Genomic DNA, 52,071 nt, shown 5'->3' on the forward strand with positions numbered 1-52,071 from the left:
AGGCTGGTTGTTGCCTTCGGCAGTCAGTTCCTCGAAGGACACCGTCTTGTCGGTGACCTTGGCCTTGTCGCACACGAAATTTACCACGTTGTTTTCGAGCACGTAGGCCTCCATCTCGGCCAGGCGCTGCTGGTCACCGTAGTACCAGCGCATGACTTCCTTCGGGTCTTCGTAGCTCTTGGCGAAGTCTTCGATCTCGGCCTTGATCTGGTCTGCCTTGGCGTCCAGGCCGTGAGCCTTGACGATCTCGGCCAGGATCAGGCCCAGCTTGACGCGGCGCTCAGCTTGCTGCGTGAACATTTCGGCCGGGATGGGCATGTCCTTGGCGTTGGGCATGCCACGTTGCTCCAGGTCGCGACGCGCCATTTCCACCAGGCGCTCCTGGTCTTGCTCGATCAGGGCCTTCGGCACTTCCAGCTCGCTCGCCTTCAGCAGCGCGTCCATGACCTGGTCCTTCAGCATGGCGTGCGTGCGGCGCTTGACTTCGCGCTCCAGGTTTTCGCGGATGTCGGCGCGCATCTTCTCGACGCTGCCGTCGGCGATGCCCAGCGACTTGGCGAACTCGTCGTTAACTTCCGGCAGGTGCGCCCACTCGATCTTCTTGAGCGTGACGGTGAACTCGGCAGTCTTGCCGGCCACGTCCTTGCCGTGATAGTCCTCGGGGAACGCCAGCGGGAAGGTCTTGCTCTCGCCAACCTTCAGGCCCAGTGCGGCTTGCTCGAACTCGGGCAGCATGCGGCCTTCGCCCAGCACGAAGGCGAAGTCGTCAGCCTTGCCACCGGGGAATTCCACGCCGTCGATCTTGCCGACGAAGTCCAGGGTCACGCGGTCGCCGTTCTGGGCGGCCACTTCCGCACCGCCGTCGCCGTGCTCGCCGGCTTCGCCACGGGTGTGGTAGTGCACGCGCTGCTTGCGCAGGATGTCGATGGTCTTGTCGACTTCGGCATCGCTGATTTCGGTCTTGGTGCGGGTCACTTCGGCGCCAGCCAGGTCACCCAGCTTGACTTCCGGATAGACCTCGAAAGTCGCGTCGAAGGCCACTTCGTCTTCGCTCACGCCGTCGGTCTTGACTTCGAACTTCGGCTGGCCGGCAACCTTGACGTCTTGTTCCTTGGTGATGTCGAAGAACTTGCGGGCAGCCTTGTCGAAGCGCACTTCGAACTCGACTTGCTGGCCGTATTGCTTCTCGACCATCTTCATCGGTACCTTGCCGGGACGGAAACCGGACATCTTCACCGTCTTCGACAGGCGAACCAGACGTTCCAGCTTTTCCTTTTCGACTTCGGCCTTGGGAATGGCCAGGGTCACCTTGCGGTCCAGTTTGCCAAGGTTTTCAATGACATTCGACATGGTCGTTGATCCAATCCAGAGTGTTGTTGTGTTCGTAAGCGCACCCCGCTCGCGTGCCCGAGAAGACACAGGCAAAGCGACGGCTAATGCCGATACCCGGCACGCAAACCGCGTCGCACGCAGGACACGCGCAAAAATTGGCGTTTCCAGAGCATCCGGGCGCAGGTCCACGCAAACGGAAAACGGGCATTATCGCACGGTTTTCATTCGGTTCCGGCAGTTTTTACCCGGGAACCGGCTCGGCGGGCACATCACCGCTTGCCACGGTCCCCTGGCGCAAGGCGCGCACCAGCAGGCGCGCCGGATCGATGGCCTCGGCCAGTTCGAGCTCGAGCGGCAATGGCTCCCCTTCGATCTGGCTGGCCAGCAATTCCGCCCCCAATGCGGCCCATGTGAGGCCGCGCGAGCCATATGCAAGTGCCGCGTAAAGCCCCGGCAGCCGAGGGATATCCCTTAGGCGTGCCCCGCTGAGTGCCGCGGCGTCCCGCGCCGCCTGGGCCTCGTCGGCCACGCGGCCGATCAGCGGCAGGCGGTTGTGCGAGACGCTGCGCACGCCCACATACCCCTTGAGCGTTGCCGGATCCAGGCTGGCGGCCGTGCCGGCAAGCGCCGGCAGCAACGCGGCGAGCCGGGCGAGGTTCTCGGCGTGCACCGCGGGGCGCTCGTCCAGCGCGCCGGATTCCTGTGCATCCGGCTCGTAGCTGGAACCGATGCGCGCGGTGCCATCCGCGGCGCGCGGCAGCAGGTAGCCGGTGCCGGTGACCACGCAATCGGGCCATTGCCCAAGGCGCGCCAGCTCTGCCGGCTCCAGCGTGGTGAGCTGGCCGCGCACCCGGTCGATCGTCATATGGCGCAGCGCGAGCAAGCGCAGCGCTTCGTACGCGTTGGCCACGACCACCACCGGCGCCGCTGCCATGACCATGCCCGCCTCATCCAGCGCCTGCCAGCCATCCGCCACACGCGCCAGCCGCGCAACGCGGCTGCCATAGCGCGCCGTTACCGCCGTCCCGGCCCGCGCCAACTGCGCGCGGCAGATCTCGGGCGGCGGCGCCCAGCCGCCCTGCCCGAACCACAGCCCCCCATGGGGCACCGGCGCGCCATGCCGGCTGGCCGCCTCCTCGGCGCTCATCCACCGCGCGAACGCTTCCGGAAAACCCAGGGCGGCCAGAGCCGCCTGCTGGATAGCTGCGTCCTCCACGCCCGCACCGGTCTGCAGCACGCCGCAGCCCTGCCAGCCGGGCGCATGTCCCGCCGCCGCCAGCCCCGCCCAGGTCCGCAGGGCCTGCAGGTTGCCGGCGCGCGACAGGCGCGACAGGACGCTGTCATCCGAGGACAAGTGCGGATGCATGGCGGCGGCACGGTGGGCTGAGGTCAGCTGCGCCGGGCCGTCATGGGCATCGAACAAGGTCACGCGCCAGCCACGCAAGGCCAGCCGCTCCGTGACCGCGCAGCCGGCCAGGCCCGCGCCGATGACGATCGCGTGCCGCTCGGGCCACGCGGCGGCGGATGGCGGCGGCTGCCGCCGCGTGCCGTGCATGACGGGGAAGCGCGCCACGGTCATCGGTGGCTCTGAGCCATATCCCGGTGCAGAACTGACCGCGAAGCCGGCGGCTTGCAAACCGCGCTGGAAGACGATGTCCGCCACGTGGGTGGCGAGCGTGGCCTCCGGGCGAGCCAGCCGGGCCAGCCGCTTCATCAATGGCGGCTGCCACATATCGGGATTGCGCGCAGGCGAAAAACCGTCCAGGTAAAACGCATCCGCGCCCAGCGCCAGCCGCGGCAGCACGGCGTCGACATCGCCAAACGCCAGCGTCAGCACGACCGCCCCGCCCTCGAATTCCAGCCGGTGCAGGCCGGGCAGCGCCAGCGGCCACGCGGCCCTCAGTTCGGCGGCCAACGGCATGAGCGCCGCCTGCGCGCCAAGGCTGGCATGCATCGCGGCAAGCCCCTCGCTCGTCAACGGATGCTTCTCGATCGACACAAAGTGGAGCCGCCGGCAACGCTTGGGATCGTCTCGCCATGCCTGCCAGGTTGCCAGGAAGTTCAGCCCCAACCCGAAGCCGGCCTCCACAATCACGAACTGGCCGCGCCCACCCCAGGCCTGCGGCAAACCGTTGCCGGCAAGGAAGACGTGACGGGCCCGCTCCAGGCTATCCTCGTTACCGTGATAGGCCTCGTCGTAGCGCGCCGAGTATGGCAAGCCTGAGGCGGAAAATGCGGGCTCGGCGAGATCTAGGCTGCGGGACATGGACAAGGTAACAAGGTGACAAGGGTCGGGAGAATGGGAAATGCGCAGGACCGTCAGACGCGCAATGCACTGGAAGTGCATTGGGACCGGAGGATGGCGAAGGAGCCGGCAATCGGCAATCGCCCGCCAGGCGCGCCCTCCGGCATGCCGCCGGCCCGCCCCAAAGCCCGGCGATGGTAGCATAGCGCCCTGTGCCGCCGGCCCCTCCAGGCCGGCACCTGCACGCCCCGCACGCCCTTTTCCCGCCTCGCCATGCTCAGCTACCGTCACGCCTTCCACGCCGGCAACCACGCCGATGTTCTCAAACACGCCATCGTGGTCCAGTTGCTGGAGCAGTTGAGCCAGAAAGACAAGCCCTTCTGGTACATCGACACGCACGCTGGCGCCGGGCTGTACGCGCTCGATCACGCCTACGCGCAGAAAAAGGGCGAGTTCGAGACCGGCATTGCCCGGCTGTGGCAGGCCGCCGCCGCCAAGCGGCCCATGCCGACGCTGGTCGAGGATTACCTGGAGCAGGTACGCACGCTGAACCCGGACGGCAACCTGAAGCACTATCCCGGCTCGCCCTGGCTCGCCTGGCAGATGCTGCGCGACGCGGACCGCCTGCGCCTGTTCGAGATGCACAGCACCGAAATCCAGGTGCTGCGCGACAACTTCCGTGGCGCCGGCCGCCGCGTCATGCTGTACGACGGCGACGGTTTCACCGGCATCAACGCCATCCTGCCCCCGCCGCCGCGCCGCGCGCTGGTGCTGATCGACCCCTCATACGAGGACAAGCAGGACTACGGCCGCGTGGTGCGCAGCCTGCAGGATTGCCTGCAGCGCTTTGCCACCGGCATGTACGCGATCTGGTATCCCGAAGTGCAGCGCCGCGAATCCGTGCAATTGCCGGTGCAGTTGAAAAAGCTGCCGCTCAAGAGCTGGCTGCACGTCACCCTGCGCGTCAAGCACCCGGTCGCTGGCGGGCTGGGCCTGCACGGCAGCGGCATGTTCATCGTCAACCCGCCGTGGCGCCTGAAAGAAACCCTGGAGGCAGCCATGCCGGCCCTGGTGACGATGCTGCGCCAGGACGACGGCGCCGGCTTCACGCTGGAAGCGCAGGAAAGCTGACCTTCGCGCCGGCCGGGCCGCGCCCGGTTGCGTGCCTCGCGCAACCGCATCGGCTCGGCAATCAGCGGGCGTTCGCCCGTACCGGGCTTTGGCCTTCCCCACCCATCCTCCATACTGGTAAATCCCATTAGCAAGAGGCGCCCGCTGGAGGCAGCCCATGTGCATCAACTACGCACCCGCGCAGGCTGGCCTGCTCCGCGACGTATTTGGCGTCACCCGCCCGGCGCAGGAATGGCCGCCGGAAACATGGCCCGACTATGCGGCGCCGCTGCTCGTCTCGGACCATGATGGCCAGCGGCAATGCCTGGTCGCTACCTTCGGCATGGTCCCCAGGAAACGCATTCCACCGGGCGTGGCGAAGTTCGACACCACGAACGCGCGCTCGGAATCGGTGGCCGAAAAACGAACCTTCTCCGCCGCCTGGAAGAGCGGCCAGTTCTGCCTGGTGCCAGCGGATTGCTTCTACGAGCCCAACTACGAAACCGGCAAGGCTGTGCGCTGGCGCATCCGGCTCAAGGACGCCGCGCCCATGGCGATCGCGGGGCTCTGGCGCGCGTGGCCAGGCGCGGATGGCCAGCAGGCCGTCAGCTTCACCATGCTGACCATCAACTCGGATCGCCACCCGTTGATGCGCCGCTTCCATGCGCCGGGCAAGGAAAAAAGGATGATCGTGATCGTGCCGCCCACCGATTGGGACGATTGGCTGAACTGCCGGGATACGGAACTGGCGCGTAGTTTCCTGCGCCCCTATGCGGCGGACAAGATGGCGGCGGAACCCGCACCGCTGCCGCCTCGCACGGCAAAGGCATCGTGACGGGCGAGCGCCCCTCACGATCGGAATCGCCAGCGATCGTGCCGCCGTCAGGAGATGGTGTACCTGTTCTGCCGGCTGCGGGAATAAAGCCCGCGTGCTAGTTCCAGGATGTGGTCGCGGTGGCGGTCGAATGCCTCCAGCACGGCAGGCTCGTCCGGGCGCAGTTCGGGGCTGAGGTTGGAGAGTACCGCTCGGTCGACCTCGAAGGAGATCTCACGCGAACTGTCGTAGCCCCAAAAACATACGCAATGCCTGGATGGGTCGTAACTCCGGCTGGGATTGGGAAAATTAAGTGCCATCTCTGTATCCTAGTCCGATTCGCCGCCCTCTGTACGGTATAGAAGGCGGGACTGCCGTATTTGCGCCGGATTGGGCAACTATCCCATCAGCAAGTCTGGAGAAGACCGCTTCTCATTGCCATATCGCTTACCGATGACCTGGTGTCGAGCCGCACAGACATGACGCGACATAGGTGTTGGGAAAACCAGATCTAAGCATCTTCTACTTCGCCCGCGCACGGCCAGACCGTACGATTCGCATCACAACCACGGTGGCACGATCTCCGTGGTCCAGGACAGGACGGCAATCATAAAGCTGTCCGCCTGACATCAACACTAGGGTCAAGGGGTCTTATGAAAAGCTTGCGCGGAGCCAGCAACGGGTGGGCGCCGGACGTCGAGGTGACAGACAGGGGCATCTGGAAAAACACGATCGCCGCAGCCAGCCACGCGCTGGAAACCGTCGCCCTCATCGAGCACGGCGTTGGCATGACATTAAAGCTGCAGCGCAAGGTCCGCGCGCTGCGCGAGCGTTTGCACGCCACGCAAACCGAACTGGACCGCTACCGCGACATGCACGCCGCCGCCATGGAGGCGTTGCGCCGGGCCGAGGTGACGCCGCCCGAAGACACCGGCCGGCTGCGCGCCGAGGGCGAAGCCCTGCAGATGCGCCACCGTGCCTACAAGCTGCTGGTCGAGCATTACGCCCGGGCCGGCATTACCATCGACCTGGCCGTCTTCGCCAGGCAGCGCCGCCAGGTCCTCCAGCACATCCTTTTCCAGCAGCGCCGCGGCGTCGCGCCGGGGCAGATCAGCGTCGACGATATCGCCTTCCTGCTCCGCTGATCCCATCGCCAGAGGGGAAAGAGATTCCGACGGCCATTGCGACAATCGCGAGCCAGCCGGATCCGCTTACACCGGCTGCGCTTTCAAAGGCCCGCGCAGTTCGCGGGCTTTTTTTTTCGCGCCGGCGGGCGGGCGCCATGTTGCTGCTCCGTATTGCTGCTCTGTCGCGCCACTCAATGTAGCTATTGACGAACATTGCCCGCGCAAATGATAATACGTCGCATTTGCAACCACCCGCAACCGCGCGCACGCCATGCCGTCACATCCCTCGCGCGCGTTCGGCTTGTTCGCCTACTACGAAGAGCTGGTTGGCACCTGGACTCGCAAGCTCGCCAATCGCTTTGATGCCGAGGACCTGACTCAGGACGCGCTGCTCAAGGTGCTGGAGCGCAAGGACAGCCCGCCCGAGCATCCCCGCGCCTACCTGCACCAGACCGCCCGCCACCTTGCCATTGACGCCTTCCGGCGCGAGGGAGGCCGGCAGACGCTCCCGCTTGACAGCATCGACGCGCATCACGCAAGCTCCGGCGATCCCGAAGCCGCGCTCCACGCTATCCAGCTCGCCGCCGCGCTCGAGCAGGCGCTGGCGGAGCTGCCGCTGGCATGCCGTCAGGTCTTTGTCTGGCAACGCCTTGAAGGGCTCTCCCAGCAAGAGATCGCCGAGCGCCTTCAGGTCTCCAGGAACATGGTCGAAAAACACATGATCCGCACGATGCGCCATCTGCGCGACCGGCTCGGCCCGCAAGCACCCCATTGAGTACCACGCCTTGATCCAGGCTCCTGCCCCCTCCTCCTTGCCCGCGCCCCTCCCTGGGGCCGCACGCCGATGACGCCAATGACGCCGACGCCGCCGCCGGACGCTCCCCGTGAAGCCGCGGCACGCTGGTTTGCGCGCGTCCGCGCTGGCTCACTCAGCGAGCAAGAACGCATTGAGATGGCGGCCTGGCTTGGCGCCAGCCCCATGCACCGGGCCGAATACACCGCGCTGGAGCGCATCTGGCAAGTGGCAGGCGTGCTCGACCCGGAGCGCCTGCGCGCCCTGGCGCAAGACCCAGCACCGGCCGCCGCCGCCCGGAGATCGGGACCTGCCTTGCGCGCCGCCATACTGGCCAGCCTCTGCGCGGTGGCCGTTGGCGCCGCCTGGCTCATGCGCCAGCAGGCCGCGCCCGGCCCGGCTACCTATGTGGCCAGCGATGCGAGCCACTACACAGCCAGCTTCAGCACCGCGCCTGGCGAGCGGCAACGCGTGACGCTACCCGACGGCTCCGTCGTCGAGCTCAACACGCGCACGCGGCTATCGGTACGATTCGAGCCAGGCCAGCGCACTGTGACGCTGGCAGACGGCGAGGCTATGTTCGAGGTCGCCCACGCCAACGAGCGGCCCTTCGTGGTCGATGCCGGCAGTGGCAGCGTCACGGTCACCGGCACCCGCTTCGACGTGCGCCGGGACGGCGCCGAGGTCACGGTCGCGGTCGAATCCGGGTCGGTGAGCGTACAAGGGCGCAGTGCAGCTGCGTCTGCGGCGCGCCTGTCGGCCGGCCTTGGCACGCGCATTGCCGGCGACGGCCGGGTCGCGCCCGCGGCAACGGTCGATCTCGGCGCCGCCGTGGCGTGGCGCGAAGGCAAGCTGCTGTTCAAGGACCAGCCGCTGTCGCTGGTAGCCGCCGAGGTCTCCCGCTATCGGCGCAGCCCGGTCAGGATCCGCGACGCCGGCACCGGCGCACTGCGGCTGAGCAGCGTGTTCCGCGCCGACGATACCGATGCCCTGCTCGCCGCCCTGCCGCAGTTCCTGCCGGTGGGCGTGCGCACCCTGCCCGACGGCAGCACGGAAATATTTTCACGCTAGATTCAGGTTTTTGCTCCGCGTTTCGTCTTCTCCCGGAACGTGCCCGCGCGCCGCGGGCCTGCGTGCCTTTGTGCCAATCCGGCCTCTCCGAGAAGACCCGACGTGAACCAGCAACATCCTGAGAAGCAGCAACAGATCCCGGCCCGCCACGCACGCGCCAGGCCCCTCCTGATGGCCACCGTGGCCGCCGCGCTGATCGGCGCCGTTGCCACGCCGGCAACTGCCCAGCCAGCCTTGCCATCGCCGGTGGCGATCGACATCCGTGCCCAGCCCCTGGCCGACGCGCTCACGCAGCTCGGCCGGCAAACATCGCTCCAGCTGTTCTTCACGCCCGCATTGGTGGCAGGCAAGCAAGCCCCGGCCGTGCATGGCAGCATGCCCGCCGAAGCCGCGCTCGATATGCTGCTCAAGGGCAGCGGCATCCGCTACCAGCGCAATGGCAGCGGCATCGTGCTGCAGCCCGTGGGCCAGGCCGGTGCCGCCGCACCGGTCGCCGCCACCACAACGTTGACCACCCCGGCAACGACGACCGCGCCCGCCCCGGAGGCCGCCAGGATGCTCGAAGCCGTGGAAGTCACCGCCTCGCGAACCTCCAGCGACCTGATGCGCCCCACGCGGCAAGTCACGGTCATCGACCGCGAGGAGCTCGATGCGCTGAAGACCGGCTCCGACAGCGTCGCCACCCTGCTCTCCAAGGTCGTTCCCGGCATGGCCGACTCCAGCCATACCGTGACCGATTTCGGCCAGACCCTGCGGGGCCGCGGCATGCTGGTCCTCGTCGATGGCATTCCGTTGAACACCAACCGGGACTCGGCGCGCAACCTCGCCAACGTGGACCCCGCATTGATCGAGCGCATCGAAGTCCTGCGCGGCAGCAGCGCCATCTACGGCGGCGGGGCCACCGGAGGCATCGTCTCCATCAACACGCGCCCCGCCGGCGGCCCGCCGCTGTCGGAGACCACGTTTTCACTCACCTCGCCGCTGTCCCGGCTGCGCGCGGATGGCTTGTCCGGCCAGCTGCAGCAGCATGTTTCCGGCAGCGAGGGGATGGTCGACTATGCTTTCGACGTCGGTGCCCGCCGCATCGGCAGCGCCTACGATGCGCGCGGCCAGCGCGTCGCTCCGGAGCCCAGCCAGGGCGACCTGTTCCAGTCGGACAACTACAACATCGGCGGCAAGCTCGGCCTGCGCCTGACGCCCGAGCAGCGCGTGCAGCTTGCGGTGAGCCATTTCAACGCCAAACAGGACACCGACTACGCCTCCGACCCATCGGTAGCCCGCCTGACGCCGGGCAGCGTGCCCGCACGCGCCATCAGCGGCCTGCAGCTCGCCGACCAGAACCAGATCCGCAACATGCTGGTCAATCTCGAATATGAGCACAAGGACCTGGCAGGCAGCGCGGTCTGCGCGCAGCTCTACTACCGCGACTACTTCACGCGCTTCACGCCCTTCGACGCGCGCTCGGTCGTCACGCGCGGCGGCAATGTCGACCAGTCCATGCAAAACTCCGACGTGTTCGGCAGCCGCCTCACCATCAAGACGCCGCTGGACAGCGCCAAGCGCACCCGCCTGGTATGGGGCCTGGACTTCGAGCAGGAACGCAGCGACATGCCGATCGACATCTTCGATCCCAAGGCCTATGACGCCAGCGGCGGCCGCGTCTTCAACAAGACCGGCACGCTCACCTACATGCCGCAGATCACCACGCGCAGCCTGGGCGGCTTTGGCCAGTTGCAGCACAAGTTCAACGCGCAGTGGTCGGCCGAGGGCGGCCTGCGCTACCAGTACGCCAACACCCGCTTCAACGACTTCGTGCCGCTGTCGCAATCGCGCCTGGCACAGCCGGCTACGGTAAAGGGCGGCTCGGTCGACTACACCGCGCTGCTGGGCAATGTCGGCGTGGTGTACAAGCCGGTCAAGGGGCACGAGCTCTATGCCGCGTTCAGCCAGGGCTTCAACCTGCCCGACATCGGCCTGCAGGTACGCAATGCGCGCGCCGGCTTCGATCTCGGCGCCTCCGACCTGCAGCCGGTCAAGACCAACAACTACGAGCTCGGCTGGCGCGGCGCCTTCGGCAACACCCTGACCTCGCTGGCGGTGTTCTACACCACCTCCAACCTGGGCGACGTGCAGAGCTTCAACAACGGCCTGATCCTGACCCGCACCGCCGAGCGCATCTATGGCGTGGAAGCCTCCGCCGACTACCTGTCCGACAACGAGCAATGGGGCACCGGCGGCACCTTCACCTTGATGCGCGGCCGCGAAACCCCGCAAGGCAGCCCGAGCCAGCAGATGAGCGGCTACCGCATCCCGCCCCTCAAGCTCACCGGGTACGTGCAGTACCGGCCTACGCCCGCCTGGAGCCACCGCCTGCAAGCCACCTTCTTCGCCGGACACGACTACCGCCTCAACGGCGCCGACAGCTTTGGGCGGCGCGATGTGGCCAGCTACACCACGCTGGACCTCATCAGCCGCTACCAGGTCAGCAAGAAGGACACCATCACAGTGGGCATTCAGAATCTGCTCAACCGCTACTACTACCCGCTCTACAGCCAGTTGCTGCGCAACAGCAACAACACCTCCCACCTGCCCGCGGCGGGCATCGTCATGACGGCCACCTACGTGCATCGCTGGTAGCGCGACCGGGGCGCAGCGGTATTGTCGGCAGAATTCGATATACTGTATATGCATACAGTAACCCACTGACGCCATGTCATCTGCACCCCGCCGCATCGCCCACCTGGATATGGACGCGTTCTACGCGTCCGTCGAGCTATTGCGATACCCGGAGTTGCGCGGCAAGCCAGTGGTGATCGGTGGTGGACGAAATGCGGTACCCGAGATACTTCCCGACGGCAGCCGGCGCTTTGCCCGCCTGCGCGACTACGCCGGGCGCGGCGTCGTCACCACGTCCACCTACGAAGCCCGCGCGCTGGGCGTGTTCTCCGCCATGGGCATGATGAAGGCCGCGCAACTCGCCCCCGACGCCATCCTGCTGCCCACGGATTTCGACTCGTACCGGCACTACTCCCGCCTGTTCAAGGCTGCCGTCGCCACCTTCACCAGCGAAATCGAAGACCGGGGCATCGATGAGATCTACATCGACCTGAGCGACGTGCCGGGAGAGCCCGCCGACATCGGCACCCGCATCAAGCAAGCGGTGCGCGAAGCCACGGGACTGAGCTGCTCCATCTGCATCGCCCCCAACAAGCTCCTCGCCAAGATCGGCTCCGAACTCGACAAACCCGACGGGCTCACCCTGCTGGCAGCCAGCGATGTGCCACTGCGCATCTGGCCGCTGCCCGTGCGCAAGGTCAACGGAATCGGCCCGAAGGCCACCGAGAAACTCGCAACGCTGGGCATCGCCACGGTCGGCGACCTCGCCAGCGCGGACCTGGGCATGCTGCAGAGCCATTTCGGCCGCAGCTACGCCGCCTGGCTAGCCGAGATCGCGCAAGGCCATGACGAACGCCCGGTGGTCACCAGCTCGGAGCCCAAATCCATGAGCCGGGAAACCACGTTCGAGCGCGATCTGCACCCCAAGCAAGACCGCCAGACCCTTTCCGAAGTCTTCACCGGCCTGTGCCAGCGCCTGGCGGAAGACCTTCGCCGCAAGGGCTATGTGGGCCGCACCATCGGCGTCAAGCTGCGCTACGACGACTTTCACACCGTCACCCACGACCTCAGCATGCTGGCCCCGACGGCGGACGCCGCACAGTTGCGGCGCGCCGCCACCGAATGCGTCAAACGCGTTCCGCTGGACCGGAAGATCCGATTGCTGGGCGTGAGGGTCAGCGCGCTGACACCCGCGGGCGAACTGGCGCCAGCTGCGCTGCCGGCACAGGGAGAGTTGCCTTTCGCCGACAACCCTTAGCAGACCCCGCCGCGGGCCGATCCGTCTGATAGTATTGGCGCAGCCGTGCATAACTGCAGCGCTGGCTGCACGATCAACACCTTCGGGCTAACGTCAATTGTCATTTGACCTGGATATGCGGGCCTCTACCGAAGCTGAAACCAGACATGACCGCATCGACACCTCGAAGCCGCTGAACCTGAAAGCCGCATTGCAGCAAGAGCGGTTTGACGCGCTGACACGCCTCGCACAGCATCTCTTCAAGGTCCCGGTTGCGCTGGTTACGCTGCATGATGTGCCCCATGATGCGCATCCTGGCGACGCTCCCATCCTCGTCGACGGCCTATGCATGGGCTTTCATGCGGCGTGCGCCTTGACCACATCGAGCGGCGGCCAGCTTGGCGCCTTCTGGCTGTTCGACGCCGGATCACGCGAACTGGACCAGGCGGAGCGTGGCCTCCTGCAAGACTTTGCCGACATGGCGGTCGCCATCATCGAGCGCGACCTGGCCCAAGGCAAACTGAACGACGACACCGGCAGGCTAGCGGAAAACGAAAAGCGGCTCGAGCTGGCCATCGCAGGAAGCGGCACGGGCGTCTGGGACCGGGATGTCCAGGCGGGCAACATCCACTACTCGGCCGGCTGGAAGGCCATCATCGGCTATGAAGCGTCCGAGATCACCAACCGGATCGAAGACAGCTATACCCGCGTCCATCCCGACGACCTCGCCTACGTCCAGGCCGCCATGCAAGCCCACTTCAACCAAGAGACGGAAAGCTATGCAGTGGATCACCGGATCCGCTGCAAGGATGGCAGCTATAAATGGATATCCAGCCGCGGCAAGGTAGTCAGCCGCGGCAGCAACGGCGAGCCGCTGCGCATGATCGGCACCACCACCGATATCACGGCCATCCAGGCACTCTCCGAAGAACTGCAGCAAACCGTCGACCTGATCACCAGCCTGACCAACGAAGTCCCGGGACTGGTATTCCAGCATCGCCTGCTGCCAACGGGGGAATCCTTCCTCCCCTACGCCAGCGCCGGCATCGCCGATATCTACGAACTCACGCCGCAACAGGTAGCCGCCAGCACAGCCCCCATCCATGCCGTCATCCACCCCGACGATCTGGAAGCCTACGGCGCCTCGCTTCACGCATCCGCGGCGAGCCTGAAGCCGTGGCACCTCGAGTACCGCGTCGAACTGCCCAGGCAAGGGCTGCGCTGGCGGCAAGGCGACGCGCGCCCCCGGCGGCTCGAGGACGGCAGCACGCTATGGCACGGATTTATCACAGACGTGACCGAGCGCAAGCGCATCGAGGGAGAACTGCAGGAATTTGCAACTATCGATTTCCTGACGCAACTACCCAATCGCCGTCACTTCGTCGTGCGGATCGAACAGGAACTCGCCCGGATCCAGCGCACCGACGGCCGCCCTGCCGCCGTCCTGACGTTTGACCTCGACCACTTCAAAGCCATCAACGACACCTGGGGCCACGCCATGGGCGACCACGCCCTGCGGTGTTTCGCGACGCTGCTGCGCAATGCGCTGCAAAAGCACGATTTCGCCGGCCGCATCGGCGGCGAAGAATTTGCCGTGGTGCTCCCCGATGCGAGCCTTGATGCGGCGACACGATTCGCCAGGCGTGTACAGCATCAGATCGCGGAAACCCCACTGCTTGACGGCAGCCAGATCGTCACGCTGACCGTCAGCGTCGGCATTGCCCTCATGCATGCCGCCGATCCCAGCGCGGACCTATCGCTGTTACGCAGCGATGGGGCGCTCTACCGCGCCAAGGAACGCGGCCGCAACCGTATCGAGTGTTACTGATCCACGCCAGGCCGGTGGCTGGCGAAGCGATACCTCAGGGCAATGACACACCGGCAGAATCCCCAGCACCCCGGCCAGCCTCTCACGCCATTCATCAATGGCCGGAAAGCGCCTCCTGATGCATAAACCACCCATTAAATTACCCATTAGTCATTGAATTTGAAGTACCCACAGAAAATTTACCTTCAGGTAATGCACAGGTTTAATGGGCCATGGATATTCAAGATACGCGTCAACAGCGCCTAGCCCAGATCATGGCCGAACAGTTTGGCGGCTCCATAGCGCGCCTGTCAGACCGGCTAGACCGCGACCCCTCATACTTCTCCCGCATATTCTCGGACACAGGCAAAGCCGGAAAAAAACGCATCGGCGAACATCTCGCACGCGACATCGAAGCCAAGCTCGGCCTGCCTCGCCTATGGCTGGACGGCGACGCGCACGACGCCGCCGCACCCCCAAAAGAAGAATCCCTGCCGCCCGAGATAGCCGCCCGATTCGCCCGCCTGATCAATGGCTTGCGCAACGAAGACATCGACAGGATGCTCGCGGCCATCGAATTGATCACGCAGGTCGAAGCCGTGCAATCGGTGCGTAAATACAAGAAAAGCACCAAAACTGCCCGCGTGCTGAAGACCGACGGGAGAAGCACGGCATTCAAGCAAGCCAGCAACGCCGTTCACGAAAGCGGCATACAGACACCCGCCAAGCCACGCAAGAAAACGTCCGCAAGCTGAGATCAGCGCGACTTCCGGCTTGCAGGATGTATCACCCCGCGCTCCGCACGATCCTCTTGGGGCATCTCGATTACCCGTCGAGCTTGCCTTTTTAATTACCCATAGGTAATCTTTGGCATCGACTTCCCTGAAGCTGCACGACCAAGGAAACTTCATGCTCATAGGACTCTGCGGCCGCCCGGGCTCCGGCCAGGACCTCATCACGAACTACCTGGCTTGCGGGAACCACGCCTTCCACGTCATCACCTTCGACGCCCCGCTGCGCCACATGATCCAGGCCTGTGCGGGCATCCATGAGACATACTTCGGCCTGGCCAAACTCCATGACGTCATCCCGGCGCTGGGCAAGTCACCTGCCCAACTGCTGCGCACGCTTCGGGAATCATGGAACCGTGCGCCGATGGATCCGGATGTATTGGTCAGGTACTTCGCGCAAACGCTGGCCCGGCTCGATGGCCGCGATGTTGTGGTCCCCGATGTGTCCACGCAAGCAGAGGCTGAGTTCATACAAGCGCGCGGCGGACGGTTGATCCGGGTCGTTTCGCGACGCGGGCTGGGGGCTGAGCCGTTGATCAAGCGCGCATGGATTGATCTGGAGCTGGCGGTGGGTGAGGAGTCGGACTGGTCGTATGCGGAGATTGATGCGATCGTGGGCGAGGACGTTTTGGTGGGTTGACGGGTTGCGACGCCGGCCAAAGATCAAGGTTCCGCGCATCGGGTGCGACGGCAACCAGCAAACAATATTTGCACAATTGTTAGCCGCAATGGCTAACATGAAGATGCACACGATCGCGTTCACCAGGCAATCGGCCCGGCCGCCCAAGCCATGCCCGCAAATGCCGCGGAACGCCCATCGAGGAGGTGCCTTTCCATGATCAATATTCAGTTCATCGAACGTGACGGCCACCCCGAGTTCGCGGTAGTGCCTATTGAGGTGTGGGAGCGGATCAAGCACCGGGTCGAGGATCCGGGCGATGTCACGCTGCCAGACCACGCCAAGGCCCAAGACAACACCTTTCGGATCCCCGCCGCCATCCTGGACGCCGAACTCGCCGGGGATAACCCGGTCAAGGCATGGCGGGAATATCGCCGCATGACCCAGGATGCGCTGGCGACAGCGGCAGGCCTTAGCAAGCCCTACCTTAGCCAGATAGAAAACCGCAAACGCGATGGCAGCCCGGAGGTTTTCCAGAGCTTGGCGGCGGCGCTGCGCGTCCCGCTCGACGTATTGGTCGGACAGCCGGAAAAATAGCGCGACATCCGATGTCCAGACGAAATATCGGATACCTCCCGCCATCCCGCGGACAGAACATCCCCTAAAACAGCAGTAGCGCACTGCTCAGAGAGACAACCATGGATTCGATACCGCAACGCAACGTACACGTCGTGCCTCATGGCGACGGGTGGGACATCATCCACGAGGGGGCAAAGGGCGAAAGAGCACACTTCCTCACTCAGGAAGAAGCGGTGGAAGCCGCGACGGCGATTGCACAGCGCGAGAAGGTGGAACTCCTGGTGCACGGCCAGGATGGCCAGATCCGCACGCGGAATAGCTACGGGCGGGACCCCAGGAGCATAAGAGGCTGATCATGCTCTGGCGGCTGGCGTCGAGGACCCGACACGCCAGCCTACCTCCATGGAATGGCCACTAGGAGGATCGGAGCACTTTCTTCATCGAGGGAGCAGGATGGAGGACATAGCTCTCGCGCTCATAGAAGGGAATGGCCTCCGGCCGTGCGTCGAGAAACACAGCAGTCATATCGCGCGCACGCGCGTCGGCTTCCGCATATGCCATCAGGGCGTGACCGGCACCACTTCCCCGCGCTTGCGCATCGACCACAAGGTCATCGACGTGCAGGTGTGCCCCGCGCGCCAACGTATGGACGGGCCGCATCCCCATCACGCCGATAAGCTTGCTGCCTTGAAAAGCGCCAACAAGCTCGTAGCCAGAATGCGATTGCCGGCGGGCTCGGCGCAGGAACTCGGCTTCATCCAGCGAGCGCAATTGCGTGATGACAGGAAAAGCTTGCCGCCATTCCGCCGGGGAAAGCCTTCGGATATCCAGACTGGTGCTGCGATTTGCAGTCATCGTTTCATTCCTTCCTCATCGCCGAAATCCCGATTTTGGCACAGGCTTTAGCAGCCAGCATCCAACGTGCACGGCGAAGTCACCCGCTATCACGTAATGCCCCAGCACTCTCCTGCTTGGGGCGATTCTTTCCGGATGCCCAGCCGGCGCTATCTCCCTCGTCGCCATATAGCCCACGCCGCAACGCGCTCAGCCCTCCCCTCTACGGCGGGGTACTGAAACTGGTGCGACGCACCACAATCAATAGCGGCGACGGATTGCCCCTTTGCCCTCTCTCGAGGGTGTAGCAACCACCTTGCCGCCCCCTCTTTCACCCAACCGGAATGCAGCATGAGAATTACTCCGATTCTTGCTCTAATGTTGGTGCCGGGCGCAGTTCACGCCCAACTCGCGGCCTACAAATCTTCCGGATCGGCTGGCTACGGTGGCTATGCCGCCGCCTCGCAGCAGCACGGCAGCACGGCCTACGGCTCAGCACAAGGTCAGGGCAATTCGCTCTCTGGCGTAAACGGCGCCATTACGCAGCGCTATAGCAATGCCACTTCAGGGCATCAGCGAGAAGAGTTGACCGCTGCGCAGACTGCGGGAGCTTCGCGGGACTACGGCGGCGGTGGAAGCAAAACCTCGTTGAATCCGTCGACAGCCCGGGCTCAGCCGGGCAAATGAATAGGAGCGACGCCGCCGTGCCGAGGCCATGAGCGTCCCCGTTCTCTTGCGTGCCCAAAACGATACGCGGCGCCGGCAAACTCGAGCGGCATGCCTGCCTGGCGCTCAGGCACATAGATCTGAGTTGCCGCCTCATCCCCGAACTTTCCGCGCGAGTCCGGCTTCCGCTTCTGTATAAACGAAGCGATATCGTCCGCGCTGACCTGCCCCCCAATGGACCAAAGTCCTATAGCCTGGGAACCTCACTTCAAATACCATGTGTTTGGGGCTAGCTGCGAAGCAGGTGGCTTGGCGATCTGCTGCTGCCTATCCGGGAGCCGGCGCCAAGAGAATCGCCCATGCACGACAGCACCGCGATGCTGGCAACAACGATCGCCTTGCGGTTGTTTGCGGAGGATGAAATGCACAAGAAGACTGACTGTTGTCCAGCGACGTCCTCCAACAGCGTTGGAAGACGTACCGTACTGAAGACTGCGCTTGGCGTCGCAGCCATTGGGCTGGCGGGAACCATGGGGGGCGTTGAATCGGCTTACGCGGCGGCGCTATCGAAGTCCGAGCGGGACAAATTGACACCGGACCAGATTATCGAGAGCCTTAAGCAAGGAAATAGACGTTTCCGTTCGGGGAAGATGCTACCCCACGATTATCTGGCACAAAAAAGAGTGACTGCCGGCGGGCAGTATCCAGCGGCGGTGATCTTGAGTTGCATTGACTCCCGGGCTCCGGCCGAGATCATCCTTGACACGAGAATTGGCGATACTTTTAACGCGCGTGTCGCGGGCAATATTGTCAATGACGATCTCATTGGAAGCCTGGAGTTCGCCTGTGCAGCGGCCGGCGCTAAAGTTATCTTGGTGCTGGGGCACACAGGATGCGGGGCAATCAAGGGCGCGATTGATCACGTTGAACTGGGAAACCTGACCGGTCTCTTGGCCAAGATCAGACCGGCTGTGGATGAAACGCAGTACTCTGGTGACAGAAGCAGCAAGAATGATGAATTTGTCGATGCGGTGGCACAAACCAATGTTCGGCGCACGATCGACGCAATACGAAACGGGAGTAGCGTGCTGGCGCCGATGGAGAAAGATGGAAAATTAAAAATTGTCGGAGCGATGTACCACTTAAACGGTGGGGTTGTCGAATTCCTCGCCTGAAAATGAGACGCGGCACGGAGAAATCTGACAAGCAGTCGGGGCGTTGAATCGAGAAGCGCGATTCAATGCGGGACAAGCTTCTCCTTGGCAGGTTCAAGCGTATAGAGGAAGTTGCGCATGGGCGTTCTACCGTAGCACCAGCGCCCTCGCTTATCGCTTGCCGGGGCTAATTGGCGTCGCCTCGACACAAGAGATGATTTCTTCGATCGTTGTTTTGCACTGGATGAGCTGTTCAGCGCTGAATTTCTGACTGACTGCATTCGCCCAGGCCGCTTGACGCGTTGCCAATAGCGCCACAGCGGAATGGCCTGCGGCGGTTGGGGCGAGCAATTTGGCGGATTTATGTGATGGATTGTCGATAAACATCGCTAGACCCTCGCCTACCAGGACATCGGCTAGACGCTGCACACTTTGCCGGGTTAGCCCCATGAAGCGCCCAATCTCCGCGACAGTGCGGTGTTCATGGAGCACGGCTCCAAGAACGCGCCAACGGGCCGCCGTCAATCCCGCTGGCGCAGCGATCTGTTCGGCTGCTTCCATGAAACCGCCCTCGAGACGGAACACCATCAGCACAATATCCGTCAGAATCATGCCCGCTTTGGTCTTATTGACAGTCATTCCCGAACTCCTTCCTATTGGACGCTAGCGATGAAACGCAGGATTTCTCGCTCGACGCGATCGGGCTGGTCGAGCTGTATCCAGTGCCCGGTATCGGCCACCACGGCATGCGGCAACGCCGGGCGCAGCGCATGGAGCGCACTTGGCTTGTCGTTTGCGCTGCTGACCAGGAGAAAAATGGGGCCTTTCCATGCATCGAGCGCAGCTTCGGGATTCCAGCTTGCGAACGCGGCCGCAAATCCCAGCCGGGCTGCCGGGTCAACCGCAGCACAGTCTTCCAACACTCTGGCCTTTACCTGTGGGTTGTTGCCCGCAATCGAAGCATAAAACCCCCGCTGCACATCAAGGCTCGCAGGCCCATTCAGGGCCTCAAGAAACCCGGCGCGAACATCAGCAGGAAGCGCCCGTGGATCCGTCGCAGGATCAAGCAGGAACAGTCCCGCCACCCGGCCCGCGTGCCTGGCAGCATATTCCAGCGCAGCCGCACCACTGCCGCTGTGTGCCACGACAATGAACCGATCAAGTTTCAAGGACGCGGCTGTATCGCCAATGTCCTGTGCTCGCCCCGCATAGGAATAATCACCATCCGCAGCAGGGGCACTATCTCCGCTTCCCCGTGAGTCAACCGCATACACCCGCCTGCGTCGCCCGATGCGTTTGAGCATCTCCGACCACTGGCTTGCTCTGCCCGAGTCCGCATGCAGGAACAGCACGGGCAGATCGGTGCCGTCACCCGCTTCAAGCAGCGCAAGATTGCCCTGCGTTGCAGCGACTGTTGTCTGCTTCATCGTGATCTCCTGTATCGATTCCGCGGCTGTCGCGGGGAAATTGGTGAACCCTCGGCAACTGGGATCAGCAGTGCAATAGACAGCATCAATAGCTTGCCCGGGCGCATCACCAAAGCGCCGAGCCACCCATCAATTTGACAGGATACTGTCATTTTTACCTAATTGACAGCATCCTGTCAAATTGGGGTCGCGTTGGAAAACGGCTCTCCCGTCGTCTATGCCCGTAGCCCGCAGGCGGTTGCCTGCGTCCGCCAGCGCGCGGAGAGCGCCGGCGACAGGCCAGTGGCGGCCCGGAAGGCTGTTTCGGCCGCCAAGGCCCCAAAAAATGGAGAAGCCGGCACATGGCGAGCTTTGACTGAATTTAGGGACATCTTGTCATCTCGCTCTTACAAATTAAATTTGTTGCATACCAGATCTTAATTTGATTTAATTCGCGCCGCACGGCATCTGCTGTGCCCCTTTGCGCTCCTGCTTCTGCGCAAGACCGGCAAGGATCTCCCGTCTCGGCCGGTCTTTTTTTATGCCCACACCCGATACGGCGTGCCCGGCGCTGGCGTGACAACGGTGCTGGCAAGCCGCTGATTGCCCTTGGCGCTCACTTTGGCCACCCAGCCCTGCCTATGACCAGGCGCAGCCCAACCCGCCCTGGGAGCCGGGCGGCTCAGCGAAATAGCGCTTACTGCGAGCGCCGACAACGGGCCGGCAGCCATAAAAAAAGCCACCATCGCGGGTGGCTTGCGTTTGCGGCCCTGGAGGCGGCGCAATGCGTCATTAATATTGGCAGCGAGTAACCGGCCCAGTGTTGATGCACCGGATCTGATTGCCGTCTTGTGGTGTCAGAGGCGCAGCTTGCGGCGCCACGTATTGCGGCATTTGACGCCATGCGTTCTGCTGTTGCTGCAGTTGCTGGTTTTGCTGCTGCAATTGCGCGTTGAGCTGCTGCATTTGCTGGACAGTCATCTGCTGATTGAACTGATACATCTGCAACTGCTGATCGGTCATGGCGTCTCTGTATCCGGTTGCCTGACCGTCCGAGTTAAAGCACATGATTCGACTTGGCGAAAGAACCCTGTATCGCTCACATGTCGAATCGCCTGCCATGTAATATCTTCCGTTCACGAAGTTCGGCGCCGCCGAGCTTGCGCAGCCGGCGACCGTTAACGCTAGAAAAAGCGTTGTCATTTTTTTCATGGGTTGTTTCTTGAGCCCTTGTTGCGACGCGCGTTCGTCAGCATCGTCCAAAACCGCTCGCGATTTTCGCAATCGTTGACTCGTCATGCAAGCGGCATTGCGGCAGCCAACTGTCGGCGGCCCCCCCTCGGACAACATGATCTGCCCCATGAGCGGCGTACAGGCATTCGCTCATGAACCGCCTCCACGCCCCAGGCAAGGAAAAACGGATGACGGTGATTGTGCCGCGGGCGGAATAGGATGACTGGCTGGCCTGCCGGGATCCGGAGCGGGCGCGCGAGTTCGACGGCTCCAAGCCGCGGCAGGCTGACCGTGGTACCCGCCGGAGCATCCTGTTCGGCATGCGGTCAGGTTCGGCAGTACCCGCCACTGCCGGCAAAGATGCTGGGAATTGCTGCGTGACAGCCACACAGCGCGTTCGTGGATGTCTGCGAAAGCCGGAGGCCTACTCGGCAGTCACATAGACCAAGACCGCCAGGTCCGCGCCGACCACGTTCGCCTGGATCGTCGGGCTCAGGCTCAGTTCCTTTACCAGCCAAGGCTTGCCGCCAGCGTCCGGCAGACGAATGACCGCACCAATAGCGAGATGCGCGATGGGCGCGTCTGCGGTCAGTTCAGCCACGAGAACGGGGGCGCCGGCGGGCGTGGCGTTGGTTACATCAATGAAGGTGTATTTGAAAGCCATAGCATCTCCTAGGAAGGATCCGCGACCGCGCGCTGAGACTGGCCACTCCGACTTCATCTTGAAGCAGCTTCTCTCAACGAATGGCTGCATTGAGCGACACGTCAAATTAACCGCCGTCGCTGGAAACCAAGACTGCAGATGTGGGACTCCCCGCTGTAGTAGGAGTCGACCCGCGTACCGGCCGTTGGCGCGATGCTCGCCGACCTGGCGCCCCCGTTAGCCTCGTCTGGTCTTCGGGGAACTGGATCGGAGCATTGACACTATTTCATCAGGGAAATCACAATGGCGATCACCCCAATTGCCGCAAGGGTAACGATCACAAAGAGCAGCATGGGCTTGTCCGAGCTGGGTAGTTCAGCATCCTTCAAGCCATACGCAAAGGCTATCGGGTGCGCACTGATTTCATGCCGGATTTCGTCCTACAGGCGGTTCGTCGTTGCGAGATACCATGACAGCAAGTCGGGGATGCGCCTGCCGCCTCGGGATTTGCGCGTAGGCCGCATGCGGCCAGCCTGAGACCTTTTATTGAGCAGAAGGCACCCGCAACGCGGCCGCCTACATCGCAGCTGCGCGTGGCGCGTTCCCTTGCTTGACTCTCCACAAAACGGGGGAGCGGGCATTCCACCGGGCCGGTTTGAGCCAATCTAATCAAGGCCAGCAGCCTGCGTCGTGCCAACGAGTACTGCCAGGGGCAAGGCAAGGAAATGGAGGCGGTTGACATGAAGACCCACGGCGCTCGCGGGTGGACCCCACTTGAGTCAGAACTGACGTTCTAATGCGTCGCCCCGCCTAAGGCGCAGGCTCTTGTCCGTGTCAACCTATGTCAGGACTTGACACGCTCGGGCACGGCGGGAATGGCCTACACTGGTTGTATAGTCACCCAATAGGAGGCGCCATGGTTGCCTCGCTAGTCGTCCTGCTCGTCGGATTAGCGCTATGCGCGATCGTTGTCTGGGTGCTCCGCGAACATGATCCGACCCTGCTATCGGCACAACAGCGTGCCGTCCAGACATGGTTTGACCACCTGATCCATCGACACTAAGGGCTTATCGTCAAATCATCGCAGCCCGCCACCCGGCGGGCTTTTTGCTGTGCGCAACCTAGCGCCCGATGACCACCTGGAAGACCACGCCGGTCGGAACGGCGACGAGAAAGTAATCCCCGCCAACGCCCACCCACTGGTATCCGCGCGGCGGAGGCGACAGCCGATAGGCGCGCCAGTCATCGATCACGTACTGACGCTGACGGTATTCCGGGGGGACCCTTTCACCCTTGTGCCAGCTGCCAGGGCCCGGACGATCGGCGCGACGATCAGGGCCATACCTTTCGTCCATCTGTTCCCTGCCCCTGTCACCTTCCCAGCCTCTGTCACCTTGCTGATGGTGGTCACCATGCCGGCCGCGGTCGCTGTAGCCGTGCTGGCTATCGTGATCTTGTCCCTGATCATGACCCATGGGTGGCCTTCCGCGATCATCGCCGCCAGGCCCCCTATCTTGGGCATAGCCCGCAATCGAAGTGAGAGTACACGCCGCCAGCGCCAAGCTGGCGAACACCTTGATCTTCCGCATCTCGATCTCCTATAGCCCACGTATGAGGACCTATGCGATTCAGTCTATCCCGCCCCCCCGCGCCGACACGTTACGAAATCGTAACGTGTGCATCACAAGACCATTGGCGCCCTCACCCGCGCATCTTAGGCGCAACGCACGGACAGCAAGAACGCCGGCGAACTGAGCTCTCGCCTGACAAGGTAGAGAATCACCCCCCTGCGGGTGCTTGCGCGGCCAGAGAATCCAACAAGTCATTGATTTTAAATAGATTAGCAATGCCATGAGCAACCAGCCTCCCTTACCCACCTCAAGAGCGCAAGGCGAGAAGTGATCCTGCGCTCACCAACGTGGGAACGGACCAAGAGAAGCATCGCCTCACAGCCGCGCGTGCCAGAGAAGTGCTGCCGAAGGTACCCGGCCGATCTATTCGACCGCTGGGAGAGCGTTTGGCATGAGGGCCGGTTTGATCTCGTCCCCGACTGCGTAGGAACGCACCACATTCGACACGATGAACAAGGCAATCGGACGGTAACGCGGGAGGACTACGCAGAGATTGCTAAGGTCCAACAAGAACGCCCCGGCATATATGTCGTCGTCCATGACCACTCATTCGAAGATAATCGAGCCTGGTTTCGCTTCGCGTTTAAGTGGACTGATACCGGCACGGGTGAGCCGCGCAGTCGAGCAGGCATGCAGTCTTACAGGATCGAATCGGGCAAGCTCTCCGCAGGTCAAATAAGGCTTCCGATGGCCCGGCGGTGTCGCCTCTGAAGCGGCGTCCGCCAGGGCTTGCTACGGACGGATGCGCAGGCGCCATGGTCTCGTTATCTGCGCCGGCCGTCCAGCCGAGCATCGGTGGAAAACCGGGCAACTACCCAATCGAATCCGGAAGCGTAAGCGGTGAGCGCATCTCCATCGAAGCGAGCCACTGGCTCGGAAATCAGGTGCGTATGGAGGGTCGCATTCATAGCCCAACCAGGATGTCCGGCACCTATACGCAAACAGCGGCCGCTGGCGCTTGCCAATGGGACGCCACGAAGAAGTCATCAGGAACGATCCTAAACCGAGACGACAGGCACGCCCACCGGCAACTCGGCGCCCCCCTTCCCCGATCAGCCGCAGTGCCGCGACTCGCCTCCCAGGTCGCGGCAATTTTTGTGCGGTACAACCTGTCCTGGAAGGCCTGTGGGACCCCGCCCTCTGGCGGCCGGCGGCGGCCGCGCCTACAACGGATGCAGAAACCCCACCGGAGCTCAGTATGCCGCCGCGCGCTCGTCACGCCAGGGGCCCCTCAGATTTGAGGCTGCCGTTTCCTGCGCATATGATGGAAACTGAGGCGGCGCCACTCGCGCCACGAAGGAAGGCGCCATGACCGCATCCCCCGGTGGAATCAACTGCGACTTCACAATGAAAGCCCTCCGTATCGCTTCCTTTTTCCTCGCTACAGCCGCGCTATCCGCTCAAGCAGTTGAAGCGCCTGACAGCCAATGGCAGCGCGTTGGGTTGTCGCTATCCGAGCTTGTTGCACGTGGTTACGGCATTGCCGCGGTTACGAACGACTCGACTCCAATCGGGGTAGCAACCGAAACGTTCTTCCTCCAAAGGGGCGAAAGCGCGTACAAATGCATCGAGGTTCATGCCTATGATTCCAAGGCGAAAAAATCTGCAGTGCTTTTTGATTGCTTTGAACTCGTTACGCCCTACGTAACGCCTCGCACCAAGTGAGGCAAGTATGCGGGACAGGGCACGCCGTCATGCGTCACCCTACACAGCCTATCTGCACACCCCTGCCGCCGCCTTCAGCCTGACCTCGTAGCCGGCACGCAGCGCCAGCTCGCCCAGGTCCTTGTCGCGCCGGCGCTCGATGAAGTTGAACAGCCAGCGCACGATGGCCCAGTCGGGCAGGCCGCAGGCGAACACAACGCCGAACAGCGCCACCAGGCCGATGTAGTCGTGCATCCGGGCCTGCAGCCCGAACTTCTGCACGACCGCCGCGCCGGCTACGGCAGCGCCGCCAATTGGTTCGGGCATTTGTGACCCCGGCAAAGAAGAAGCCAGCTCGGGGCGAGCCATGGCTTTGCGTCATTGCTGCCTATCCGGACAGCGCGGAAACTGGCTTTGTGTGGAGAAAATGCTGAGGGGTGGGGAGTCATTCGAGGAACCCAAACGATCCCCCAATATTGGGGAATCAAAGAACGCAGACCGGCCGTACACTGCTTCCAACGTGTGCACCGCACCATGAGGCCGCTATGAGCATCTTCCTGCTGGGCTTTCTCGTCTTCGAGGCGCTCTGGTTCTTCCCATTCCGGAAGGTTTTCCGGACGGCTCGCTTCGAGTCGGGCTACGAGTATCTAGCCCTGATACCTGTATTTGGGCCTCTGGCCTGCGTCTGGATTCTCGCATTTAGGCCTTGGCCGCTGAAGTCGAGACTGGTGCGCACGCTGGCGCCCTAGACGAAAAAGCCACCCGGAGGTGGCCAAGAGCAGCAGCCGGTCAGGGCTGCGGAAAAGAGAAAGCCACCCGAAGGTGGCTGCGTTCCGGCAAATCGGTTCTGGTTCTACTGTGGTCGCTTTATCTGTGGAAGCGACTCCTGGAATCCGTGGAGCAAACAGCCGACGAGCGCCGGACCGTAGTTGCTATCCGGACTATCTGGGATCTTCCATTCGAAGAAGCCATCCTCGGCAAAGGTTGCGTTCCCCTGATCCTCGATCAGAATCACGTGGAATGGGACCAGCCGGATCATCTCATCCGCGCCTAGAATGAAGCGCGAGAATTGGTACCGCCCCACGAGGCGTCCATCCCACTTCGCAAAGCCGAACTGGGCATAAACGCGGCCGAAGCTAGTATTGAGCTCGAAACTCTCTCTCTCGTCACCCGGCAAAGCTGGGCCTTCCACCGCGGCGCGGGCCATGAATCCCTCCTGAGCAAGACATTCGCCCACGAACTTCATGAACCGCCTCGCCTGCGCGCGAAGCATCTCGGCGCGCATGGCGTTTTTCTTGGCGGCGTCGCCCTGCACTTTTGTGGCTTCCATGTCAGCTTCATGAGAGTGAAGTGATGCTCAGTCTCCGACGCGCTGGCGGTGTCTGCAATAGCCCTTTATGGGGGAATGTAGATCGCTGGATCGGGGTGGTGTGGCGAAACGACAAATACGGAAATCCCACAAGAGGAAATGCGCCATAGGACTGGCGACAATGGTTTCCAGCAGCAGGCACACGGGCCCGGGGAGACTCCGAAAGCACCGATCCAATCGTTGCTGCTACCCACGCCCCTTTGATGGTGCGCGTCTCGCCGGCATCCTGATACGTAAACCTCCCAAATGCAGTGCCGCGAGCATATTGGAATGCAAATGACTGCCATACCAATTGAGCGTGAGGCCGCGAGATGGTTGCCGACGCCAAGCGCGTTCGCGTCGCCGCAGAGGCCCGCGCCGCCGGTATGCAGCATGTGCAATGGCCGAGGCGAGATCAGCGGCTTCGTCGGCGCCGATTGCGGGCTACCAGACTGATCCGTGCCCGGACTGCGCCGCTCGCCGGCGCCGTGCGAACACCCCAATAGGATAGCCAACTACGACGATATCTCCTGCGAGACATGCGGCCACGTGCTGACGGATGAACAGACCCGCGTTATCGAGTTTGTCTGCGGTCAATATGAGCACCGCGGACTAACTGGCGGCCCCAATGCCTTGCGGCCCCTCTTGGCCGGCCATTCTCGTGACGTGACGAAAATGGCCGCCGACCATATCGGTGATGCCACCGAAAAGGCCGCAGAGCAGCCCAGCGAGGACAAGCGCGATGCCGAGCGGTATCGGTGGTTGCGTCGGGCCGGAAACACCAAGGCTATAGCGATAGTTGACGCGGCTTGCCTTGTGGAGATGGACGCCGCCATGCGCGCCGCAATCGCCAAGGGAGAGACGAAGTGATCGCCGCGCGCAATTCAGCAGCGGCCCTTCTTCGCTTGCCCAGGCGGGCAAAAGGACTCATTCCCGCCTTGGTCAACTCGACAATTCCCCTTCTTGGCTTGCCCGGGAGGGCAGCCGTTGCCTTGGCCACCGCCGTAGCCATCGTCATAAGGAAGCACTGCACAGCCGCTGAGCAGTGCGCCACAGGTGATCAGCAGCAAAAGAATGGGTTTCATGGCTCGTTTCGCAGGGGAGCTATTGATTTCGAGACAGCATACCAGTCGCAATCCACCTCATCGCGAACACGGGATGCGAAGCAATTCAATGATCCGCCGCCATGCCTCGAGTGCTCGGCCACTGACCGTTACCGTCACTATCGTGACTCTGCGCCACACCCTCACTGAGGCCGCCCACATCGCACTTCCCCAGCCCGAATGCATCTTCATACGGGGACGCGACGCAAAGCCTGAGAAATGCGCCGCAGGCAACGGCGATGGCGAGAACGGTGATCATTGGTCGGCAATCGAATTTGGGCGTCGGGGGCAAACAGGCTACCAGCATCAACCAATTTCGATTGCAAAGAATAGTCAACAAAAGCCGAGGTGTTCGCAAGATCCGCCGCAAATACAAGACGCTCGGCTTCTGCTGCGGCGCCATGGGCTTCAGAAGGCTGCTTCCCAGGTGGGCAACATGGTGGCCACCTTTCCCTGCGCGCGCCAGCCTGTTGCGGACTCCGCAAAGTGCGCCATTTCGTGGGGCCGAACGTGGGGCTGCTATGGGGCCGGAGCGCCGATGATAAGTGAAATGGGAGTAGCAGAGTGCAACGAGGCGATTGCCACAAATCACCTGCTAAGCCTTGTGGGGCCTAGCTTTGCAGGCTGAAGTGATGCGGAAATGCGGGAGGTGAAACGAGGCGAATAAGTGACGTAAAAAAGACTTTTGTGCGAGGAAGGGGCAAGCATACTCTATATAAATCAGCACCTTACAAGAATTATGGGGGCTGAATGGGGGTTAGCAGAAGTGCTTCATAAGGCTGTTTATGCACCAAAATAGTGCTCCTCAGTGCGCTTTATGGGTGGCACTGTATATTCATACAGTTAACTCGACAATCGACTATCCCTCTCGGACGGCTCCTATACTGGACATCCATACAGTATCCATTGAGAGAGACATGTTCGCCTGCGCCCCCGATACAGTCTACCTGTACAGCCAGTCCCACGGGGCCGCGCGTTTGGCCATCCGCTGCCCCCACGTCACCGTCGACGATCCGCTGCTCACCGCCGAGACCTGGAACCCGGAGGTGGAGGCCGCCGCGCAGGCCGCTAGCGCGACGATCACCCTGTCGGGGGTCGATATAGCGGCGATCATGGCCCTGCCGTGGACAATCGACCGCCTGGCGTTCGACTACCAGGGCGCATCGCTGAGCTTCCAGCTTGCCAAAAGCATCCAGTTTGCTGGCCCTCGCTCGATCTGCCTGCACACGCGCGGCGAGCGCCACTATGCCACCCGCCAGGAGATGGCATGTTCCCTGTGACCTACCAGGCGGCATCGATCTTCCTGGAAACCCAGTTCCTGCCCGGCGACACGGCCGAGCTGCGCCTCGACTGCGAGAACGTCACCGTCACGGCCAACGCGGTGACCGTGCACGGCATCGAGACGCGCTACATCGAGAAGATGGTGTGGACGGCCGATTACCTGTCTTTCGAGCAGGACGGCCAGCACCACCGGATCAAGGTTGCCCGGCCGGCGGTCCCTTACGGTCAGCCGGTCCATGCGATGGACGGGAACGCTCATCATGAATTCCTAAGGGGCTGGTCCAAACGTTTCGTGCTGCGCACTGACCTTCCTGAGCAGGATGCCCGCGTCTGGGCATGCTTCTGCCCATGGTCGCACACGATGACCGACAAGCCAGTTTTCCTGACCCACCTGATCGGCGGCGGCATCGACAAGATCTTCACCTCGGTGACGTGGCAAGATGCGCAGGACAAGCATCGGCGCGTCTCGGAGAAGGCGCAGCGGGTGCTCCCTTGCCAGGAGATGAGGATGTGCACTAACTACGCCCCGGTGCAGCGCCAGTTACTGCGCGACGTTTTCGGCGTCGTAGTTACCACAATTTAAATTGCCGGCTCAAAATCCGAATCAGCGGTCCGCCTTGGGAACACCCCTAAATGCCGGGTGATATGGCACCTTCCAGCCATTCCGAACCCTATCGATCGCGGTCTGCTGGCAGACGCCGGCCTGAACCAGCTTCTCAACTTCGGCGTTGGCGGCTTCGCTTTGGAAAATCGGTGTGTCTAGCGGCTCAACTGGAGGGCATGATTCCGGTTTTGGAGGCGGCACACGTCCGACCCTTTCCGGAACGAAATCGCAGAACCACGTTCTGCCATTGCACGCCTGCTGATCAGGATCGAACCAATATGTAAAAACGCCGAATGCCAGGATCCCTATCAGGATGAGTGCGGCCCGCGCACTTACGAACCGCCAATAGAATAAAACGGCCGCCGCCCATGCTATAGCGCCCATGCCTTCATGCCTCCTGTGCGTGTATTGTGGCGACGCCAAAGCGCGCTGGGGCTGAATTGTAGCGCCTCGCGGCGCCATGCTGCTACTCAAGCTAGCGCCAGACGGCGTCGACCTGACGCTGTTCCAGTAATCGCTACTGGCAGGTGGCTACGGCCGCCTTCAGCCTGACCTCGTAGCCCGCGCGCAGCGCCAGCTCTGCCAGCGCGGCCCGGAAGAACTCGAAGTCGCTGGCGGTGGCGGGCACCTTCGCCAGCGGCCAGTCCGGCTCGGGGATCTCGGCCGTCTTACAGGGCACGGCCACCGGCACCATCACCTCCACCGGCTTCTCAATCACCCGCGGTGCGGCGGCGCGGCCAGCCAGCATAAGCACCGCAAGTGCCGTGCACGCCGCGAAATTTCGAAATTTCGCAAGTTGCCACTTCATAGCTTCCCCCGCTCGGTCGTGATGGTCTGCCGCAGCCCGTGCAGCGATGCGCACTGGTCCGCGCCCGGCACCTGCACCTGGATCTTGCCCGCCAGCAGCGTGTACTTGGACTGGGCCGCCTGCGTTTCGGCGTCGGCCTTCGCCGCGGCATAGGCGCGGATCTTGGCCTGCGCCTCAAGCGCGGCCACTGCAGCGTTCTGAGTGGTCAACGAACCCGCCAGCGCCTAGTTGTCGCCCTTGGCCTTGACTAGGTCGGACTTGGCCAGCGCCAGCTCCGCGCGCGCCGCGTCGCGCTCGAGCCGGTAGACCCAGAACGAGCCGCCGGCCAGTGCCAGCACGACCAGCACCGCGGCAAAGAAGTTTCGTTCGGGCGTAGCGAAGACGGCTTTGATGGCCGCCCCGATAGCGTCAAGAATCAGCATGGTGAATCACCTCCGTGGGCGTGAATTGATAGCCCTCCCGGGCGTACTTCTGGGCGATCCAGAGCGGGAACGGCATGTCGTGGATGCCGTTCTTGCGGCCGGTGACCTGGATCAGGCCGCGTCCCATGAACCGCTTGCCGTCGCCGGGCTCGACATTGCCGAGGTCCGCCTTGCCTTCGTACCGGCGCTGCGTCGGCGTCGGCCCCCAGATCTCGCGCAGCAGGCGCAGCTGCCCGGACTCGTGCGCGACCTGCGCCAGGAAGGCAGCCGCGCGCGTGGGCGTGTTGACCTCGAACTGCAGCATCGCTGCAGCCAGCGGCGTGGCGAACGCGTCGGCGCGCGCGCCGGCCAGCGGCGTGATGGCGCGCAGCTGCGCGGCCGTGATAAGAAGGTCAGCCATGATTGCCCCCCCCCCGTCACCGCGTCGCGCACTTCCCCCGCCACCTCCGCCAGGTCCTTGTCGCGCCGACGCTCGACGAAGTTGAACAGCCAGCGCACGATGGCCCAAGCCGGCAGCCCACAGGCGAATACGAGACCGATCAGCGCAATCAACCCGATATAGTCGTGCGCCCATGCCTGTAGGCCAAGTTTCTGCACTACAGCGGCGCCCCCACAGGCGGAGCCAACAACCGTACTCGTCAGGCCTACGGCCCATTCCTTCTTGCTTCGCGGCGTCATCATGCACATCACAACGAGAGAGGCGAGCCCGGCGCCGATGGCGCCAGCGCCCGCGAGACCGCCGATAAGCTTCCAGCCTGCTACGCCTGCGGCGCTGCCGCTGATTGGTTCGGACATGTGAGACCCCTGATGTGGTGCCCGCTCTACGGCGGGCGTGAAAAAGCCGCCCGGGGGCGGCTTGGAGTGTGGGCGCGGTGGCGGCTTAGGCCGTGGCCCTACCCGGCGACCTGCCGAGCAACAAGAGCGCTGCCACGCGGTTTGGCTTCAACAGGTAATCGGCGACCAGGATCGAGAGTGATGTGGCCAAAATCATGGCTACGATGCCGTTCATGAGCGGGCCGGCGTCGGAATAACGGTATCGGATAAAGTAAAAGTGCAGCACGTATATCTCGAGAGTGCGCTGTCCGATGAAGCGCAGCGCTCGCGATAGCCAAGGCTTTGCTCCGCCCGCCTCAGTGAAGGCCCTTGCCCCCAAGAAAAACACTACGATACCGATCGCAGCGAACATCACCTGATACATGTAACCCGTCGCCAGATAACAGGTGTACAGAAGAGTAGACATCGGCAAGGAGTATGTCTGCTGCAATAGCAGACCAATCTGTGGAGGGTTCAGCCGCTCCCAGTAATAGACCGCGAACGGGAACACAAGTGAACTGGCGACTGCAACTGGCCCGGCCCATCTCTTTCCTGCCCCGAAAATCTGACGATGAAATACGCCAGCGAAGAAGAACGGCAAGTGAAACGCAATCAAACCAAGGCCAAGGACATAGTAGTGAATGCGCAGGTGAAAGAAGATCGCCCATATCAATACGCCGTACAGGACATACAGCAACGTTGATCTGCCAGCAAGGACCTTTCCCAGATCCGCCACACAGCTAAAGACGAACAGGACCCATAAGAACCAGAGACCAAGGTCCGGAGACCTGTATAAGTCGAGCATGTAGCTAGGAAACGTCACCGCCATCCCGGACAGCACATAGTTCAAAATGTGCCAAGTAAAAAATGGCAGCAGCAGCTGCCGCGTACGTTTGACGAGCGAATCGCCAAGTTCCGCGACCGACATCGTCATGGGCTTAAGGGAATAGACCATACCGCTGACAAGAAAGAACAAGGGCATATGGAACATGTATATGCCCTTGAACAGCAGGCTTCGATCAGGCTCACTAGTCCCACTTTGCGCGAGGTGGCCTGCAACAACGAGCAGGATTGCCAGCCCTTTATAAATGTCCAGCGAGTCAACGCGTGCCGCACGCGCCACCCCGGCCTCACCCATATTGTCGTTTTTCATTACTGTGAAAGATCTCCCCAATCGCGCCATTATCTCATCACGAGCGGACCGGGGAAACAAGCACCATCGGGGGGGCTTCAGGTCATCTCGTTATACAGAAGTCATGAGTCGTCCCGCAGCGCCTGAATCATGAACGCGGCATCCATTGTTCGCTGGAGGCCGATCCAGATCGTTTTGGCGCCGGGCTCGCCATCACTCTTTCGCCCAAGGAATCCGCCCAGAGAGGCCACCAAACGGATCATCTGATTGAGCGTAACCGGTGTCTTTGGACGGGCCTTTTTCGCGAGCACACATGCCCCTCGTATCTCGTCAGCGTCAAAGAACAGCGATGCGTCCAACTCGGGGCAGGTTCTGCCCAACCGCATCAGCCTGGCAATGCGCCATGCCACTACCATGTACAACACCAAGGCCCGTTCCACACGCTCCATTTGCGATAGCTGCAGCGCCTCGACCTTGCATCCGGTCTTCAAGACGTGGAAAAACATCTCGATCTCCCATCGGGCTCGATACCAATCAATCAATTCGACAATGGTGTCCCTGTTCTGCGCCTCGCGATTGGTCAGCAGTCGCCACACCACAGGTGTGACGCCCGCCGGCGCACCGATCTCGTGGGCCACCACACAAGTCACCGAGCCTGCCCGACTCGGCAGCTTCACACGTTGTGCGCGTAGTTCCTGCTTGACCTCGCGCGCCTTCTGGCCTGCGTGCCCCGGCAGGATAAAGCTGATTTCCCCAAGTGCCTGGCTGGCGTCGACGTTGTCCCACAGCTTGCCTGCCTCGGCAAGGTTGCGGTTGTATTGGGAACGGATCAGCCAGTCAGCGGGCTGACCGAGTTCATTTGCGCGGGCCATCAGCGCCGCGATGTCGCCTTCCCGATCCGTCACATAGACCAGGCGTGTCTGAGGTAGCAGCGCCGCTTGCTCCGCAACCCGTTCGTACCCTTCGATCCACCGTATGCTCTCCTTGATGCCGCCACGCTGTCCGTTAGCGTCCCGAGGCTCCCGAGCCCACATCCATGCATCGATCACGCCCAGCGGCTCCCGATCCGGCGTGACGGCGTACGTCGGATGCAGATACATCCCCCTCTGCGCTTCAAAGCTCAGCGGCCCTAGCCCCTCCACTTCCTGGCCGTTGAAGTTCAATTCGGTTGTGTCAGCGATGCACAACACCACCGGGAATTGGCCAGCCCTGGCAGCGGTGCGCTCCCAATGTGGCTGCATTACATCCGTCCATTCAATCTCCCCGTTACCGATGAACCGATACGCCGCCATGGTCTCCGACCACCCATCGCAAGCGCCAGGAATGCTCGCCGTCGGATTGGCCGCAAACCGCTTGAGCAGTTCCTTCACCCGCCGGTCCCGCCTGGGATCGCCCAGATTCAGCCCTTCAAATTCTTCGTCCACCCACGCCCCCGACTCGTTGCCCATTCGCGCTCGAAAAGTCGAGAGTAGACGCGAGTCCGTACGTGTTTACAACCCCCTACGTCTGAATTCCGTCAGTTCCCGACTGCATGTAGTCGAGGGGAGGCCATCACTTCTGTATAACGAGATGGCTTCAGGTTGGACGCTCTGGAAAATTTGCCGTATCCGGGAAGCCAGCCTGCTCGGGGAGGTTGCGCAACGCCTGCCGATAGGCGACGTACTTCTCTTTCGTCGGCGCCGGCACATCAGGCAGTTGTGTCCAGTCCGTAGCGCTGAGCAGTTGGTCTCGGATAGTGCGCGCCGTAGCGGCCCGTTCCGCATCGGTGGGGCTCGGGCGATCCACGACGACAGGATTGCCGCCGGCACCGGCGACTATCATCTTCCCTGCTGGCTCCGCCAGCATCAGTTCGGCCTTCCGCTCGGCGCTAACATCGACCAGATCGCCAGGGAGATTAGGGTACTCATCCAGCGAATCAACAGGATAGAAGCCGCCAGTTGCAGCTCAGAATTTCCAGTCCATTTACCACCCCACAACGATTGCAGAAATTTGGGAAGCGCCGGAACTACCGTTGTTGAACAGTACGGCGTTTGCGTTTGTCGCGTTACCGATGCCGCCAGCAGCAGATCCGCTAATGCCACCAGTGTTATTAAAGGCAGCGACGCCGCCGAGATATCCGTTTGGAAAGGCGATAGGAAACGACCAAGTTGCGCCACCGCCAGCAGAGATGGCTGCAACAGAGCCCCACTGAATGATCAGCGTAAGTTTCGACCCACCCACAAGAACCGGGATCTTTACGTAGCCGTTCGCAGAGAGGGTTGCCGCAAACTGCCCGAGGTTGACCGCATGCTGAGCCGCAGTTGGCCCCGCTACTGCGAACAGCTGGCTGGACAACCCGGCAAGGGCCGCATACCGCGCGTCACCTGCCCCAAGACTCACCGCATGGTTGCTCTGCGTGGGCGCTGCCACCTGCAGCGCGCCGCCCGTGCACTCGAGAACACCCACGAGCTGATGTCCGCGCGCCAGACCGACTGGCACTTGCCGCCGGCGACAATCTCCCCACCCTGCAGCGCACTGTGCGCGCCGCCGACCAGCGGCTGAGCACCCAGGCCGTTGACGTTCAGCGTCGACGCACCGCTGTTCGCGGTCTTGGCCTTGAACCACAGCACCATGCCGTCGGTCAGCGCAGTGATGGCCGGGCTGTAGCTGACGGCGTAGCCGTTGGCCGCCCCCGTGTCCACCGCAGTCGTCAACGCGTTCTGCTGGATCGCGTGCAGCAGGTCGGCCGGCAAAATTGGCGCGTTCGCAGCCTGGGCGATGTTGGCCGAGGTGATGGTCGTCTGGCCGTTGGCGACGGTCACCACCCACAGCCCGGTGTAGCCGGCATCCGGGGCCGGCGTGGTCTGCGTGCCGGTGGTGGCCGAGACACCGGCCTTGACCGTGATATTGACGATGCCCTTACGCGCGGTGGCCTGCTGAGCGCCGGAGTTGCCCGGCCCCGCCCACGCCTGCGTGGGGTTGCTGGCGTTGTAGTACGGCAGCGTGATCAGGCCGGCGTCCGAGTCGAGGTAGGCGGCCTGGATCAGGTAGTTGACGCTCTGGCCGGCCGTGGCCGGTGCCGGGCAGCTCAGTGTCACAGGGTCGAGCGAGATGCCCTGCTTCAGGATGCTGTGAGTGGTGTCGGCGGCCAGCGAGGAATAGGCAGTGGCGTCGATGTTGACCTCGCCGGGGTTCACGACCACCTGCAACGACGCCGGGCCGTTGGGCACGCAGCCGAGGCCGTTGACCACGGTCGCGGTACCGAGCATCGCGGCGGCCAACTTGGCCAGCGCGATCATGGCGTACTTGTTGATGTTCAGCAGGTCCGTTTCAAAGGGGATCTGACCCGGATAAACGATCTGGCGGTCCATTTAGGCTCCGGAAACGAAAAAGCCCGCGCGACGCGGGCTGTGAATGATCAGGTGTCTGTGATCTTGAGACGCTAGGGCGCTCAAAATATCCCCCTTTGTAGGGGAGCGATTTCCGGGCAATCGGCGCACTATTCCTGCCGCCAATCTGGCTCCGGATTCGATAGCCTCAGTTGCTGATATGACCCAACTCGCCTGCCTCTTCGCTTTCCAGTTGCTCTGGTTTTTCCCTCTTCGCCGAATCTTTGCGCGCACGCACCTACCCACGTCAATTGCCTTCCTCGCAATCATTCCGGCTGTAGGCCCGCTAATCTGCGCGTGGATCCTGGCGATACGCCCTTGGCCAATTAGGCGACGAGTGGCTGATTCATTTAGGTGAGCAGCAGGTGGCTAGGTCCGGTGCGCTGCCTGCCATCGTTCGCGCCGCAGATTCCCCCGTCATGGGGGATCGTCCAGCAGCTGCATCAACGCAAAATACCGACGGCCCGTTAGATTGGGACTTGCTATCCCTTCCCACCGAACTTCTCCTTCACAAGGATCTTGCAGTGATGCACGCGAACAGCTGCTCAACCGCGACTCAGCAAATACAGCTCACGGCACAGCAACTAGCCGAGCGACGAATCCGAGCGCTCGCGGATCTACTAGAGGAGGCCATCAAGAGCAGTACTCCACTAAAAACTCCCGGTGCAAGAACCTACGGGGCGGGAACCTCACCGACTCACGCCCACACTCGATAAGGCGTCCCCGGCTCCGGCGCGACAACGATGTCGCCCAGCGCCGCCAACTCCCCGGCGGCCAGCTCGCGTTCCAACCGCAGATTCACATGCCAGCCAGGCACCGCCGTCGGCGGCGTGATCACGTTGCCGTCGGCATCCCACGTGCCGCCCTCGTAGATAGTGCCAATGCTCGAGAGGTTGACGCCCTCAGCGGCAATGCGCTGCGCGACGCCGTCCTGGTCGGTATATTCGACCGTGAGGCCGGCGGCCAGCAGCGCCGCGCGCGTGGTATCGCGGTCGACGCCGCGGAGATAGTAGTCGTGGAACATGGTCACCTCACGCGGTCAGGGACTGGAGCTCGGCGTTGGTCATCCGGCGCGGGTAGTAGCGGACATTGCGCAGCCAGCTGTTGAGCACTTCACTGCTGGCGCCTTGATTCGTCCCGCCAAGCCGCGGCGCACTCACAGACGGCACGCCAGAGAGCGCCCACGGCACGGCAGCAGCACCATTCATCGAGTCGGCGTTTCCGGCCGCGCCGGCCACCACCGCCAGGACGGGCACACTCACGCTGGACACACCCGCCGCCAGCACATAACCGCCCAGGGTCGCGCTGTAGGCCGGATTGGTCGTGTCGGCGGTGACCGCGTACTGCTGCGTGCCGTCGCCCGTCTGAACGGTCGCGCCAACCGGTACCACGGCCTGCTGCGTCGCGGTGAAGCGCGCGAACGTGACCTGCCCGGTCGCGTAGGTGGCCGGTAGCCGGCTCACGCCGAAGTCGGCCACCCAGCTGTCCAGGTCGGCACCGCTGGACGTGGCCGCGCGCGTGATCGCCAGGACCTGCATGATCAGGCCCTGCAGCCAGATCACCACCGCGGCATTCGCCTCCACCACCGCGCGCAGGATCGAGCCGATGGTGAGGTCGACCAGCACCTTCGCGTAGCCCTGGATGGCCGTGACCTGGTTGCGGACCAGCGTTACCCAGTCCTGCGTCTGAATGCTCATATCACTTTGTCACGTTGAACTGGAGGGACACCGGGCGCCGAGTGATCGAGCTGGTGTAGAGGATGCCGACGCTCACGCCATTAGTGATCGCGTTGACCGTGATCTGCGGTTCGGGGGTCTGGGCCACGCCCTCCTCGAGCCGCAGTTGCGCGCGGATCCGGCCTCGCGTCGCGGGGACATTGAGGGGCTCGCCGATCATGCGCGGCAGGCCGCCGCCGTAGTCCGGGTGGAAGATGTAGTCGGGCGGGCCACCGTCGACGCCGTCTTCCTTGGGGTTCGTGGTGAGCCGCCGCACGATCCGCTGGTTGGTGCGCAGGTCTGCGGCAGCCGTGCCGAAGTCGCCTGTGGGCGACGTGCCAATGTCCCCGCCCACCCAGTGGTTCAGGTCATTCAGTAGTTGCTGGGTCATCAGCCGCCCTTTACCGTCGAAGTCAGATGGGAGTTCGTCATCTGCTGATTCGGCACGTCCGTGGGCGAGCCCACCGCCGACACAGGATGCGTGTGGCTGTTGAATAGCTGCATGAAGAGCGCCGTGACGAATGCCTGCAGCGTCTGCCCGGCAGCCCCAAGGCTGATTGAGGGCGCCGTAACGTTGGCCTGGCCGCCGGCCATCACGTTGACGTTGCCAGTGGCCTGGATCGCCACCGTGGGCGCTGTCGCGTCGATCTCGACCTGGCTGTTGATCCCGACCTTGCCGTCGTTCTTCAGCCTGACGAATGCGCCAGCCTGATGCGTCAGGAAGAACTCGCCAGACTGCGCGCCAGTCGGCCTGGCGCTGTCGCTGTAGAGGCGCCCCGAGACGTAGCCGTTCTCGATCTCGCCCCCAAAGAACTTCACCTCGACCTGGTCGCCTGGCGTCACCGGCGCGTCAATGCCCCACCCATTCCCAACCCACGGCGAAGCCACCGGCAGCCAGCCGGTCAGCGTTGCATCTGGATAGTCCGGGTCCTCGGGCTGCAGCCGGACCCGCGCCGAGGCGGTGCCAGGGTCGTAGCTGGTCACGATGCCCACCTGGACCTGGGCGCGGCCGGCCTGCGCCATCTGCGCCGCCAGGCGCATCTGGTTCTGGATCTGCTGCATCATGGCGACGGTACCGAGTCGGGGCTGTGGTTCTTGGCGGAGAGGGTCATGCCGTAGCCGCCCTGCACGCTCATCGAGCGCGTAACCGATTCAACGTAGTAGTCCTGGTCGAAGGCGGTACCGGTGCCGGTGAGCCGCACCAGCACGGTCGCGGTGAGGATGTTGTCGCCCGGCAGCATGGCGCGCAGCTTCATCTCGTGCTGCGTGATCTCGGCATGCGTCTTCTGGGCCAACTGCGTGGCCCCATCCTGCGTCAGGCCGCCTCGGGTGATCGAATAGACCTGCTGGTTACCGAATGGCGACGCCTTACCCGGCTGCGTCGTCTTTCCCTTGCTGGGGTAGTAAGCGGTGAAGCCCTTGCTCTGCTTGGCGTTCCATGACCGCACCACCACCGTCACGCCCTTGGCCACCGTCAGGCTGTGCGAGAGCTTCAGGTCCTTGACGTTCGCCGTCGGGTTGCCCGCCTCGTCGACTTCCCACCGCAGCTCATAGGTGTTCGGGTTCGCTTCGGGCGCCGTCGGCGCGGTCGCATTCAGCTGTTCTTTCAGGTCGTGGTAGAGCTGCTTGTACAGCGCGCGCGTTGTCGAGGATCTGCGTGGCCTGCCCGGTCTTCGCCAGGCCGGCCTGCTGCGCGGCGGCAGCGCCGGCGGTGTCGCCCGCTGCGGTAGCGGCATCCTTGGTGGCCAGGTCCGCCAGCGCGCCCTGGTTGAGCGCCTTGGCCTTTGCTTGCTCGGCTGCCCAGGCTGCGGAAACCTCGTCGAACTCCTTCTGCAGCGCGGTCTTGTCGACTGGCGTCGCCGTCACCGTCACAGTGTCGGTCGGGCGCGGCTCGAAATGCAGCTCCCTCCCTTTGACATAGACGTTGAAGCCCTCCTGTGCCGCCAGGTAGGTGAGCAGATCCCATTCGCTGCGCTGGTCGACCATGCGTCGTAGGCGTAGAAGGTGCCGGCGGCCGTCGTGGTGGCCGTCACCACCGGCGTCAGCCCGTGCGCCAGCGCCAGCTGTGTGGCGATCTGCGAGGACGTCAGGTTCTGGTATTGGATCGACGTCTTGGTATCGATGAACGCCGCGGTGAGGTCGCGCCCTACCAGATCGATGGTGGTCGCCACCGGGTCGTAGTCGATATCGTCGACGCGCCCGTAAATGAGGCTGGTCAGATCCGTTTCGCTGAAATTCGTCGGGTCGGCGGGGAGACCGGCAAATATCTCGACGAAGGCTTCCTTCTGCTGCGAAAGCCAGTTCGCATTCGTCTCGGCCGGCAGCGCGTTGGCCGCGAAGCTGACCCGGAACGTGTCGGCCTGGTAGAACGTGTTGTCGTAGGTCGACCATTCCACCCACGCGGGCACAATGATGCCGGCCACCTTCACGATCGCGCGCGGTGAGCGCGCCACCGGCTGAACGGGAAGTGTGTTGAGCATGGATCAGGAGTTCAGTACACCACCGACATCGTCTTTCGAGGGCGGGATCGTCACGGTATTGACGCCCGTCAGTTGAGGGTCCGCGCCAAGCTGCGGGTTGGCCTTGGCGAGGCCCGTCCAGGCCATCGCGTCGCCGTATTCCTTGGCGGCGATGTCCAGCAGGTTGCCGCCGGCGACTGTGATCTGCTTCGCGCTGGCATAAATCGAGCCGATATTCATCTGCGAGCGCCCGACCACGCGATCGAGCTGCACCAGGGCGGGCAGCTGCTGCGCCGCCACGATCTGGTTCGAGATCGTTTGCACCTGCTTGGCGATCGGGTTGTTAGGCTTAGCGGACCGTCGGTGCTGACCGGTGCAGTGAAGTGCGGCGAGGTGAAAAGCGCTTAATAAGTAACTTTGGTGCGAGGGAGGGGACTCGGTTTCTATTTAAAATCAGTCACTTAATAGCTACGAGCGTAGTTTTGGCGTAATCCATTTTCGGGGTGCCCAATAGAGGACTCGCGCACTCTGGTGGGTGTGACGCAAGATGCCCGAGATGCACAACCATACCCGATACGGATGGTCGCCCGCCACACTGTATATCCATACAGTTAACTCAACTATCCGCGCCCGGCTTAGGACGACTCTTATACTGGATATCCATACAGTATCAGTGAGAGAGACATGTTCGCCTGCGCCCCCGATACCGTCTACCTGTACAGCCAGTCCCGCGGGGCCGCGCGTTTGGCCATCCGCTGCCCCCATGTCACCATCGACGATCCGCTGCTCACCGCCGACACCTGGAACCCCGAGGTCGAAGCAGCCGCACAGGCCGCCGGCGCGACGCTGATCCTGTCCGGGGTCGACACCGCGTCGCTGAAGGCGCTGCCATGGAGCCTGGACCGCCTGGCATTCGATCACGCCGGCGCGCGCCTGAGCTTTAGTCTGGCCAACGTGGACTTCCTCGGCCCGGACACCATTCGGCTGCGCACCCGCGGCGAGCGCCACTATGCCACCCGTCAGGAGGTGGCATGTTCCCTGTGACCTATCAGGCTGCCTCAATCTTCCTGGAAGCCCAGTTCCTGCCCGGCGACACGGCCGAGTTGCGCCTTGACTGCGAAGGCGTCACGGTGTCGGCCAGCGCCGTGACCGTGCACGGCATCGAGACGCGCCACATCGAGAAGATGATGTGGACGGCCGATTACCTGTCGTTCGAGCAGGACGGCCAGCACCACCGGATCAAGGTGGCCCGGCCGGCGGTGAAAACGCCGCTGCGCGCGCTGTTCCCGCGCCGCTGACTAGCTGCAGCCGCCCCACGATGCCCCCCGACACCCCAGAGAATTGGGTACGCGCGCTGCGCCACGCCGTGCGCGGCGGCACGCCGGATGCCTATGGTGATCCGTTCAGCATGCAGCTGTACCTCCTGGACCCTGACGGCCAGCCGGTCCATACGATGGACGGAAACGCTCATCATGAATTCCTGAGGGGCTGGTTCAAACGTTTCGTGCTACGCACTGACCTTCCCGAGCAGGATGCCCGCGTCTGGACATGCTTCTGCCCATGGTCGAACACGATGACCGACAACCCGGTTTTCCTGACCCACCTGGTCGGCGGCGGCATCGACAAGATCTTCACCTCGGCGACGTGGCAAGATGCGCAGGACAAGCACCGGCGCGTCTCGGAAAAGGCGCGCCGGGTGTTGCCACTCACGCCGCTGCCAGGAGATGAGGATGTGCACTAACTACGCCCCGGTGCAGCGCCAGCTGCTGCGCGACGTCTTCGGCGTCGAGCCGCCGCCCCTCGACTACCCGCCCGAGACCTGGCCGGACTATGCCGCGCCGATCATCGTGGCCAGCGACGACGGCGCGCGCCAGGCGCTGGTGGGGACGTTCGGCATGGTGCCCAAGAGCCGGATCCCGCCGGGCGTGGCCAAGTTCGACACCACCAACGCGCGGTCGGAGACGGTCGGCGAGAAGCGGTCGTTCTCCGGCCCCTGGAAGAAGGGCCAGCTCTGCCTGGTGCCGGCCACCAGTTTCTACGAGCCTAACTACGAGAGCGGGCCCAAGTCCGTGCGCTGGCGGATCTGGCTGAAGGATGAGCCCGAGTTCGCCATCGCGGGTCTGTGGCGGAATTGGCCGGATGGCGTGCTCTCGTTCACCATGCTGACCATCAACTCGGACAAGCACCCGCTGATGAACCGCTTCCACGCCCCTGGCAAGGAAAAACGGATGATCGTTATCGTGCCGAGGGCGGAATGGGACGACTGGCTGACGTGCCGGGATCCGGAGCGGGCGCGGAGCTTCATGCGGCCCTACCCGCCCGAGCTGATGGATGCCGAGGCGGCGCCGCGCGCGCCGCGGGCAAAGGCAGCCGAGTAGCCCTGCCAATCCCGCCGAGAGAGTTATGTTCTATCGGACCTAACTCAGCTAGAGTGCCCCCGGGTAAAACGCGATTGCCCTACATTCCCTTCAGCACCCGCTTCCTCCCGGCCGCGGGTGCTTTTTTATAGACGCAACGTACGCAAGTCGGACGATGCCCTATGGCACCATCCTGGCGGCGCGCCTACAACGGAAGCACTGCCCCACAGGATCCAACCATGCCACCGCGCGCGCCGGCGCCGAAGCTGGCAGACCTCTCCCCCATGCTGCTGACGGAACAGAAATCGGTGCCGCGCGGCGGCGGCTGGCACTTCGAGATCAAGTACGACGGGTACCGCATGCTGGCCACCACCGGCCAGGTCGAGCTGCAGTCGAGCGGCGGGATAGATGCGACGAAGTGGTTCCCCGAGCTGGCTGACGCGCTGGCCGCCCTGCCCGCCGGCAACATCTTGGACGGCGAGGTCTGCGTTCTCACTGACCTGGGTATCAGCGACTTTAACCGGGTGCACCGCCGCGCCTTGCGCCGCGGCTGGTATAAAGGCGCCGATCCAGTGGCCTACTGCATCTTTGACCTGATTGTCGGGCGCGGGCGGGATCTACGGGGTCAGCCCATTGAGAAGCGCAAGGCGGCGCTGCAGAAGCTGTTGGCCGAGCCGCCGCCCGGGCTACTGTACGTGCAGGACGTCGAGGATGGAGAATGGCTCTACGGCAATGCGCTGGCGCTGAAACTGGAGGGCATCGTCGGGAAGCGGGTGGGCAGCACCTACCAGGCGGGCGTGCGCTCCCGGGACTGGGTGAAGGTCAAGCGGCCGGGGGCGGTGCAGGCGCAACGCTTCAGCCGAGGGCCATGACGAGGATGCGTGAAGGTGGCATGCGATAATCCTCGCCCCAACCAACCCGAGGACATCTCCATGACGGCCCGAGCAAAATTCGCTGAAGCGCTGAAGGTATGGCTTGTGCACGAAACTTGGCACACGAGCCACCCTCTCGACGAGAATCGCTTCCACCGCGCTGTGAAGGCCGTGAATGAGACAGTCGGCACCGATTGGAGCGAGCAAGACTTCCATGACGCCGTGTATGCCAATATCGGCAATGGAAAAAAGGAAGCATTCGGCGAGTACGTGAGCGACTTCGCGTCGATTGCACTTCACCTGCGTGACTACGCAAAGCTGGGGTAAGCGATCGGCCTATTGGCAGGCGGCCACGGCCGCCTTCAGCCTGACCTCATACCCGGCCCGCAGCGCCAGCTCCCCCAGCGCCGCCCGGAAGAACTCAAAGTCGCTGGCGCCGACAGGCACCTTCGCCAGCGGCCAGTCCGGCTCCGGGATCTCGGCCGTCTTGCACTGCACGGCCACCGGCACCCTCACCTCCACCGGTTTCTCGATCACCTGCGGCGTGGCGGCGCAGCCGGCGAGACTACAAAGCGCAGCGCAAATTATTCCCAAAATATTCCTGCGTGCCGCCAACGCCACGAAATCTCGATTTTTCGCAATTTGGAAATTCATAGCCCCTCCCGTCCAGCCGTGAAGGTCTGCCGCAGCCCGTGCAGCGATGCACACTGGTCCGAGCCCGGCACCTGCGCCTGGATCTTGCCGGCCAACAGCGTGTACTTGGACTGGGCCGCCTGCGCTTCAGCATCGGCCTTCGCGGCTTGGTACTGGCGCAGCTTGGCCTGCGCCTCGATCGCGGCTACTGCAGCGTTCTGCGTCGACACCGAGTCCGCCAGCGCCTGGTTGTCGCCCTTGGCCTTGACCAGGTCGGACTTGGCCTGCGCCAGCTCAGCGCGCGCCGTATCGCGCTCGCCGCGATAGACCCAGACCGATCCGCCGGCCAGCGCCAGGATGATCAGCACCGCAGCAAAGAAGATTCGCTCGGGCGTGGCGAAGACGGCCTTCAGCGCCGTCCCGATGGCGTCAAGAATCAGCATGGTGGATGACCTCCGTGGGCGTGAATTGGTAGCCTTCCCTGGCGTACTTCTGGGCGATCCAGAGCGGGAACGGCATGTCGTGGATGCCTTCGTCCTTGCCGGTGTGGTGGGGCTTGCAGAGCAGCAGGCCGTTGACCGTCATGTCGTCCACGAAGGCGTAGGGGTTGGCCGGGTCGAAGTGGTCCCAGTCGAACGCTGCCGCGTGCGGGCCCAGCGCGCCGGCGCGCGCGAAGGTGGCCACGCTCGCCCAGTCGATCATGTTGGCCAGCGAGCGTTCAATCGGATGGTGATGCGCCTCGAGCGGATGGCCGCTCTCTTCTGCCGTGGCGCCGCAGATGAAGCAGCGTCCGCCCTCGCGCGCGATCAGCGCCTTCTTGGAATGCAGGAACAGCGGCGTGGTGGTGCGCGCCTCGTGCCCAGGCAGCAGCACGTCGACGGCCAGGGTCTCTTTCTCTTCGTGGGTATCCGTGACAGCCATAGGGGCCTCAGAATGCAAAAAACCGCCGGAAGGCGGCTGGAATGAGGAAAAAGTGGTGGGACTGCGAGAAATGTTGGCGGAGCGTCAGCAGCCCCAAAAAAAAGAAAGCCCCGAGGGTTTAGCTCGGGGCTTTACGGTGGCCGGAATTGAACCGGCGAGCAGCGCTAGTCCTATGGCGCCGCGTCCCTGCCTGCGCACAGCGTCCCGTGCGCATTCACCGCAGTTAGATAATAACCTGCTTCAGCAGCCCCACCCCGCCGGGAACTCGGCCAGGGGCACCGTCTGCCCGGCCAGCGCATGCGTGCAGTCGCCCAGGAACTGGATGTGGCCGTCGGTCACGAAGGAGTGGCAGGTCTTCTTGACGTACGGGATCTGATAACTCGAATCGGCGCGCTTGCGCGCGACCTGAGCGCGCAGCTCATCGGGGTTGCCTGCAGCGGCCGGCTCATCCCACCAGGTCAGCACCGACGGCGTGAAGGTCGGCCACTCGACGTCGCCATTCCATCCCCAGCATGGCCCGTCGCCGGAGCCGTGCTGGATACGGTGCGGACCATCACACCCGGGGCACCAGAAGGAAAGCCCGTTGCCGGGCGAGTCATGCAAAACCTTCGATAGCACGCTCATACGACCTCCAGTACTGTTTTGGCCTTGGCCCAGAAAGCGCGCCGCTCGGCAATACCATTGATCCCGCCGTTGATCGCGCGCGTCAGCCCCACGAAATCGCCAGCATCGGCAAAGCGATTCAGGTTGTGGGTGTGCCAGTACCAGCCGGCGGACGCGGCCGCGTGCACGGGTTGCTCGAGCAGCTCGGGCTGCGTCAGCAGGTCCAGGTGCAGCCCGAAGCCGCACAGCAGGTAGTTCTTCCGGCCGGTGACCTGGATCAGGCCGCGTCCCATGAACCGCTTGCCGTCGCCGGGCTCGACATTGCCGAGATCCGCCCTACCCTCATACCGACGCTGCGCCGGGGTCGGCCCCCAGATCTCGCGCAGCAGGCGCAACTGCCCGGATTCGTGCGCGACTTGCGCCAGGAAGGCCGCCGCGCGCGTGGGCGTGTTGACCTCGAACTGCAGCATCGCGGCGGCCAGCGGCGCGGCGAACGCGTCGGCGCGCGCGCCGGCCAGCGGCATGATCGCGTGCAGCTGCGCGGCGGTGACAAGAAGGTCAGCCATGATTGCCCCCCGTCACCGCGTCGCGCACGTCCCCCGCCACCTCGGCCAGATCCTTGTCGCGGCGCTTCTCGATGAAATTGAACAGCCAGCGCACGATGGCCCAGCCCGGCAGGCCACAGGCGAACACCACGCCGAACAGCGCCACCAGGCCGATGTAGTCGTGCGTCCAGGCCTGCAGCCCGAACTTCTGCACGACAGCCGCGCCGCCGGCGACGCTGGATACGACGGTAGAGATCAGCCCTACCGCCCACTCTCTTGGGCTTCGTGGAGTCATCATCATCATCACTACGAGTGCGGCCAGGCCGGATGCGCCGGCGGCAACCGCCGCTGGCCCGCCGAAGGCTTTGAAGGCAGCGGCGCCCGCCGCGCCGGCTGCGGCGCTGCCGCTGATTGGTTCGGACATTTGTGACCCCGGAAATGGAAAACCCGCTCTACGGCGGGCATTAAAAAGCCCGCGCGAGGCGGGGCAAACAGAAACCGCCCAGAGGCGGCTTGTGGACGTCCAGAATTCTGCTGCTTGACATTTAGCCCCTAAAGGGCTATCTTCCCGCGAACTGGGTAACGCCCCTGCGCCGCCCGCCACCCCGAAAGGACGATCATGAACCGGACGTTTCGCGCCTTCACGCGCCTATTTGAGACCAGGCATGCTGTACACACCACCGACCACCGGCGACCTCACCCAGTTGAAAACCCAACTTGGGCTGACCGGCAAGGGGATGGCCGAACTGTTCGGCTTATCCGGCGATCAGCAGTGGCGCAAGTACACGGGTGGACACGACCCGCGCCAGATGAGCGCGCAGATGCTCTTCTTCGCGATGGCGCGCCTCGAGCTCGACGAGGAGACTGTGTGCCGCGTCCTCGAAAGGATGCGCCAAGCCGGCGCCACCATCGATCTTTCTGGGGCCGAGCAATGAAGGGCCTCGCAGCATCATTTCTCGGCATGGTCGTGATGGCGTGCAGTGGCTGCGGAGGCAGCGGGGAGGGTTCGAAGTCTGCTGCGCCGGTTGACCCCGCTCCTGAAACACCGCCGACCATCTTGGTCGAGTTCTATGGCGACTCCACCGCGTGGGGCTACGACCCGGAAATCGAGGCGCAGTCCAGCTCAAGCGAGCCCGCCATATTGCAGGCGAAACTGCAGTCCGCATATGGATCGAGATTTGTCGTGTCCAATCAGGGTGTTGCTGGAACCACTCTAGCGAACCTGATCACCGGCACGGACGGAAAGCATCTGCCGTGGCAACAACAGATGGCATCGTCGAAGGCCCAGGTCGTCGTACTGAACCATGGTCTGAACGATGCGAAGAATGGCATTGGCGAGTCCACTGACGAGTACCGCGTACTGCTTGGGCAATTTGTGACGATGGCCCGATGGTCGGGCAAGATTCCAGTGTTCGACGAGCCGAATCCATCATGCGATCCGCTGCGGACCAAGCTGCCCGAGTACGTCGCCGTTATGCAGGACGTCGCAAAGAGCATGCAGGTGCCAATTGCCTCGCAGTACGCCCCGATCTCCGCGATGCCGAACTGGCAGTCCTATGTTGCCAAGGACTGCGTACATCCAAACAGCGCGCTCTATGCGATCAAGGCAGAAAGGCTAATGGCTGTCATGGGGCCAGTTATTTGGCCCCGCTTCAGGTGGTGAGTGCGCGGTCAGCGCTTCGCCGCGACCCCGGTGCCCGCCCACAGCACTATCCTGTTTGCCAGCTTGCGGCCTGCACCGATTGACCACCGCTCAACCGATGCGTATCCACCCCATGCGAGAAGGATTGAGGCCGGGATGGATACGGCAAACACAAAGAGCGGCGGCGCGATCCCCGGGCCCGGAACTCCGAGATGCGCGGCTGCCCGCCCCGTCAGATAGAGAACCGGCGGATGCAGCAGATACAGGCTGTAAGAGACCTTGCCGAGAAAACGAAGCGGTGCGGACATCAGAAACGCGTGGAACGCCCCCCGCCTAACTCCGGCTAGCAGCGCAGCCGAAGCAGCTGAAAGCAGAAGAATCCCGCCAGGCTGAGACGAATAAGCCAGGCGCTCAAAGGCGAAAACGGCGATGGCTAGCGAGCATAGAATGGCACCGCGAACCGGTATCGCATTGTCGCCGCCCTTGGCAACCGCAATCCCGACCTGAAAGCACAGCAGATAGGAGAGGGTCGGGCTCGGGTAGGTGATCAGCGTCAGCGCTGCCAGCGCCGCCAATAGCGCCATGTCGGCATAGCGACCGCCACGCGAACCTAACGCCAAACTCACGAGCAGAAACACTGAGCCGATCAGCTCAACATACATCGTCCAGGTCACGGCGTTGACGCGAAAGCTGAATAGAGACAGATTGCCCAGCACGTCTGACAGCGACAATCCCGGCACAAAAACAGCCCCGTACCAATTGGAAAAAACATCGCCTCCGGCCTCAGGCGGCGCCAGCCACAACACAATCAGCATTAGCACGACGGATGCCCACATCGGTGGCAACAGGCGAAAGAGTCTGCGCACGATGTAGCTGGGCACATTCCCAGATTCAGGACTTTTTCGAGTCAGCGACAAAGTCAAGACATAGCCGCTGAGGACGAAGAACAGTACGACGGCTGCCGTGGGGTTAAACAGTGCTGATACCAGGCTGATTGAGCGCTGCACGACGGTCTGATCGGCAAACGGAGTTGCCCAGAACGCAGGGTTGCCATCGATCCGTAGTACGGCGCTCGCATGCGCAATCACTACTGCGAGCGCGGCGATACCCCGCACGCTCTCCAAGCGCGGGTCGAATCCAGTTTTCTGCTCTGAAAGCATGCTCTAGTAGCCTCATATCAACCGCAGAAGTCAGCGGCCCGCGTATTGTATCGCCAGCCAGACCATGCGCACTATTGAGGAGAGGTCGGCCATTTAATAGTGTTCGGGAATCCACTCTGCTCCGGCATATCCCGCAATTCCTGCCGATACGACACGTATCGCGCACGGGTCATCTCTGGGACATCTGGAAGCTGAGTCCAGTCTGTGGCCACCAGCAATGCATCGCGGCGTGCGCGAGCATTTGCCGCCAGATCAACCGGGGTCGGCGGCGGTGGTTCGCATGGCTCCAGCGTTGCCGGCAGAACCAGTTCCCCGCCATGCGCAGCGGTAAAGACGCGCGCGCCCTTCTCTCCGGTCACCACCACATCATCATCAAGGGCGAAGATTTTCTGCGTCAGGGTATCTTTGAAAGTTTGCATTTTTGCCTTTATCGAAGTTCGTACCAAGTGGTTAGCGTGCCGGAACTGCTGATAACAACAGAGTAAGTGGCGCCCGCCGGCACGATGGCCGTAAAGAGAAACGCTTGACCAGAGCCCCCCACGTTACTGAAATTACCAACCTGTGATCCCCCGATGTTAAGCGCCACTGCTTGCCCGGAGTTGACCGTACTCTGCACGAAGATTTCGATAGGCTTACCCGTGCTATTCGTGTACGTAGTACCAAACGCACGCGAGGCGGTTAGATTTTGAAGCGTCTGCCCAACGCCGAATACCTGGGACTGGTTGACAGCCTGATTCGCAGACGTCGATGCTGCCGTAGCGAGAGCCAGTGGAGACGCAGTGTTGGTGAGCTGCCCTTGGTTCACCGCATGGTTGCTCTGCGTCGCGGCTGCCACCTGCAGCGCGCCGCCCGTGCACTCAAGCAACACCCACGAGCTGATGTCCGCGCGCCAGACTGCCTGGCACTTGCCGCCAGCGACAATCTCCCCGCCCTGCAGCGCGCTGTGCGCGCCGCCTACTAGCGGCTGAGCACCCAGGCCGTTGACGTTCAGCGTCGACGCACCGCCGTTCGCGGTCTTGGCCTTGAACCACACCACCATGCCGTCGGTCAGTGCGGTGATTGCCGGGCTGTAGCTGACGGCGTAGCCGTTGGCCGCCCCCGTGTCCACCGCAGTCGTCAACGCGTTCTGCTGGATCGCGTGCAGCAGGTCGGCCGGCAAAATTGGCGCGTTCGCAGCCTGGGCGATGCTGGCCGAGGTGATGGTCGTCTGGCCGTTGGCGACGGTCACCACCCACAGCCCGGTGTAGCCGGCATCCGGGGCCGGCGTGGTCTGCGTGCCGGTGGTGGCCGAGACACCGGCCTTGACCGTGATATTGACGATGCCCTTGCGCGCGGTGGCCTGCTGAGCGCCGGAGTTGCCCGGCCCCGCCCACGCCTGCGTGGGGTTGCTAGCGTTGTAGTACGGCAGCGTGCTCAGGCCAGTGTCCGTGTCGAGGTAGGCCGCCTGGATCAGGTAGTTCACGCTCTGGCCGGCCGTGGCCGGCGCCGGGCAGCTCAGCGTCACGGGGTCGAGAGAGATCCCCTGCTTCAGGATGCTGTGCGTGGTGTCCGCCGCCAACGAGGAATAGGCGGTGGCGTCGACGTTCGCGAGGCTGTAGATCTCGCCCGCGTTCACGACCACCTGCAGCGAGGCCGGGCCGGTGGGCACGCAGCCGAGGCCGTTCACCACGGTAGCGGTACCGAGCATCGCCGCAGCCATCTTGGCCAGCGCGATCATCGCGTACTTGTTCGTGTTCAGCAGGTCCGTCTCAAGGGGGATCTGGCCCGGATAAACGATCTGGCGGTCCATTTAGGCTCCGGAAATGAAAAAGCCCGCACGAGGCAGGCTGTAGCTGTACTTCGGTTGCTGCCTATCCATGCAGCGCGGTGATCGGCATGGGACAGTGGAAAAAAACGCTGAAGGGGGGGCGCGTCGCGCACGCCGCGCGCTTGTTGGCGCTACGGATTCCCCCGTCTTGGGGGATCGTCCTGCGGCTGCATCGACGCAAAATACCGACGGCCCGTTAGATTGGGACTTGCTAGCCCTTCCCACCGAACTTCTCCGTCACAAGGATCTTGCACTGATGCACGCGAACAGCTGCTCAACCGCGACTCAGCAAACACAGCCCACGGCACAGCAGCTAGCTGAGCGACGAATCCGAGCGCTCGCGGATATGCTAGAGGAGGCTATCAGGAGCAGCTCTCCACCTAGAGCTTCGGGCGCAAAAACCTACCGCGCGGGCACCTCACCGACTCAAGCCCACACCCGATAAGGCGTCCCCGGCTCCGGCGCGACGACGATGTCGCCCAGCGCCGCCGTCTCGCCGGCGGTCAGCGGGCGCTCCAACCGCATGTTCACGTGCCAGCCGGGCACGGGCGCCGGCGGCGAGATCACGTTGCCATCGGCATCCCACGTGCCGCCCTCGTAGATCGTGCCAATGCTCGAAAGGTTGACGCCTTCAGCGGCCATGCGCTGCGCAACGCCGTCCGCGTCGGTGTATTCGACCGTCAGGCCGGCGGCCAGCAGCGCAGCACGCGTGGTGTCGCGGTCGGGCCCGCGCAGGTAGTAGTCGTGGAACATAGTCACCTCACGCGGTCAGGGATTGGAGATCGGTATTGGAAAGGCGGCGCGGGATATAGCGGGCATTGCGCAGACAGCTATTGAGCGCCTCACTGCCGACCCCTTGATTCGTCCCGCCAAGCCGAAGCGCACTCACGGATGGCACGCCCGAGAGCGCCCACGGCACGGCAGCAGCGCCATTCATCGAAGCCGCAAAGTCGTTTACCCTGTAGGCAAATGCGAGCTTGCACACTGCCCCTGCCGCTGGCGCAGCCCCCACCGAGAAGGATTGGGCCGTCCCACCGATCGTCGCAAGTACTCGGGCATTTCCGCCTGAGAAGTAGGCGACCATTCGATTCGAGATCGACCCATCGTGCAATGCCACAATGCCGGC

General features: G+C 63.1%; 65 protein-coding genes (2 of these 65 cut by a window edge). 27 read left to right on the plus strand and 38 right to left on the minus strand.

Going from position 1 to position 52,071, the window contains the following annotated elements:
* Together tig and mnmC are read right to left on the minus strand one after the other, a co-directional pair.
* Positions 1-1,350, minus strand: the 5' portion of a protein-coding gene (tig, locus tag AC1Q7Q_RS26265) for a trigger factor (protein WP_441630808.1). It extends 12 nt beyond the left edge of the window; 1,350 of the gene's 1,362 nt are visible here — the first part of the coding sequence; the start codon lies at positions 1,348-1,350; its stop codon lies off the left edge, out of view.
* Positions 1,351-1,573: 223 nt separating this feature from the next.
* Positions 1,574-3,598 (minus strand): bifunctional tRNA (5-methylaminomethyl-2-thiouridine)(34)-methyltransferase MnmC2/FAD-dependent 5-carboxymethylaminomethyl-2-thiouridine(34) oxidoreductase MnmC1, encoded by a 2,025-nt coding sequence (gene mnmC / locus AC1Q7Q_RS26270; protein ID WP_492370658.1) that lies wholly within the window; start codon positions 3,596-3,598, stop codon positions 1,574-1,576.
* Between the two features lie 252 nt (positions 3,599-3,850).
* On the opposite strand from mnmC, the gene AC1Q7Q_RS26275 reads away from it, so the two are divergent.
* Positions 3,851-4,708, plus strand: a complete 858-nt coding sequence (locus tag AC1Q7Q_RS26275) for a 23S rRNA (adenine(2030)-N(6))-methyltransferase RlmJ (protein WP_043345913.1) — start codon at positions 3,851-3,853, stop codon at positions 4,706-4,708.
* A gap of 157 nt (positions 4,709-4,865) precedes the next feature.
* On the plus strand, positions 4,866-5,522 hold the full coding sequence (locus AC1Q7Q_RS26280; RefSeq protein ID WP_492370659.1) for an SOS response-associated peptidase: 657 nt from the start codon (positions 4,866-4,868) through the stop codon (positions 5,520-5,522).
* Between the two features lie 47 nt (positions 5,523-5,569).
* Here the strand turns inward: AC1Q7Q_RS26280 and AC1Q7Q_RS26285 are convergent, their stop codons facing one another.
* Positions 5,570-5,821 carry a DUF1488 family protein gene (locus AC1Q7Q_RS26285; protein ID WP_043345911.1) on the minus strand — a complete coding sequence of 84 codons (252 nt, stop codon included), beginning with the start codon at positions 5,819-5,821 and terminating at the stop codon, positions 5,570-5,572.
* 333 nt (positions 5,822-6,154) lie between these two features.
* On the opposite strand from AC1Q7Q_RS26285, the gene AC1Q7Q_RS26290 reads away from it, so the two are divergent.
* From AC1Q7Q_RS26290 to AC1Q7Q_RS26335, 10 genes are all read left to right on the plus strand, one after another.
* Positions 6,155-6,646 (plus strand): hypothetical protein, encoded by a 492-nt coding sequence (locus AC1Q7Q_RS26290; RefSeq protein ID WP_492370660.1) that lies wholly within the window; start codon positions 6,155-6,157, stop codon positions 6,644-6,646.
* 253 nt (positions 6,647-6,899) lie between these two features.
* Positions 6,900-7,403 (plus strand): sigma-70 family RNA polymerase sigma factor, encoded by a 504-nt coding sequence (locus tag AC1Q7Q_RS26295; RefSeq protein WP_492370661.1) that lies wholly within the window; start codon positions 6,900-6,902, stop codon positions 7,401-7,403.
* 69 nt (positions 7,404-7,472) lie between these two features.
* Positions 7,473-8,492, plus strand: coding sequence for a FecR family protein (locus tag AC1Q7Q_RS26300; protein ID WP_492370662.1), 1,020 nt, complete (start codon positions 7,473-7,475; stop codon positions 8,490-8,492).
* A 171-nt stretch (positions 8,493-8,663) separates the two neighbouring features.
* Entirely contained in the window at positions 8,664-11,129 is a 2,466-nt protein-coding gene (locus AC1Q7Q_RS26305) for a TonB-dependent receptor (protein WP_492370806.1), read from the plus strand.
* Positions 11,130-11,202: 73 nt separating this feature from the next.
* Positions 11,203-12,366, plus strand: coding sequence for a DNA polymerase IV (gene dinB / locus AC1Q7Q_RS26310; RefSeq protein WP_492370663.1), 1,164 nt, complete (start codon positions 11,203-11,205; stop codon positions 12,364-12,366).
* A 115-nt stretch (positions 12,367-12,481) separates the two neighbouring features.
* The gene (locus AC1Q7Q_RS26315; RefSeq protein ID WP_492370664.1) at positions 12,482-14,173 is read left to right on the plus strand and encodes a sensor domain-containing diguanylate cyclase; all 1,692 of its coding nucleotides are present in this window, start codon (positions 12,482-12,484) and stop codon (positions 14,171-14,173) included.
* A gap of 212 nt (positions 14,174-14,385) precedes the next feature.
* Positions 14,386-14,907 carry a hypothetical protein gene (locus tag AC1Q7Q_RS26320; protein WP_492370665.1) on the plus strand — a complete coding sequence of 174 codons (522 nt, stop codon included), beginning with the start codon at positions 14,386-14,388 and terminating at the stop codon, positions 14,905-14,907.
* Between the two features lie 112 nt (positions 14,908-15,019).
* Complete coding sequence (locus tag AC1Q7Q_RS26325; protein ID WP_492370666.1) at positions 15,020-15,583, plus strand: hypothetical protein; 564 nt, start codon at positions 15,020-15,022, stop codon at positions 15,581-15,583.
* A 195-nt stretch (positions 15,584-15,778) separates the two neighbouring features.
* Complete coding sequence (locus tag AC1Q7Q_RS26330; protein ID WP_492370667.1) at positions 15,779-16,159, plus strand: helix-turn-helix domain-containing protein; 381 nt, start codon at positions 15,779-15,781, stop codon at positions 16,157-16,159.
* Positions 16,160-16,260: 101 nt separating this feature from the next.
* Positions 16,261-16,494, plus strand: a complete 234-nt coding sequence (locus tag AC1Q7Q_RS26335; RefSeq protein ID WP_492370668.1) for a DUF2188 domain-containing protein — start codon at positions 16,261-16,263, stop codon at positions 16,492-16,494.
* 61 nt (positions 16,495-16,555) lie between these two features.
* On the opposite strand, the gene AC1Q7Q_RS26340 is transcribed toward AC1Q7Q_RS26335, so the two are convergent.
* Positions 16,556-16,996, minus strand: coding sequence for a GNAT family N-acetyltransferase (locus AC1Q7Q_RS26340; RefSeq protein WP_492370669.1), 441 nt, complete (start codon positions 16,994-16,996; stop codon positions 16,556-16,558).
* A gap of 330 nt (positions 16,997-17,326) precedes the next feature.
* Here AC1Q7Q_RS26340 and AC1Q7Q_RS26345 point away from each other — a divergent pair, with 330 nt between their 5' ends.
* On the plus strand, positions 17,327-17,662 hold the full coding sequence (locus AC1Q7Q_RS26345; RefSeq protein WP_492370670.1) for a hypothetical protein: 336 nt from the start codon (positions 17,327-17,329) through the stop codon (positions 17,660-17,662).
* Between the two features lie 401 nt (positions 17,663-18,063).
* Positions 18,064-18,816: a carbonic anhydrase family protein gene (locus AC1Q7Q_RS26350; RefSeq protein WP_492370807.1), complete on the plus strand. Its 753-nt coding sequence runs from the start codon at positions 18,064-18,066 to the stop codon at positions 18,814-18,816.
* 150 nt (positions 18,817-18,966) lie between these two features.
* Here AC1Q7Q_RS26350 and AC1Q7Q_RS26355 read toward each other — a convergent pair whose 3' ends face one another.
* The 5 genes from AC1Q7Q_RS26355 to AC1Q7Q_RS26375 form a co-directional block, all read right to left on the minus strand.
* On the minus strand, positions 18,967-19,434 hold the full coding sequence (locus tag AC1Q7Q_RS26355; protein ID WP_492370671.1) for a MarR family winged helix-turn-helix transcriptional regulator: 468 nt from the start codon (positions 19,432-19,434) through the stop codon (positions 18,967-18,969).
* A gap of 14 nt (positions 19,435-19,448) precedes the next feature.
* Positions 19,449-20,222: an alpha/beta fold hydrolase gene (locus AC1Q7Q_RS26360; RefSeq protein WP_492370672.1), complete on the minus strand. Its 774-nt coding sequence runs from the start codon at positions 20,220-20,222 to the stop codon at positions 19,449-19,451.
* Between the two features lie 771 nt (positions 20,223-20,993).
* On the minus strand, positions 20,994-21,413 hold the full coding sequence (locus tag AC1Q7Q_RS26365; RefSeq protein ID WP_492370673.1) for a hypothetical protein: 420 nt from the start codon (positions 21,411-21,413) through the stop codon (positions 20,994-20,996).
* A gap of 445 nt (positions 21,414-21,858) precedes the next feature.
* Entirely contained in the window at positions 21,859-22,098 is a 240-nt protein-coding gene (locus AC1Q7Q_RS26370; RefSeq protein WP_416048280.1) for a hypothetical protein, read from the minus strand.
* Between the two features lie 1,100 nt (positions 22,099-23,198).
* The gene (locus tag AC1Q7Q_RS26375) at positions 23,199-23,666 is read right to left on the minus strand and encodes an RcnB family protein (protein ID WP_492370674.1); all 468 of its coding nucleotides are present in this window, start codon (positions 23,664-23,666) and stop codon (positions 23,199-23,201) included.
* 1,350 nt (positions 23,667-25,016) lie between these two features.
* On the opposite strand from AC1Q7Q_RS26375, the gene AC1Q7Q_RS26380 reads away from it, so the two are divergent.
* Positions 25,017-25,373 carry a hypothetical protein gene (locus AC1Q7Q_RS26380; RefSeq protein ID WP_492370675.1) on the plus strand — a complete coding sequence of 119 codons (357 nt, stop codon included), beginning with the start codon at positions 25,017-25,019 and terminating at the stop codon, positions 25,371-25,373.
* 48 nt (positions 25,374-25,421) lie between these two features.
* Here AC1Q7Q_RS26380 and AC1Q7Q_RS26385 read toward each other — a convergent pair whose 3' ends face one another.
* Positions 25,422-25,679 carry a hypothetical protein gene (locus AC1Q7Q_RS26385; RefSeq protein ID WP_492370676.1) on the minus strand — a complete coding sequence of 86 codons (258 nt, stop codon included), beginning with the start codon at positions 25,677-25,679 and terminating at the stop codon, positions 25,422-25,424.
* Between the two features lie 218 nt (positions 25,680-25,897).
* Between AC1Q7Q_RS26385 and AC1Q7Q_RS26390 the strand changes: the two genes are divergently transcribed.
* On the plus strand, positions 25,898-26,101 hold the full coding sequence (locus AC1Q7Q_RS26390; protein ID WP_416048276.1) for a hypothetical protein: 204 nt from the start codon (positions 25,898-25,900) through the stop codon (positions 26,099-26,101).
* Between the two features lie 104 nt (positions 26,102-26,205).
* Here AC1Q7Q_RS26390 and AC1Q7Q_RS26395 read toward each other — a convergent pair whose 3' ends face one another.
* Entirely contained in the window at positions 26,206-26,682 is a 477-nt protein-coding gene (locus tag AC1Q7Q_RS26395) for a hypothetical protein (RefSeq protein WP_492370677.1), read from the minus strand.
* Between the two features lie 477 nt (positions 26,683-27,159).
* Here AC1Q7Q_RS26395 and AC1Q7Q_RS26400 point away from each other — a divergent pair, with 477 nt between their 5' ends.
* The 3 genes from AC1Q7Q_RS26400 (at position 27,160) to AC1Q7Q_RS26410 (ending at position 29,667) form a co-directional block, all read left to right on the plus strand.
* Positions 27,160-27,570 (plus strand): hypothetical protein, encoded by a 411-nt coding sequence (locus tag AC1Q7Q_RS26400; RefSeq protein ID WP_492370678.1) that lies wholly within the window; start codon positions 27,160-27,162, stop codon positions 27,568-27,570.
* 1,150 nt (positions 27,571-28,720) lie between these two features.
* A complete protein-coding gene (locus AC1Q7Q_RS26405) occupies positions 28,721-29,083 on the plus strand; it encodes a hypothetical protein (protein ID WP_492370679.1) in 363 nt (120 codons plus the stop codon).
* Entirely contained in the window at positions 29,071-29,667 is a 597-nt protein-coding gene (locus tag AC1Q7Q_RS26410; protein ID WP_492370680.1) for a hypothetical protein, read from the plus strand. The genes AC1Q7Q_RS26405 and AC1Q7Q_RS26410 overlap by 13 nt, the downstream gene beginning before the upstream one ends.
* A 538-nt stretch (positions 29,668-30,205) precedes the next feature.
* Here AC1Q7Q_RS26410 and AC1Q7Q_RS26415 read toward each other — a convergent pair.
* From AC1Q7Q_RS26415 to AC1Q7Q_RS26490, 16 genes are all read right to left on the minus strand, one after another.
* Positions 30,206-30,436 carry a hypothetical protein gene (locus tag AC1Q7Q_RS26415; protein WP_492370808.1) on the minus strand — a complete coding sequence of 77 codons (231 nt, stop codon included), beginning with the start codon at positions 30,434-30,436 and terminating at the stop codon, positions 30,206-30,208.
* A gap of 56 nt (positions 30,437-30,492) precedes the next feature.
* Positions 30,493-30,705 (minus strand): hypothetical protein, encoded by a 213-nt coding sequence (locus AC1Q7Q_RS26420; protein ID WP_492370681.1) that lies wholly within the window; start codon positions 30,703-30,705, stop codon positions 30,493-30,495.
* 15 nt (positions 30,706-30,720) lie between these two features.
* On the minus strand, positions 30,721-30,918 hold the full coding sequence (locus AC1Q7Q_RS26425) for a hypothetical protein (protein WP_492370682.1): 198 nt from the start codon (positions 30,916-30,918) through the stop codon (positions 30,721-30,723).
* Positions 30,905-31,318 (minus strand): glycoside hydrolase family 19 protein, encoded by a 414-nt coding sequence (locus AC1Q7Q_RS26430; RefSeq protein WP_492370683.1) that lies wholly within the window; start codon positions 31,316-31,318, stop codon positions 30,905-30,907. The genes AC1Q7Q_RS26425 and AC1Q7Q_RS26430 overlap by 14 nt, the downstream gene beginning before the upstream one ends.
* A gap of 480 nt (positions 31,319-31,798) precedes the next feature.
* On the minus strand, positions 31,799-32,884 hold the full coding sequence (locus tag AC1Q7Q_RS26435; RefSeq protein ID WP_492370684.1) for an acyltransferase family protein: 1,086 nt from the start codon (positions 32,882-32,884) through the stop codon (positions 31,799-31,801).
* Positions 32,885-32,985: 101 nt separating this feature from the next.
* A complete protein-coding gene (locus AC1Q7Q_RS26440; protein ID WP_492370685.1) occupies positions 32,986-34,311 on the minus strand; it encodes an IS4 family transposase in 1,326 nt (441 codons plus the stop codon).
* 127 nt (positions 34,312-34,438) lie between these two features.
* Positions 34,439-34,684, minus strand: coding sequence for a tail fiber assembly protein (locus AC1Q7Q_RS26445; RefSeq protein WP_492370686.1), 246 nt, complete (start codon positions 34,682-34,684; stop codon positions 34,439-34,441).
* Positions 34,685-34,825: 141 nt separating this feature from the next.
* The gene (locus tag AC1Q7Q_RS26450; RefSeq protein ID WP_492370687.1) at positions 34,826-35,197 is read right to left on the minus strand and encodes a gp53-like domain-containing protein; all 372 of its coding nucleotides are present in this window, start codon (positions 35,195-35,197) and stop codon (positions 34,826-34,828) included.
* A gap of 41 nt (positions 35,198-35,238) precedes the next feature.
* Positions 35,239-36,213, minus strand: a complete 975-nt coding sequence (locus AC1Q7Q_RS26455) for a hypothetical protein (RefSeq protein WP_492370688.1) — start codon at positions 36,211-36,213, stop codon at positions 35,239-35,241.
* A 715-nt stretch (positions 36,214-36,928) separates the two neighbouring features.
* The gene (locus tag AC1Q7Q_RS26460) at positions 36,929-37,255 is read right to left on the minus strand and encodes a hypothetical protein (RefSeq protein ID WP_492370689.1); all 327 of its coding nucleotides are present in this window, start codon (positions 37,253-37,255) and stop codon (positions 36,929-36,931) included.
* A 7-nt stretch (positions 37,256-37,262) separates the two neighbouring features.
* Positions 37,263-37,928 carry a hypothetical protein gene (locus AC1Q7Q_RS26465; RefSeq protein WP_492370690.1) on the minus strand — a complete coding sequence of 222 codons (666 nt, stop codon included), beginning with the start codon at positions 37,926-37,928 and terminating at the stop codon, positions 37,263-37,265.
* Between the two features lies 1 nt (position 37,929).
* Positions 37,930-38,337, minus strand: coding sequence for a phage tail protein (locus AC1Q7Q_RS26470; RefSeq protein ID WP_492370691.1), 408 nt, complete (start codon positions 38,335-38,337; stop codon positions 37,930-37,932).
* Positions 38,337-39,011, minus strand: a complete 675-nt coding sequence (locus AC1Q7Q_RS26475; RefSeq protein WP_492370692.1) for a phage baseplate assembly protein V — start codon at positions 39,009-39,011, stop codon at positions 38,337-38,339. The genes AC1Q7Q_RS26470 and AC1Q7Q_RS26475 overlap by 1 nt, the downstream gene beginning before the upstream one ends.
* A complete protein-coding gene (locus AC1Q7Q_RS26480) occupies positions 39,008-39,682 on the minus strand; it encodes a hypothetical protein (RefSeq protein WP_492370693.1) in 675 nt (224 codons plus the stop codon). The genes AC1Q7Q_RS26475 and AC1Q7Q_RS26480 overlap by 4 nt, the downstream gene beginning before the upstream one ends.
* A gap of 132 nt (positions 39,683-39,814) precedes the next feature.
* The gene (locus tag AC1Q7Q_RS26485; RefSeq protein ID WP_492370694.1) at positions 39,815-40,426 is read right to left on the minus strand and encodes a hypothetical protein; all 612 of its coding nucleotides are present in this window, start codon (positions 40,424-40,426) and stop codon (positions 39,815-39,817) included.
* A gap of 3 nt (positions 40,427-40,429) precedes the next feature.
* The gene (locus AC1Q7Q_RS26490; RefSeq protein WP_492370695.1) at positions 40,430-40,729 is read right to left on the minus strand and encodes a hypothetical protein; all 300 of its coding nucleotides are present in this window, start codon (positions 40,727-40,729) and stop codon (positions 40,430-40,432) included.
* 360 nt (positions 40,730-41,089) lie between these two features.
* Here AC1Q7Q_RS26490 and AC1Q7Q_RS26495 point away from each other — a divergent pair, with 360 nt between their 5' ends.
* From AC1Q7Q_RS26495 to AC1Q7Q_RS26520, 6 genes are all read left to right on the plus strand, one after another.
* Entirely contained in the window at positions 41,090-41,449 is a 360-nt protein-coding gene (locus tag AC1Q7Q_RS26495) for a hypothetical protein (protein WP_492370696.1), read from the plus strand.
* Positions 41,437-41,703 carry a hypothetical protein gene (locus tag AC1Q7Q_RS26500; RefSeq protein WP_492370697.1) on the plus strand — a complete coding sequence of 89 codons (267 nt, stop codon included), beginning with the start codon at positions 41,437-41,439 and terminating at the stop codon, positions 41,701-41,703. Before AC1Q7Q_RS26495 ends, AC1Q7Q_RS26500 begins: the two co-directional genes overlap by 13 nt.
* A gap of 20 nt (positions 41,704-41,723) precedes the next feature.
* A complete protein-coding gene (locus AC1Q7Q_RS26505) occupies positions 41,724-42,146 on the plus strand; it encodes a hypothetical protein (protein WP_492370698.1) in 423 nt (140 codons plus the stop codon).
* On the plus strand, positions 42,136-42,783 hold the full coding sequence (locus AC1Q7Q_RS26510) for an SOS response-associated peptidase (RefSeq protein ID WP_492370699.1): 648 nt from the start codon (positions 42,136-42,138) through the stop codon (positions 42,781-42,783). Before AC1Q7Q_RS26505 ends, AC1Q7Q_RS26510 begins: the two co-directional genes overlap by 11 nt.
* 218 nt (positions 42,784-43,001) lie before the next feature.
* Positions 43,002-43,634 (plus strand): ATP-dependent DNA ligase, encoded by a 633-nt coding sequence (locus AC1Q7Q_RS26515; protein ID WP_492370700.1) that lies wholly within the window; start codon positions 43,002-43,004, stop codon positions 43,632-43,634.
* Between the two features lie 60 nt (positions 43,635-43,694).
* The gene (locus AC1Q7Q_RS26520; protein WP_492370701.1) at positions 43,695-43,961 is read left to right on the plus strand and encodes a hypothetical protein; all 267 of its coding nucleotides are present in this window, start codon (positions 43,695-43,697) and stop codon (positions 43,959-43,961) included.
* A 9-nt stretch (positions 43,962-43,970) separates the two neighbouring features.
* Here AC1Q7Q_RS26520 and AC1Q7Q_RS26525 read toward each other — a convergent pair whose 3' ends face one another.
* From AC1Q7Q_RS26525 to AC1Q7Q_RS26550, 6 genes are all read right to left on the minus strand, one after another.
* Positions 43,971-44,255 carry a hypothetical protein gene (locus AC1Q7Q_RS26525; RefSeq protein WP_492370702.1) on the minus strand — a complete coding sequence of 95 codons (285 nt, stop codon included), beginning with the start codon at positions 44,253-44,255 and terminating at the stop codon, positions 43,971-43,973.
* 29 nt (positions 44,256-44,284) lie between these two features.
* Positions 44,285-44,710 carry a hypothetical protein gene (locus AC1Q7Q_RS26530; RefSeq protein ID WP_492370703.1) on the minus strand — a complete coding sequence of 142 codons (426 nt, stop codon included), beginning with the start codon at positions 44,708-44,710 and terminating at the stop codon, positions 44,285-44,287.
* Positions 44,697-45,188: a hypothetical protein gene (locus AC1Q7Q_RS26535; protein ID WP_492370704.1), complete on the minus strand. Its 492-nt coding sequence runs from the start codon at positions 45,186-45,188 to the stop codon at positions 44,697-44,699. The genes AC1Q7Q_RS26530 and AC1Q7Q_RS26535 overlap by 14 nt, the downstream gene beginning before the upstream one ends.
* A 240-nt stretch (positions 45,189-45,428) precedes the next feature.
* Positions 45,429-45,812, minus strand: a complete 384-nt coding sequence (locus AC1Q7Q_RS26540; RefSeq protein ID WP_492370705.1) for a ubiquitination-like system serine protease family protein — start codon at positions 45,810-45,812, stop codon at positions 45,429-45,431.
* Positions 45,809-46,357: a glycoside hydrolase family 19 protein gene (locus AC1Q7Q_RS26545; RefSeq protein ID WP_492370706.1), complete on the minus strand. Its 549-nt coding sequence runs from the start codon at positions 46,355-46,357 to the stop codon at positions 45,809-45,811. Before AC1Q7Q_RS26545 ends, AC1Q7Q_RS26540 begins: the two co-directional genes overlap by 4 nt.
* The gene (locus AC1Q7Q_RS26550; RefSeq protein ID WP_492370707.1) at positions 46,350-46,760 is read right to left on the minus strand and encodes a hypothetical protein; all 411 of its coding nucleotides are present in this window, start codon (positions 46,758-46,760) and stop codon (positions 46,350-46,352) included. Before AC1Q7Q_RS26550 ends, AC1Q7Q_RS26545 begins: the two co-directional genes overlap by 8 nt.
* A gap of 241 nt (positions 46,761-47,001) precedes the next feature.
* Between AC1Q7Q_RS26550 and AC1Q7Q_RS26555 the strand changes: the two genes are divergently transcribed.
* A complete protein-coding gene (locus AC1Q7Q_RS26555) occupies positions 47,002-47,271 on the plus strand; it encodes an XRE family transcriptional regulator (protein ID WP_492370708.1) in 270 nt (89 codons plus the stop codon).
* On the plus strand, positions 47,268-47,999 hold the full coding sequence (locus AC1Q7Q_RS26560) for an SGNH/GDSL hydrolase family protein (RefSeq protein ID WP_492370709.1): 732 nt from the start codon (positions 47,268-47,270) through the stop codon (positions 47,997-47,999). Before AC1Q7Q_RS26555 ends, AC1Q7Q_RS26560 begins: the two co-directional genes overlap by 4 nt.
* Before the next feature lie 8 nt (positions 48,000-48,007).
* On the opposite strand, the gene AC1Q7Q_RS26565 is transcribed toward AC1Q7Q_RS26560, so the two are convergent.
* The 5 genes from AC1Q7Q_RS26565 to AC1Q7Q_RS26585 all read right to left on the minus strand — a co-directional run.
* Complete coding sequence (locus tag AC1Q7Q_RS26565; protein ID WP_492370710.1) at positions 48,008-49,138, minus strand: acyltransferase family protein; 1,131 nt, start codon at positions 49,136-49,138, stop codon at positions 48,008-48,010.
* 71 nt (positions 49,139-49,209) lie between these two features.
* Positions 49,210-49,557, minus strand: coding sequence for a tail fiber assembly protein (locus tag AC1Q7Q_RS26570; protein WP_492370711.1), 348 nt, complete (start codon positions 49,555-49,557; stop codon positions 49,210-49,212).
* Between the two features lie 8 nt (positions 49,558-49,565).
* Positions 49,566-50,927 carry a hypothetical protein gene (locus tag AC1Q7Q_RS26575; RefSeq protein ID WP_492370712.1) on the minus strand — a complete coding sequence of 454 codons (1,362 nt, stop codon included), beginning with the start codon at positions 50,925-50,927 and terminating at the stop codon, positions 49,566-49,568.
* 444 nt (positions 50,928-51,371) lie between these two features.
* Positions 51,372-51,704: a hypothetical protein gene (locus tag AC1Q7Q_RS26580; protein ID WP_492370713.1), complete on the minus strand. Its 333-nt coding sequence runs from the start codon at positions 51,702-51,704 to the stop codon at positions 51,372-51,374.
* Between the two features lies 1 nt (position 51,705).
* A protein-coding gene (locus AC1Q7Q_RS26585; protein WP_492370714.1) for a phage head spike fiber domain-containing protein crosses the window boundary here: on the minus strand, positions 51,706-52,071 show its 3' end. Its footprint extends 858 nt past the window's final position; the window shows 366 of its 1,224 coding nt (coding positions 859-1,224); its start codon lies beyond the right edge, outside the window; the stop codon is at positions 51,706-51,708.

Source organism: Cupriavidus sp. GW823-FHT07A04 (assembly GCF_058794615.1).

What these genes read in the sequence shown, in the direction of transcription:
- mnmC (WP_492370658.1), bottom strand. Translation starts at nt 3,598, where the DNA reads ATGTCCCGCAGCCTAGATCTCGCCGAGCCCGCATTTTCCGCCTCAGGC.
- AC1Q7Q_RS26275 (WP_043345913.1), top strand. Translation starts at nt 3,851, where the DNA reads ATGCTCAGCTACCGTCACGCCTTCCACGCCGGCAACCACGCCGATGTT.
- AC1Q7Q_RS26280 (WP_492370659.1), top strand. Translation starts at nt 4,866, where the DNA reads ATGTGCATCAACTACGCACCCGCGCAGGCTGGCCTGCTCCGCGACGTA.
- AC1Q7Q_RS26285 (WP_043345911.1), bottom strand. Translation starts at nt 5,821, where the DNA reads ATGGCACTTAATTTTCCCAATCCCAGCCGGAGTTACGACCCATCCAGG.
- AC1Q7Q_RS26290 (WP_492370660.1), top strand. Translation starts at nt 6,155, where the DNA reads ATGAAAAGCTTGCGCGGAGCCAGCAACGGGTGGGCGCCGGACGTCGAG.
- AC1Q7Q_RS26295 (WP_492370661.1), top strand. Translation starts at nt 6,900, where the DNA reads ATGCCGTCACATCCCTCGCGCGCGTTCGGCTTGTTCGCCTACTACGAA.
- AC1Q7Q_RS26300 (WP_492370662.1), top strand. Translation starts at nt 7,473, where the DNA reads ATGACGCCAATGACGCCGACGCCGCCGCCGGACGCTCCCCGTGAAGCC.
- AC1Q7Q_RS26305 (WP_492370806.1), top strand. Translation starts at nt 8,664, where the DNA reads ATGGCCACCGTGGCCGCCGCGCTGATCGGCGCCGTTGCCACGCCGGCA.
- dinB (WP_492370663.1), top strand. Translation starts at nt 11,203, where the DNA reads ATGTCATCTGCACCCCGCCGCATCGCCCACCTGGATATGGACGCGTTC.
- AC1Q7Q_RS26315 (WP_492370664.1), top strand. Translation starts at nt 12,482, where the DNA reads ATGCGGGCCTCTACCGAAGCTGAAACCAGACATGACCGCATCGACACC.
- AC1Q7Q_RS26320 (WP_492370665.1), top strand. Translation starts at nt 14,386, where the DNA reads ATGGATATTCAAGATACGCGTCAACAGCGCCTAGCCCAGATCATGGCC.
- AC1Q7Q_RS26330 (WP_492370667.1), top strand. Translation starts at nt 15,779, where the DNA reads ATGATCAATATTCAGTTCATCGAACGTGACGGCCACCCCGAGTTCGCG.
- AC1Q7Q_RS26335 (WP_492370668.1), top strand. Translation starts at nt 16,261, where the DNA reads ATGGATTCGATACCGCAACGCAACGTACACGTCGTGCCTCATGGCGAC.
- AC1Q7Q_RS26340 (WP_492370669.1), bottom strand. Translation starts at nt 16,996, where the DNA reads ATGACTGCAAATCGCAGCACCAGTCTGGATATCCGAAGGCTTTCCCCG.
- AC1Q7Q_RS26345 (WP_492370670.1), top strand. Translation starts at nt 17,327, where the DNA reads ATGAGAATTACTCCGATTCTTGCTCTAATGTTGGTGCCGGGCGCAGTT.
- AC1Q7Q_RS26350 (WP_492370807.1), top strand. Translation starts at nt 18,064, where the DNA reads ATGCACAAGAAGACTGACTGTTGTCCAGCGACGTCCTCCAACAGCGTT.
- AC1Q7Q_RS26355 (WP_492370671.1), bottom strand. Translation starts at nt 19,434, where the DNA reads ATGACTGTCAATAAGACCAAAGCGGGCATGATTCTGACGGATATTGTG.
- AC1Q7Q_RS26360 (WP_492370672.1), bottom strand. Translation starts at nt 20,222, where the DNA reads ATGAAGCAGACAACAGTCGCTGCAACGCAGGGCAATCTTGCGCTGCTT.
- AC1Q7Q_RS26365 (WP_492370673.1), bottom strand. Translation starts at nt 21,413, where the DNA reads ATGAAAAAAATGACAACGCTTTTTCTAGCGTTAACGGTCGCCGGCTGC.
- AC1Q7Q_RS26370 (WP_416048280.1), bottom strand. Translation starts at nt 22,098, where the DNA reads ATGGCTTTCAAATACACCTTCATTGATGTAACCAACGCCACGCCCGCC.
- AC1Q7Q_RS26375 (WP_492370674.1), bottom strand. Translation starts at nt 23,666, where the DNA reads ATGCGGAAGATCAAGGTGTTCGCCAGCTTGGCGCTGGCGGCGTGTACT.
- AC1Q7Q_RS26380 (WP_492370675.1), top strand. Translation starts at nt 25,017, where the DNA reads ATGACCGCATCCCCCGGTGGAATCAACTGCGACTTCACAATGAAAGCC.
- AC1Q7Q_RS26385 (WP_492370676.1), bottom strand. Translation starts at nt 25,679, where the DNA reads ATGCCCGAACCAATTGGCGGCGCTGCCGTAGCCGGCGCGGCGGTCGTG.
- AC1Q7Q_RS26390 (WP_416048276.1), top strand. Translation starts at nt 25,898, where the DNA reads ATGAGCATCTTCCTGCTGGGCTTTCTCGTCTTCGAGGCGCTCTGGTTC.
- AC1Q7Q_RS26395 (WP_492370677.1), bottom strand. Translation starts at nt 26,682, where the DNA reads ATGGAAGCCACAAAAGTGCAGGGCGACGCCGCCAAGAAAAACGCCATG.
- AC1Q7Q_RS26405 (WP_492370679.1), top strand. Translation starts at nt 28,721, where the DNA reads ATGTTCGCCTGCGCCCCCGATACAGTCTACCTGTACAGCCAGTCCCAC.
- AC1Q7Q_RS26410 (WP_492370680.1), top strand. Translation starts at nt 29,071, where the DNA reads ATGTTCCCTGTGACCTACCAGGCGGCATCGATCTTCCTGGAAACCCAG.
- AC1Q7Q_RS26415 (WP_492370808.1), bottom strand. Translation starts at nt 30,436, where the DNA reads ATGCTGGCTGGCCGCGCCGCCGCACCGCGGGTGATTGAGAAGCCGGTG.
- AC1Q7Q_RS26425 (WP_492370682.1), bottom strand. Translation starts at nt 30,918, where the DNA reads ATGCTGATTCTTGACGCTATCGGGGCGGCCATCAAAGCCGTCTTCGCT.
- AC1Q7Q_RS26430 (WP_492370683.1), bottom strand. Translation starts at nt 31,318, where the DNA reads ATGGCTGACCTTCTTATCACGGCCGCGCAGCTGCGCGCCATCACGCCG.
- AC1Q7Q_RS26435 (WP_492370684.1), bottom strand. Translation starts at nt 32,884, where the DNA reads ATGAAAAACGACAATATGGGTGAGGCCGGGGTGGCGCGTGCGGCACGC.
- AC1Q7Q_RS26440 (WP_492370685.1), bottom strand. Translation starts at nt 34,311, where the DNA reads ATGGGCAACGAGTCGGGGGCGTGGGTGGACGAAGAATTTGAAGGGCTG.
- AC1Q7Q_RS26445 (WP_492370686.1), bottom strand. Translation starts at nt 34,684, where the DNA reads ATGATAGTCGCCGGTGCCGGCGGCAATCCTGTCGTCGTGGATCGCCCG.
- AC1Q7Q_RS26455 (WP_492370688.1), bottom strand. Translation starts at nt 36,213, where the DNA reads ATGGACCGCCAGATCGTTTATCCGGGTCAGATCCCCTTTGAAACGGAC.
- AC1Q7Q_RS26460 (WP_492370689.1), bottom strand. Translation starts at nt 37,255, where the DNA reads ATGTTCCACGACTACTATCTCCGCGGCGTCGACCGCGATACCACGCGC.
- AC1Q7Q_RS26465 (WP_492370690.1), bottom strand. Translation starts at nt 37,928, where the DNA reads ATGAGCATTCAGACGCAGGACTGGGTAACGCTGGTCCGCAACCAGGTC.
- AC1Q7Q_RS26470 (WP_492370691.1), bottom strand. Translation starts at nt 38,337, where the DNA reads ATGACCCAGCAACTACTGAATGACCTGAACCACTGGGTGGGCGGGGAC.
- AC1Q7Q_RS26475 (WP_492370692.1), bottom strand. Translation starts at nt 39,011, where the DNA reads ATGATGCAGCAGATCCAGAACCAGATGCGCCTGGCGGCGCAGATGGCG.
- AC1Q7Q_RS26480 (WP_492370693.1), bottom strand. Translation starts at nt 39,682, where the DNA reads ATGCCGCTACCGCAGCGGGCGACACCGCCGGCGCTGCCGCCGCGCAGC.
- AC1Q7Q_RS26485 (WP_492370694.1), bottom strand. Translation starts at nt 40,426, where the DNA reads ATGCTCAACACACTTCCCGTTCAGCCGGTGGCGCGCTCACCGCGCGCG.
- AC1Q7Q_RS26495 (WP_492370696.1), top strand. Translation starts at nt 41,090, where the DNA reads ATGTTCGCCTGCGCCCCCGATACCGTCTACCTGTACAGCCAGTCCCGC.
- AC1Q7Q_RS26500 (WP_492370697.1), top strand. Translation starts at nt 41,437, where the DNA reads ATGTTCCCTGTGACCTATCAGGCTGCCTCAATCTTCCTGGAAGCCCAG.
- AC1Q7Q_RS26505 (WP_492370698.1), top strand. Translation starts at nt 41,724, where the DNA reads ATGCCCCCCGACACCCCAGAGAATTGGGTACGCGCGCTGCGCCACGCC.
- AC1Q7Q_RS26510 (WP_492370699.1), top strand. Translation starts at nt 42,136, where the DNA reads ATGTGCACTAACTACGCCCCGGTGCAGCGCCAGCTGCTGCGCGACGTC.
- AC1Q7Q_RS26515 (WP_492370700.1), top strand. Translation starts at nt 43,002, where the DNA reads ATGCCACCGCGCGCGCCGGCGCCGAAGCTGGCAGACCTCTCCCCCATG.
- AC1Q7Q_RS26520 (WP_492370701.1), top strand. Translation starts at nt 43,695, where the DNA reads ATGACGGCCCGAGCAAAATTCGCTGAAGCGCTGAAGGTATGGCTTGTG.
- AC1Q7Q_RS26530 (WP_492370703.1), bottom strand. Translation starts at nt 44,710, where the DNA reads ATGCTGATTCTTGACGCCATCGGGACGGCGCTGAAGGCCGTCTTCGCC.
- AC1Q7Q_RS26535 (WP_492370704.1), bottom strand. Translation starts at nt 45,188, where the DNA reads ATGGCTGTCACGGATACCCACGAAGAGAAAGAGACCCTGGCCGTCGAC.
- AC1Q7Q_RS26540 (WP_492370705.1), bottom strand. Translation starts at nt 45,812, where the DNA reads ATGAGCGTGCTATCGAAGGTTTTGCATGACTCGCCCGGCAACGGGCTT.
- AC1Q7Q_RS26545 (WP_492370706.1), bottom strand. Translation starts at nt 46,357, where the DNA reads ATGGCTGACCTTCTTGTCACCGCCGCGCAGCTGCACGCGATCATGCCG.
- AC1Q7Q_RS26550 (WP_492370707.1), bottom strand. Translation starts at nt 46,760, where the DNA reads ATGTCCGAACCAATCAGCGGCAGCGCCGCAGCCGGCGCGGCGGGCGCC.
- AC1Q7Q_RS26555 (WP_492370708.1), top strand. Translation starts at nt 47,002, where the DNA reads ATGCTGTACACACCACCGACCACCGGCGACCTCACCCAGTTGAAAACC.
- AC1Q7Q_RS26560 (WP_492370709.1), top strand. Translation starts at nt 47,268, where the DNA reads ATGAAGGGCCTCGCAGCATCATTTCTCGGCATGGTCGTGATGGCGTGC.
- AC1Q7Q_RS26565 (WP_492370710.1), bottom strand. Translation starts at nt 49,138, where the DNA reads ATGCTTTCAGAGCAGAAAACTGGATTCGACCCGCGCTTGGAGAGCGTG.
- AC1Q7Q_RS26570 (WP_492370711.1), bottom strand. Translation starts at nt 49,557, where the DNA reads ATGCAAACTTTCAAAGATACCCTGACGCAGAAAATCTTCGCCCTTGAT.
- AC1Q7Q_RS26575 (WP_492370712.1), bottom strand. Translation starts at nt 50,927, where the DNA reads ATGGACCGCCAGATCGTTTATCCGGGCCAGATCCCCCTTGAGACGGAC.